This window comes from Lysobacter zhanggongensis (assembly GCF_046638635.1).
GTDB classification, from domain to species: Bacteria; Pseudomonadota; Gammaproteobacteria; order Xanthomonadales; family Xanthomonadaceae; genus Novilysobacter; species Novilysobacter luteus.
Window position 1 is genome coordinate 1 of record NZ_JBJXHK010000005.1, and the last position, 57,671, is coordinate 57,671.

A 57,671-nucleotide genomic window follows, 5' to 3' on the forward strand; every position below is an offset into this window, starting at 1 on the left:
GCCCCCGCGGCAACGCCCCGCACGCCGGGTGCCCCAGCACCCCGGCCAGCGCGGATGGCGTGGCGGCGGGCGGCCCGGACAGTGGCGGAGACGGGGTCATTGCGACGGCTTCATGGCGGCACGGGGGACATGGCTACACTAGCGAGCAACCGACCGCGGGAACAGTTCACATGCACATGCATCCGTCGACCATCCGCCGTATCCGCCCGCTCGTGCTGGGCATCGCCCTGCTGTTGCCGGCGCTCGCATGGGGCCAGCAGGCCTCCAGGATCGAGCAGCAGATGACGCCCGAGCAGTTCCGGGCGGCAGGCCTGGACCAGCTCAGCGCCGAGCAGCTGGCCAACCTCAACGCCTGGCTCAACCGCACCCTCGACGTCGAGACGACCCGGGCCGCGGAGCAGGCCAAGCAGGAGGTCGAGGACGAGAATCGCGGCTTCCTGAATTTCGGCTCGAACGAGTCGGTGACCGGCCACGTGCAGGGCACGTTCAGCGGCTTCGCCAAGGGACGCCAGTACACGCTGGACAACGGCCAGGTCTGGCGCCAGACCGACAGCGCGTCGCTGGCTGGCGTGCAACTGCAGAACCCGGCGGTGGAGATCAGCCCGAGCCTGATCGGCAGCGCCTGGTACATGAAGATCGCCGGCTACAACACCCGCGCGAAGGTCGAACGGGTCAAGTAGGCCGACGGACACGCGTCAGCTGTCGCGTATCAACCGATCCGCGCCAGCCGCGTCGCCAGTTTTTTCGGTGAGACCCCGCGCGCACCGAGTTCCTGCGCGAAGAGCGAGACGCGCAGCTCCTCCAGCTCCCAGCGCAGCGCCTGCCACTCCGGGGCGTCGGCTTCGCCGCGTGCACCGGCCGCGGCCAGCGCGTCTACGAACGGCTTGAGCTCCAGCATCCGCGCCTGGTCGCGGGTCGGGTCGCGCAACGCCCGTTCGCCACGCATGGCCAGTGCCTTCAGGTAGCGCGGGTAGCCGGCGAGCGCCGAGGCCGGCACGTCGCGCAGGAACCCGGGCGGCGTGAGCGCCGCGAGGTGCGCGCGCATGTCGTCCAGGTTGCCGCTGGCCCAGCCCATCAGGGGCGACTCCAGCTTGCCCCGCGCCTCGGCTACCGCGGCGAGGATGGTCTCGGCCTGGTGCAAGCGTTCCATCGACTCGGGGAAGAGCTGCCGCGCGACCGCGTCGCGCCGCGCCACGAATGTCTCCGTGTCCCGGATGTCGCCAAGCCCGTCGGCCACCAGCGATGCGAACGCGCCGTCGACGATGTCGCCCCGGAGGCGGTCGCCATCGCGTTCGCCGGTTTGCCTCGGCGCGGCCGATTCGATCGCCGCGTACAGCAGGCCGGTCCTGGGCGAGACCGGCAACTGCTTGCGGGCCTGCTTGCGCTTGTCGGCCAGCGCCAGCCACAGCAACCGGCGCACGCCGCGGGGATGGTGGCGCAACGCGGTCTCGCGCTCGGCATGCACCTGCAACGAGACGCTGTCCCCATCGTCGTGCAGTGCCGGGTAGGCCGGCACGCCGGCGGCACCGGGCACGCTGGCCGGGATCGGCGTGTCGGGGAATTCGACCAGCCCGCGCTGGCCCATGCCGTCAGCCGCATGGGCCGCGAATGCACGCGCGGCCCGCTCGCCGAAGCGTGCCCGCAGGTCATCCAGGTCGCGCGATTCGGCCAGCACCGTACGGCCGTCACGGTCATGCAGGCGCAGGTTGGCGCGCAGGTGCGGCTCCAGTGCCGCCTCGTCGAAATCGACACCCGCGACCTCGGCCCCGGTGACCTTGTGCAGGAAGCGCGCCAGCGTGCCGGTGAAGGTGTCGGCCTCCGGCCCAGGGTGCGCCTCGGCAAACGCACGGGCGAAGTCCGGCGCGGGCACGAAGTTGCGCCGCTGCGCCTTGGGCAGCGACTTGATCAGCGCCGCCGCCTTGTCGGCGACGAAGCCCGGCGCGAGCCAGCCCAGCCGGACCGGGTCGAGCGCGTTGAGCAGGTGCAGCGGCACCGCGACGGTCATGCCGTCGTCCGGTGCGCCGGGGTCGAAGCGGTACTTCACCGCGAGCCGCGCGTCGCCCAGCCCGATCACCGGTGGGAACCGCGACGCATCGGTCTCGTCGCCGATCAGCAGGTCCTCGAGCGACCATTCCAGCGCGGACTTCGAAGGCGGCGGCAGCTTGTTGAACCAGGCGTCCAGCGCCTGCGCGTTGTGCACGTGCGGCGGCAGCCGGTCCAAATACCAGCGCGCCATCCAGTCCTCGTCGACCACGATGCCGGCGCGGCGTTGCTTGGCTTCCTCCTCCCGCGCCTTCTCCAGCGTCGCTAGGTTGCGCTTGAGGAACACCGCGCGGGTGTTGATCTCGCCGGTGACCAGCGCGTCGCGGGCGAAGATCGCCCGGCTCTCCTCCGGATACAGGCCGCCGTAGTGGATCGGACGCTTGGGCGCGAGCACCAGCCCGAACAGGCTGACCTGCTCGCTGCCGAGCACGCGACCCTGCGCACGCGACCAGCGCGGGTCGAAGTGACGGCGGGCGAGCAGGTGCGGCAGCTCGTCGATCGCCCATTGCGGCTCGATCGCGGCGTTGGTCATCGCCCAGACCTTCTCGGTGTCGAGCAGCGTGGCCGACAGCACCCACGGCGGCGGCTTGCGGATCAGCCAGGAGCCCGGAAACAGCCCGAACCGGCGCCCACGCGGGCCCTCGTAGACCGCCGCCGGCCGGCGCTCGCCCGGCTTCTTCTCGCCCGGCTTCTTCTCCGGCCCCGGTTGACGGTGTCCGATCTGGGTCGGCAACCCGGCTATCAATGCGCGGTGCAGGTTGGCGAACGCACCGGCATCGAGTTCGGCCAGCACCGGCCCCTGCTGCCAGCCGAGGTCATCCGCCATCAGCTTGAGCTGGCGGTGCAGCTCACGCCATTCGCGCATGCGCAGGAAGCCGAGGAAGTGCTTCTCGCACCAGCGGCGCAACTGCGACTGGGTCAGCTCCTCGTGCGCGTCCTGGTAGGCGGTCCAGAGCTTCAGCGTGCCGACGAACTCCGAGCTGTAGTCGACGAACTGCGCGTGGGCATTGTCGGCCGCGGCGCGCTGGTCCGCGGGCCGCTCGCGGGGGTCCTGGATGCCGAGGAACGAGGCGATCACCAGCATCTCGCGCAGGCAGCCCCGCGCATTGGCGGCGACCAGCATGCGGGCGAGCTTCACGTCGACCGGCATGCGTGCCATCAGCCGGCCGGTCGCGGTCATCGTGCGGGATTCGTCGACCGCGCCCAGTTCGGCCAACTGCTGCCAGCCGTCGGCGATCGCGCGCGGGTCCGGTGGCTCCAGGAAGGGGAAGCGCTCGATGTCGCCCAGGCCGAGTGCCAGCATCCGCAGGATCACCCCGGCCAGCGCGGCGCGGCGGATCTCGGGGTCGGTGTACTCGGGCCGCAACTGGAAGTCGGCCTCGCTGTAGAGGCGGTAGCACGTGCCCTCCGACACGCGCCCGCAACGTCCCTTGCGCTGGTTGGCACTGGCCTGGCTGATCGGTTCGATGTGCAGCCGGTCGAGCTTGCCGCGCGGGCTGTAGCGCTTGACCCGCGCCAACCCGGGATCAACCACGTAGCGGATACGCGGCACCGTCAGCGAGGTCTCGGCGACGTTGGTCGCCAGCACGATGCGGCGCTGCGGGCCGGGGTTGAACACACGGTCCTGGTCGCGCACCGACAGGCGTGCGTACAGCGGCAGTACTTCAGTGTGGCGGTACTTGCGACGCTCCAGTGCCTGGTGGGCGTCGCGGATCTCGCGCTCGCCGGGCAGGAACACCAGCACATCGCCCCGGGGATCTCCGTGGTTGATCTCGTCGCACGCGGCGACGATCGCGTCGTTGACCGTGCGCTCGCCTTCGCGGTCGCCCTCGCCCTCCAGCGGCCGGTAACGCACTTCGACGGGGTAGCTGCGGCCTTCGACCTCGACCACCGGGGCATCGTCGAAGTGTGTGGCGAAGCGTGCGGTGTCGATCGTCGCCGAGGTGACGATGACCTTGAGGTCACGGCGCTTTTGCAGCAGCTGCTTGAGGTAGCCGAGCAGGAAGTCGATGTTGAGGCTGCGTTCGTGCGCCTCGTCGATCAGGATCGTGTCGTAGCGCGACAGCCAGCGGTCGGACTGGATCTCGGCCAGCAGGATGCCGTCGGTCATGAACTTGACCGCGGTCTGCTCGCCGACGTTCTCGTTGAACCGGACCTGGTAGCCCACTGCCCCGCCCAGCGGCGTCTGCAGTTCCTCGGCCACGCGTTTGGCGACCGCCCGCGCGGCGATCCGGCGCGGCTGGGTGCAGCCGATCATGCCCGCCGCCCCACGGCCGGCGGCCAGGCACAGCTTGGGGATCTGGGTGGTCTTGCCCGAACCGGTCTCGCCGGCGATCACCACGACCGGGTGCGCCCGGATCAGCTCGACGATGCGGTCGGCCTCGGCCGCGATCGGCAGGGACGGATCGACCGGCGCCGCAGGCAGGTTGGCCGCCCGCGACTCGCGCCGCACCACCGACTCGGCCAGCGCCCGCTCGAACGCAGCCTGCGCCTCGGCGTCGTCGGGACGGCCGCGCCAGCGCGACCACAGCCCGTGCAGCCGGCCACGATCACGGCTCAGGCCACGGTCGATCGCCTCGCGCGCCTGCCGCAACGCGGGCGACAGCGGCGGGCGCCGTGACGTGGTCTTAGCGGGCGGATCCTTAGGATTCATTGATTCGTTCGTGTCCGGACAAAACGTTCCACACCATTGCCTGCGCGCCCATTGTCGCTGCAGGCGACTATCCGAAGGAGATCACCGATGGCCAAGACCCGATCCACTGCCAAACCCGCGAAGGCGGCCAAGACCACCAAGACCACTCGCCCTGCCGCCGTCGCCAGGCCGGCCGCCTCGCCGGGCTCCGGATCGAGCGCTCCGGCGATCGATATCGGGATCGGCGACCGTGATCGCAAGAACATCGCGACCGGTCTGGCGGGTTTCCTTGCCGACGCCTACACGCTGTACCTCAAGACCCACAACTTCCACTGGAACGTCACCGGGCCGATGTTCAACGCCCTGCACGTGATGTTCGAGACCCAGTACACCGAGCAGTGGACGGCACTCGACGAGATCGCCGAACGGATCCGCGCCCTGGGCTTCAACGCGCCGGGTTCGTACGCCGAGTTCACCCGCCTGACCACGATCCCCGAGGAACCCGGACTGGAGGATGCCGCGGACTGGCGCGAGATGGTGCGGCAGCTGGTGGTCGGCAACGAGGCCGTCTGCCGGACTGCGCGCAAGGTGCTGAAGACCGCCGACGACGCCGGCGACGACCCGACCGTCGACCTGCTGACCCAGCGCCTGCAGACCCACGAGAAATACGCCTGGATGCTGCGCTCGCTGTTGCAGTAGGCGCAGGCACCTGCGTAGCACTTACAACCCCGGGCAGGTCCCGGGGTTTGTTTTTCCGGCCGCCTGTCCGGCAGGCGCGCAGCGACCCGGCTCGTCCTTTTCCGACCCGGTGGCGGGCGCCGCTCGGCAGGCGGCGAGACCACCGCTTGCTACCCTGACGCGCATGGAAAACGCCGCGCTCGAACTGCTCCGCACCACCTTCGGCCACCCCGGTTTCCGCGGCGAGCAGGCCGAGATCGTCGCGTGCGTGGCCGGCGGCAACGACGCGCTCGTGCTGATGCCCACCGGCGGCGGCAAGTCCCTGTGCTACCAGTTGCCGGCCCTGCTGCGCGACGGCTCCGGGATCGTCGTTTCGCCGTTGATCGCGTTGATGCAGGACCAGGTGGAAGCGCTACGCCAGCTCGGCGTCCGCGCGGCGTGCCTCAATTCCAGCCTCGACGCCGGTGCCGCGGCCGAGGTCGAGCGCGACCTGCTGGCCGGCGACCTCGACCTGCTGTACGTCGCCCCGGAGCGGCTCCTGACCGGGCGCTTCCTGCACCTGCTCGAGCGCGCGCATGCCGGCCACGGCATCGCCCTGTTCGCGATCGACGAGGCGCACTGCGTATCCCAGTGGGGCCACGACTTCCGGCCCGAGTACCGCCAGCTGACGATCCTCCACGAGCGCTGGCCGGACGTGCCGCGGATCGCGCTGACCGCGACGGCCGACGCCCCCACCCGTCGCGAGATCGCCGAACGGCTCGCGCTCGAGGATGCCCGCCGTTTCGTCAGCTCGTTCGACCGGCCCAACATCCGCTACCGGGTGGTCCAGAAGGACGGCAATGGCAGCCGCGCGCTGCTTGATTTCATCGCAGGCCACAAGGGCGAGAGCGGCATCGTCTACGCGTTCTCGCGCAAGCGCGTCGAGAAGGTCGCCGAACAGCTGCAGCTCGCCGGCATCGACGCCCTGCCCTACCACGCTGGCATGCCCAACGAGCAGCGCGCGGCCAACCAGCGCCGCTTCCTGCAGGCCGACGGCGTGGTGATGGTGGCGACGATCGCGTTCGGCATGGGCATCGACAAGCCCGACGTGCGCTTTGTCGCCCACGTCGACCTGCCCAAGTCCATCGAGGGCTACTACCAGGAAACCGGACGCGCCGGCCGCGACGGCGAGCCAGCCGAGGCCTGGCTCAGCTACGGCCTGGGCGACGTGGTCAACCTGCGCCAGCTGATCAACCAGGGCGAGGCCGGCGAAGAGCGCAAGCAGCTGGAGGTCCGCAAGCTCGATGCACTGCTTGGGTATTGCGAATCCACTGACTGCCGGCGCCAGGCCCTGCTGGGCTGGTTCGGCGAGGCCCACGAGGGCCACTGCGGCAACTGCGACAACTGCATCGATCCGCCCGAGAGCTGGGACGGCACCGAGGCCGCGCGCAAGGCGCTGAGTTGCGTGTACCGCAGCGGCCAGAGGTTCGGTGCCGGCCACCTGATCGACATCCTGCGCGGAGTGGCCACCGACAAGGTCCAGCGTTTCGGCCATGAGCAGCTGAGTACCTGGGGCATCGGCGCGGACCTCGACGTGCGGCAGTGGAGCGGCGTGTTCCGGCAACTGGTCGCGGCCGGCCTGCTGGAAGCCGACGTCGATCGCCACAACGCGCTACGCCTGACCGCGCTGGCCACCCCGGTGCTGCGTGGCGAGCGCACCCTGCGCTTCCGCAAGGAAGCGCCCCGATCCACGCGACGACGCGAACGCGCCGGCGCCGCGCCGATGATCGAACTCGCCCCGGAGGCCGCGCTGCGCTTCGACGCCCTGCGCGAGTGGCGCGCCACCACCGCGCGCGAACAGAACGTGCCCGCCTACGTGATCTTCCACGACGCCACGCTGCGCGCGATCGCCGAGGCCGACCCGGGGGACCTGGACGACCTGGCCGGCATCGCCGGCATCGGCGGGACCAAGCTCGAGCGCTACGGCGAGGCGGTGCTGCAGCAGCTGTTCGACGTCGCCTGAGTAGCGGGCTGGAAACGAAAAACCCCGCCGTGGCGGGGCTTCGGGACAGTGGTGGGTCGTGATGGATTCGAACCATCGACCAGCGGATTAAAAGTCCGATGCTCTACCGACTGAGCTAACGACCCGCTGTCCGCCCGGCAGCGCCGGGTCGGCAATTCTAACGCATGTAACGGGTGGGGTCGGCGATGCCGGCGGCGGCAAAACCTTCGGCGCGCAGCCGGCACGCGTCGCAATGCCCGCACGCGCGCCCGTCCGCGTCGGCCTTGTAGCACGACACGGTCTGGCCGAAGTCCACGCCGAGGCGCACTCCCTCGCGGGCGATCGCGGCCTTGCTCATGTGCTGCAATGGCGCGTGCACGCGGATGCCGGCACCCTCCACCCCCGCCTTGGTGGCGAGGTTGGCGAGCCGCTCGAATGCTTCGATGAACGCCGGCCGGCAGTCCGGATACCCCGAGTAGTCGACCGCGTTGACGCCGCAGAAGATGTCCGCCGCGCCCAGGACCTCGGCCCAGCCGAGCGCGACCGACAGCATGATCGTGTTGCGTGCCGGCACGTAGGTCACCGGGATCTCGTCGGCGCCGGCGACATGGTCCAGCGGCACGTCGATGTCGTCGGTGAGCGCGGACCCGCCAATGCTGCGCAGGTCGACGTTGACGGTCTTGTGGGCCACCGCCCCCAACGCCGTCGCGACCCGGTCGGCCGCCTCCAGCTCGGACGTGTGGCGCTGCCCGTAGCGCACGCTCAAGGCGTGCACGGCAAACCCCTGCTCGCGGGCGATGGCCAGCACGACGGCGGAGTCCATGCCCCCGGACACAAGGACGACGGCGTTCTTCATTTCAGCGCCCCGGCTCGTCGTCCCACAGGACCTTGTGCAACTGCATCTGGAAGCGGACCGGCAGGCGGTCGGCGACGATCCAGTCGGCCAGCTCGCGTGGACGCACCTGGCTGAAACTCGGCGACATCAGCACTTCGCAGCGCTCGACCAGCCGGTGCTCGGCGATGACTGCCTTCGCCCAGTCGTAGTCCTCGCGCGAGCAGACCACGAACTTCACCTGGTCGTTGGGCGTCAACTGCGCGATGTTGGACCACAGGTTGCGTTCCACCTCGGCCGAACCCGGTGTCTTGATGTCGAGCACGCGGGAGACGCGCAGGTCCACGGGCGCGATGTCGATCGAACCGGAGGTTTCCAGCGACACCTCGTAGCCGGCGTCGCAAAGGCGCTCCAGCAGGCCGATGCAGCGCTTTTGTGCCAACGGCTCGCCACCCGTCACGCAGACGTGCCGGACCCCGTGGCGGGCGACCTCGGCTAGGATGCCGTCGAAGTCCCACCACTCGCCGCCATGGAAGGCGTAAGCGGTGTCGCAGTACTGGCAGCGCAGCGGGCAGCCGGTCAGGCGCACGAAAACGGTCGGCCAGCCGATGCTGCGCGATTCGCCTTGCAGGGACAGGAAGATTTCGGTCAGCCGCAGTCGCTCGGGCGAGGTCGCGGCCGCCTCGGGGACTACGGCGTTCATGCCGTCATTTTAGACCGGATGGCGGTATCCGGGACCCTATGGCCGGTTTGCGTTGGCGCTGTGCTCAGCGCAGGCGGCCGAGCTGGATCGCGCCGAGGCGGTCGCTGGCGACCCGCGCGGCATCGGTGCCGGGGTAGCGGCTGGCCACCTCGGCCAGGGTGCGCTCGGCGTCGTCGAGACGGTCGAGCCCCTGCTGCGACAGCCCGACCTTGAGCATCGCGCCCGGCGCCTTGTCATGGGTCGGGTAACGCTGCATCAGCGCTTCGAACTGCTCCAGCGCGAGCTTGTAGTTCTGGGTGACGTAGTAGCTCTCGCCAAGCCAGTAGAGCGCGTTGGGGGCGTAGGCACCGCCGGGGAAGCGGCCGAGGAAGGCATGGAACAGGCGCGCCGATTCGGCGTACTCGCCATTCTTGAGCGCGTCGAACGCGATGTCGTAGGCCTCGCGCTCGCCTTCCAGCTGGTCGAGCTTGCCGGGGTCGCCGTAGATCGTCGGCCCGGCGCCGGCGTCCGCGGTCGGTTCGACCGCAGGGCGGGCGGCGGCGGGCGCCGGGTCGACGACCTCCGCCGGTGTCGATGCGTCCAGCGCGGGCGTGCCTGCGCCGCCATCGAGCCGGTTGATCCTGCCGTCCAGGTCCAGGTACTGGGCCCGCGCGCTGGATTTGAGTTGTTCCTGTTCGTGGCCCAGCTGCTCGACCTGCGAGCGCAGCGCGACCACTTCTTCCTTCAGCAGGTTGACCTGGCGCAACAGGTCGACCGAAACCTGGTTGTTGCCTGCCTGCTGCTCGAGCCGGGTGACCCGCTCGGCCAGGCTCATACGCTGGGCCGAGGCGGGTGCGGCGGCCACGAGGGCCGCCGCAACCAGCGATGTCGCAATAAGCGTTTTGTGGATATTGCGCATCTGGCAGTGCCTTCTTACTTCGCGGTGTAGATGATCTCGACGCGACGGTTGCGGGCCCAGCACTCGTCGTTGGACGCGGTGCAGGTCGGGCGCTCTTCGCCGTAGCTGTTGGTGATGATCTGCGCGCCCGAGCCACCGTTGGCCTGGATCGCCGAGGACACGGCCAGGCCACGACGCTCGCCCAGACCCATGTTGTACTCGCGGCTGCCGCGCTCGTCGGCGTGGCCTTCCAGGGTCATGCGCGAGGTCGGGCGGTCACGCAGGTACTTGGCGTGGCAGCCGACGACGGCCTGGAACTCCGGACGCAGCACGTCCTGGTCAAAGTCGAAGTACACCACGCGCTGCCGCAGGCAGGCATCGGTATCCAGGTCGGCCGGGGTGTACGCGCCCGGGGTGGTCGGCGTCTGGGTGACCGGGGCGGGGGTGGTATCGACCGGCGGCGGGGTTTCCTTGACCTTCTTGGAGCAGCCGATCGCCGCGGTGCACAGCAGGGCGGCCATCAGAACGCGCGTGGTGTTGTTCATCGTCAAATCCTCGTCTTGGCTGAACTTCTTGGCTGAACTTCTGGAACAGTGAAACGGTGGAAAAACCGGAACAACGCCGTGTGATCAATACGGCGCCTAGGGCGTACGGAACGGCCCCCATGCCGGCTCGCGGACATCGCCGCCGGCAAGCACCAGGCGCTGGCGCACCCGGCCGTCGGCCGACACCGCATACAGCACCCCGCGGCCGCCTTCACGCGCAGCATAGATGATCATCGCGCCATTCGGGGCGAAGCTCGGGGACTCGTCGAGGGAACCGGGCGAAAGCGTGCTCCAGCGCGCCGACCCCAGGCTGCGGTCCATCACGGCGATGCGGTAGGTATTGCCCGCGCCCTGCGCGGTGGCGATCTTCTGGCCGTCGGGCGACACGCTGGCGCTGGCGTTGTAGTTGCCCTGGAAGCTCACGCGGCTGGCGCTGCCACCGCCGGCCGGCACCTGGTAGATCTGCGGCTGGCCGCCGCGGTCGGACGTGAAGTACAGGGTGCCGCCGTCGGCGCTCCACGTCGGCTCGGTGTCGATGCCGAAATGGTTGGTGACCTGGGTCAGCGCCTTGCTGCCGAGGTTCATCACGTAGATCTCGGGGTTTCCGCTGCGCGACAGGGTCATCGCCATGCGGCCGCCGTCGGGGGAGAACGCCGGTGCGCTGTTGATGCCGCGGAACTTGGCGACCAGCTGGCGACTGCCGGTACTGATGTCCTGGATGTAGATGGACGAGCTGCCGCCTTCGAAGCTGACGTACGCCAGGCGGTTGCCGTCGGGGCTCCACGACGGCGACAGCAGCGGCTCCGACGAGGTCACCACGGTCTGCGGGTTGAACCCGTCAGAGTCGGCAACCACCAGCGCGTAGCTCGCATCGCGGCCGACGCCGGTGGCGGTGATGTAGGCGATCCGGGTGAAGAACGCGCCCTTCACTCCGAGGATCTTCTCGTAGATCGCATCGGCGATCTGGTGGGCGACATCGCGCATCGCGTTGCTCCGCGCAGTCAGCGCGAAGCCGAGCAGGCGTTGCTGGGTGGCCACGTCGAACAGCTCGTACTCGACCCGGTAGGCACCGCTCCCGCCGTCGACCACGCGGCCGACCACCAGGTAATCCTGGTTGAGCGCGCGCCACGTCGGGTAGTTGACCTCGCTACCCCGGGTCGGGCGCTCGACCAGGTCACCCTCGGGCAGGCTGCGGAACTGGCCGGACCGGTTGAGGTCGGCCGCGATCACCGCGGCGACGTCGGTCTCGGGGGCGGCGGCGCCGCCCTGGTAGGGCATCGGCACCACGGCAATCGGCAGCGCGGCCGCGTTGCCGCCGACGATGTCCAGTTCCAGTCCCTGTTGCTGGGCCGAAGCGGCGAACGGCAGCAGCAGGGCGAGCACCACGGCGGACATCGCCGCGGACCTCGCGAACCAGCGGCGGGGGGAGTACCAGCGGGGGAGTTTTTTCATCAGCAGGTCCTGACAGCAAGGCTGAAGTCTTAACAGCATGCGTGTGAACGCTTTCTCAAAGCTGAACGCGCGAATCGGCAGTGTCTCAAGGCGCTCAGCGGTCCTGGGCGACGAAGTTGAGCTCCAGCGTCCGCGCGAACACCGGCTCGAATCCGGCGTAGGGCAGCGGCTGCGCCTTGAGCACGGCCGCCTCGATCGAACGACGCCCCAACTCGTCGTAGGCGCAGGGCGAGGCGACTTCGGCATCCATGACCTCGCCACCGGGCAGCTGGCGGATGATCAGCTTGCAGCGCGCACCCAGTGGCACGGTTTCGGGGCGGGTCCACTTGGCCAGGATGGCTTCGGTCAGCGCCGCGGCGTACCGCGCCTTCAGGCCGGTGTCGACGCCGTTGTTGCCCGCGGGAGCGCTGGCGGCGCTCGACGAGGAATCCGTATTGCTGGCGGCCTGCGCGTCGGCGATCTGCTTGAGTTTCTGCGCGGCCAGCTCCGCTTCGCGCGCCGCGGCCGCCCGCTTGCGGCGGATCTCGGCTAGCTTTTCCTCGCGCTCCTTGGCTTCGGCCGCGAGCCGGCGCTTGCGCTCGGCCTCCTCCTGGCGCTTCTTCTCGGTGAGGTCGACCTGCGCCTGCCGGCGCTTCTCCTCCTGCAACTTTTCCTCGTCGGTGGGCGTCGGGGTCGGCACATCGACGACCTCGTCCTGTTCGACGGTATCGGGCACCGGGATGAAATCCTGGGCCTGCTGCTGGGGCGGCGTCGGCGCGTCCTGCGGGACCGGCTCGGGGAGCGGCTGCGGCGGCGGCGCGGCGTCCTCCTCGACCGGTTCGGGCAACGGCTCGGGTTCCGGCCGGGCAATCGGCTCGGGGCGGTCGCTGAGCGCTTGCCGCATCGACTGCGACAGCGCGTCGGCGTCCACCAGGGTGGCCTCCACCGGGGCGCCTGCTGCACTGGTCGGCGCCGCGGTACGGGTCCACCACAGCCCGGCGAACATCAGCCCGAACAGCAGTATGTGCAGCCCGATGGCGAGCAGCATCGCCTGCCGGGTATCGGCGCGGGTTTCCCTCACTGCTGCACGGCCTCCGACGGCGCGCTCATCAGCCCCACCCGGGGCACGTTGGCGTTCTGCAGCAGCACCATCGCCCGCAGCACCACCTCGTAATTGGCGTCCCGGTCGCCGGCGACGTACACCGGCACGTCCGGGTTCTGCCGCACGAACGCGGCGACCTTCGCCTCCAGCGCCTCGGCCGACAGCGCCTCCTGCTCGGCGCCCTGCACAGCAAGGAAGTAGTTGCCGTCCTTGTCCACGCTGACGATCACCGGATCCTTGTCCTGCGAGATGGTCTTCGCGTTCGAACGCGGCAGTTCGATGTCCACGCCGAGGTTGAGCAGCGGCGCGGTCACCATGAAGATGATCAGCAGCACCAGCATCACGTCGATGTACGGCACGACGTTGATCTCTGCCTTGAGCCGGCGCTTGCGGATGCGGCGGCCGTTGGAGGTCATGGCCATCAGGCCTCCTGGTGGTATTGACGCTCGAGGATCGAGGAGAACTCCTCGGAGAAGGCGTCGTAGCGGACCGCGATCCGCTCGACCTTGGTCGCGTAGCGGTTGTAGGCCCAGACCGCCGGAATGGCGGCGAACAGGCCCATCGCGGTCGCGATCAGCGCCTCGGAGATGCCGGGCGCGACGGTCGCGATGGTCGCTTCCTGCACGTTGGCCAGGCCCTGGAACGAAATCATGATCCCCCAGACGGTGCCGAACAGGCCGACGTACGGGGCGATCGAACCGACGTTGGCGAGGAACTCGAGGTTGTGCTCCAGGCCGTCGAGCTCGCGCGCGGTGGCCACGCGCATGCCGCGCTGCGCACCTTCCAGCTGCATGCGGCTGTCGGCCACGCGGCGCTGGCGCGAGAACTCGCGGAAGCCCGCCTCGAAGATCGACTCCATCCCGCCCACGTCACGGTTGCGCTGGCTGGCGCCGGTGTAGAGCTTGGTCAGGTCGGTACCGGACCAGAACCGTTCCTCGAAGGCCTCGGCCTCGCGCTCGGCGCGGTCGAGCACCTTCTTCTTGCGGAAGATGATCACCCACGACGCGATCGACGCGAACAGCAGCAGGATCATCACCAGCTGCACCGGCAGGCTCGCATGCAGGATCAGCTGCAGCAGGTTGAGGCTGTTGTCGCCAGTGATTGCCTCGGTCGGCAGGACCGCGGCGGCATTGCCGACGGCGGCGGTGGCGTCCTCCGGCAGCGGTTCGACGGTGGTGGCCTGCAGCGCGCTCAGCAATGGGGTCATTCGTGGTCTCCGTGCCCGGTGCCTGGGCGATGTCGTGGTTAACGTCGGTGGCGATGGAAAGGGGTGAACCGGGTGGCGCTACAACGGCGGGTCAGCGGCCTTCCAGCGCCTTCAACCCGTCCAGCAGCGGCTGCGGGATCGGTCGCGGACGGAAGCCGGCGGCATCGAGCGCAGCCACGCGCACGGTGGCGGTCAGCAGCACTTCGTCGCCGCGGCGGACGTCCTGCGCGAACACCGCGCTCGCGCGGCGGCACTCCCGCAACGACACCCCGACCTGCAGCGCGTCATCGAGCCGGGCGGGCCTGAGGAAATCGATTTGCATGGCCCGCACCGCAAACACCAGGTCGTGGTCCAGACGCAGCAGCTCCTGGCCGTAGCCCTGCGCGCGCATCCACTCGGTGCGGGCGCGCTCCAGGAACGCCAGGTACTGCGCGTGGTAGACCACGCCACCGGCGTCGGTATCCTCCCAGTAGACCCGTGTCGGCCAGCTGAACGCGAGCCCACTATTCACCGCCGGGCTCTCCGAACAGGCCGGCCGTCGCTGGCCCGGCCCTCAGGCCGAGGTGCTGGTAGGCCTTGGGCGTGGCCATCCGCCCGCGGGCGCTGCGCACCAGGAAGCCCTGCTGGATCAGGTACGGCTCGATCACGTCCTCCAGGGTGCCGCGCTCCTCGCTCAGCGCCGCCGCGAGCGATTCCACCCCGACCGGGCCGCCGTCGAAGTTGTCGATGATCGTGCGCAGCATCCGCCGGTCAAGCTCGTCGAACCCTTCCGGGTCGACCTTGAGCATCGCCATCGCCGCGTCGGCCGTCGCACGGTTGATCGAACCGTCGGCGCGGACCTGGGCGTAGTCGCGCACCCGCCGCAGCAGGCGGTTGGCGATGCGCGGGGTGCCGCGCGATCGGCGCGCGATCTCGGTGGCGCCCTCGGGCTCGCAATCGATGCCGAGAATCTGCGCCGAGCGGCGGACAATCCGGGTGAGTTCCGCGGCGCTGTAGAACTCGAGCCGCTGGACGATGCCGAAGCGGTCGCGCAGCGGCGCGGTCAGCAGGCCGGCGCGGGTGGTCGCACCGATCAGGGTGAACGGCGGCAGGTCGAGCTTGATCGAGCGGGCGGCGGGGCCTTCGCCGATCATGATGTCGATCTGGTAGTCCTCCATCGCCGGGTACAGCACCTCCTCGACCACCGGCGAGAGGCGATGGATCTCGTCGATGAACAGCACGTCGTGCGGCTGCAAGTTGGTCAGCAGCGCGGCGAGATCCCCGGCCTTCTCGATCACCGGGCCGGAGGTCTGGCGCAGGCCGACGCCGAGCTCGTTGGCGATCACGTGGCTGAGGGTGGTCTTGCCGAGCCCCGGCGGGCCGAAGATCAACACGTGGTCGAGCGCCTCACCGCGTCCGCGGGCGGCTTCGATGTAGATCTTCATCTGCTCGCGGACCGGCTGCTGGCCGAGGTATTCGTCCAGCCGCTTGGGCCGGATCGAGGCCTCGATCGCGTCGTCTTCGCGCGTCGCGTCGGCGGCAATGATGCGCTCGTCGTTCATCGGCCTATCGTCGCATGGGTGCGGCCGGAAAACGCGTGGCGCGGCCCGCGATCAGATCTCGACCTGCGAACCCAGTTCGACCAGCCGGTTGCCCGGGATCCGGAAGAACCCGGTGGCTGGCGCGGCATTACGGTGCATGAGCGCGAACAGGCGGTCGCGCCAGACCGGCATGCCACGGCGGGCGATCGCCACCACCGTCTCGCGGCTGGCGAAATAGGTCGTGTCCATCGGGTCGAAATGGATCCCGCCGGCATCGCACGAGCGCATCAGGGCCAGCGGCACGTCGGGCGTCTCCATGAAGCCGAAGCGCACCAGCACCCGGTGGAAGTCGTTGCCGATCTCCGCGATCCGCAGGCGCTTCTCCTTCGGCGCGTACGGCACCGACAGCGTCTCCACCGTCAGGAACACGTTGCGCTCGTGCAGCACCTTGTTGTGCTTGAGGTTGTGCATCAACGCGTGCGGCACCAGCCCGGGGTCGGACGCTAGGAACACCGCCGTCCCCGGCACCCGCACCGGCGGCGCCAGCATCAGCCCGGGCAGGAAGCTGTCGAGCTGGATGCCCCCCTTCTGGATCTCGTCGCGCAGCAGCTCGCGGCCGCGGCGCCAGGTCCGCAGCAGGGTGAACAACACGATGCCCAGCGCCAGCGGGAACCAGCCGCCCTGGAGCAGCTTGGCGCCGTTGGCGATGACGAACGCGACGTCGCCGATGAAGAACAGCACGCACAGCGGCAGCACCCACCAGCGCCAGCTCGGCCACAGCGCGCGGGCCACCAGCGCCAGCAGCAGGGTGTCGATCAGCATCGTGCCCGACACCGAGATGCCGTAGGCCGTGGCCAGGTTGGACGAACTGCCGAAGCTGACCACCAGCAGGATCACCACCGCCGCCATCGCCCAGTTGACCCCGGGGATGTAGATCTGGCCGATCGTCTCGCTGGACGTGTGGCGGATGGTCATGCGCGGGATGTAGCCCAGCTGCATCGCCTGTCGCGTCACCGAGAACGCGCCGGTAATGACCGCCTGCGATGCGATCACCGTCGCCGCGGTGGCCAGCACGACCATCGGCGCCCGCGCCCACTCCGGCACGCCGATGTAGAACGGGTTTTGGACCGCGGTCGGGTCCTCCAGCACCAGCGCGCCCTGCCCGAGGTAGTTGAGCATCAGCGCCGGCAGCACGAACCAGTACCAGGCGTAGCGGATCGGCCGTGCGCCGAAGTGGCCCATGTCGGTATAGATTGCCTCGCCGCCGGTCACCGCCAGCACGACGGCGCCAAGGATGAACACGCCGTGCCAAGAGTGGGTGGCGAAGAAGTTGACCGCCCACCACGGGTTGATCGCGTAGAGCACTTCCGGTTCGTGGACGATGTTGAACACGCCCAGCGCCGCCAGCGCGAGGAACCACACGCCGGTGACCGGCCCGAACACCTTGCCGACCTTCGCCGTCCCGAAACGCTGGGTCGCGAACAGCGCCAACAACACCAGCACGGTGAGCGGCACGATCCAGCGATCCAGCTGCGGGGCGACCACCTCCAGCCCCTCCAGTGCCGACAGCACCGAAATCGCCGGGGTGATCACGCCGTCGCCGAAGAACAGGGCGGCGCCGAACACGCCGAGGATGCCGACGCCGTAGGCCGATTTCGACCCCTTGGGCAGCGTGCGCTGGGCCAGCGCCATCAGCGCCATGATGCCGCCCTCGCCCTCGTTGTCGGCACGCATGATGATGGTGACGTACTTCAGCGTGACCACCAGCATCAGCGCCCAGAACACCAGCGAGAGGATGCCGAGCACGGTATCGTGGTTGGCGACCAGGCCGTAGTGCGCACTGAAGGCTTCCTTCAGCGTGTACAGCGGGCTGGTGCCGATGTCGCCGAAGACGACGCCGATCGCGCCCACGACCAGCCCTGCCAGGCCGGCGCGGCCGTGCCCCTGGCCCTGCGCAGCCGACTCGCGGTTGATGGATGGCGTTGACATGGACAGGACCGGAACCGTGGCTCGCCGCTCAACGGAGCGCGGACTGTAGCGCCTTGCGAATGATGGTCGCGGCCTCGTCGCCGGCGGCGGTCGCCTCGCGCGCCATGCGGGCGGCCTCGGCCGGCTTGTAGCCCAGTTGCTGGAGGGCGATCACGGCCTCGCTCTGCGGATCGCGCGGGATGTCGCGCTGGCCCTGCAGCGGCCCCCCGCCACCGGCCAGGTCGGCGGCGCGGTCGCGCAGCTCCACCACCATCCGCTCGGCGGTCTTCTTGCCGATGCCGGGGATCCGGGTCAGCGCGGTTACGTCGCTGGCCTGCACCATCCGCGCGAATTCGTCGACGCTGACACCCGACAGCACCGCCAGCGCGATCTTCGCGCCAATGCCGGACACCTTCTGCACGTCGCGGAACAGGCGCCGCTCGGACTCGCGCAGGAAGCCGTACAGCGACACGCTGTCCTCCTTCTGCGCGTAGTGGGTGAACAGCGCCACCTCGCGACCGATGTCGGGCAGGTCGTAGAAGGTGCTCATCGGCGCCTCCAGCTCATAGCCGACGCCATTGACGTCGACCACCAGCCACGGCGGCTGCTTGTGCACCACGATGCCCTTCAGGCGACCGATCATGTACCGCGCCTCCTCAACTGGTTGATCGCCACACCGGTGCGCATCACCGTCGCGCTCATGTGGGCATGGGTCAGTGCCACCGCCAGCGCGTCGGCCGCGTCGGCCTGCAGCCGGGCGTCAGGCAGCTTGAGCAGCAGCCGCACCATGTGCTGGACCTGGGCCTTGTCGGCGGCGCCGCCACCGACCAGCGACTGCTTGATCACGCGCGGCGCGTACTCGCTGATCGCCAGCCTGCGCCGCACCACCGTCGCCAGCGCGGCGCCGCGCGCATGCCCGAGCTTGAGCGCGGACGTCGCCGACTTGGCCATGAAGACCGTCTCGATCGCGACCTGCTGCGGCTGCCAGTCGTCGAGCACACGCTCCAGCCCCTCGCACAGCAGGCCCAGGCGCGACGGAAAGTCGGCCGCGTCGAGCAGCTTCAGCGCCTCGCAATGCACGAAGGTGCATCGCCCGTCGCCGGCTACGTCGATCACGCCGATGCCGGTCCGCTGCGAACCGGGGTCGATGCCGAGGATGCGGATCACGTCGCCAGCGTACGCCGTCAGGCGTAGGCGTCCTCGCCCAGTTCGGCGTTGGAGTACACGGCCTGCACGTCGTCCAGGTCTTCCAGCCAGTCCAGCAGCTTGACCACCTGCTGGGCGGTGTCGCCCTCGACCTTGATGTCGTTGTCGGCGCGGTAACTGACCTCGGCGTGGGCCGGCACCAGGCCGGCGGCCTGCATCGCTTCGCGGACCGCCTCGAACGTGTCGGGCGCGGTCAGCACGTCGATGGAACCGTCGTCGGCGTAGACCACCACGTCGTCGGCACCGGCCTCGATCGCGGCTTCGGTGATCGCGTCCTCGTCGGCGCCGGGCGCGAAACTCAGCACGCCACGCTTGTGGAACATGAAGGCGACCGAGCCGTCGGTGCCGAGGTTTCCGCCGAACTTGCCGAACGCGTGCCGGACGTCGGCGACGGTGCGCACCTTGTTGTCGGTCAGGCAGTCGACGATCACCGCGACGCCGCCGGGGGCGTAGCCCTCGTAGCGGATCTCCTCGTACTCGACGCCTTCCAGCTCGCCGGTGGCCTTCTTGATGGCGCGCTCGATCACGTCCTTGGACATGTTGGCCGCCAGGCCCTTGTCGATCGCAGTGCGCAGCCGCGGGTTGGCACCGGGGTCGCCGCCACTGGCGCGTGCGGCGACGCCGATCTCGCGGATGATCTTGGTGAAGATCTTGCCGCGTTTCGCGTCGCTGGCGTTCTTGCGGGCCTCGATCGACGGTCCCCTACCCATGTGATGTCCGGCAGCTGTCAGTGAGAGGGCCGGGATTCTACGCCGTTCGGCCAGGCGGTGCCGCCGGTGCCCGGGCCGAACGCGCACTCATTGCGGATGCACGAACGAACCGTGCGCCAGGAAGTGCAGCGCCTGCCGCGAGACCTCCGGCGACAGCAGCATCCCGCTGTGGCTGACCGGCAGGACGATGTGGTCGGCCAGGCCCTCCAGCCGGGTCTCGGCGACCGCCACCGTACCGTCGCTGCGGCCCTGGAAATGCCCGAACACCTGGCCCAGCCCGAGCGCAGTGCTTCCGGCGATCATTCCCAGCTCGCCGGGCCCACGCCACGGGTCACAGCCCCGGCGCAACAGTCCGGCGCTGCGCCCGAGCGACGCCGCGCCCAGTGGCAGCCGTGCCATGCCGCCGGCCGCCGCGCTGCCGCACAGCGGCGAGCCGAGACAGACGATTCGGCCAACCGGCAGATCTGGATTGGCCTGCAGCGCATGGACGACGACCAGCCCCCCCAGGCTGTGCGCGATGACATCGGTCGGCTCGCGCAGGTGCTCGACCAGCGCCGGCAACGCTGCCTCCGGCCCGCCGGCAACGGTCGCGTAGCTGAAGATGTGCGGAGTGCGGCCGGCCCTGCGCAGTCGCCGCGCATGCCAGGCCATCGACGCCCGGGGCATCCACAAGCCGTGCAGCAGCAGGACCCGGTCGGTCACGACGGACGCCAGTCCGCCGGACGACGCAGGATGAACTCGTGGTCGCGGACCCGCCCTACGGGGAACTCGTAGTCGCCGACATGGGTGAAGCCGTGGCGACGGTAGAAACGCTGGGCGCCGTGGTTCTGCGACCACACGCCGATCCACAGCACGCACGGGCCCTCGCGAAGCAACCAGTCCAGTGCGGTCGCGAACAGGCGCCCGCCGTTGCCCCCGTTCTGGTGCGCGGCCAGCACGTACAGCCGCTTCAGCTCGCCGTCCCCGGGCTGCACATCCGGGTGTGGCAGTCCGCACGGGCCGGCGGCCGCGTGTCCGATCGCCTCGCCGGCCTGCTCAAGCAGCCAGACCGCGTAATCCGGGTGCGCGAGGATCGTGCGTTGCCGCTCGACGCTGTAATTCCCTTCGAGGAACGCCTGCAGGTCGGCGGCCGGGTAGAGGTGGCCGAAGGTCTCGGTGAACGTGCGGGCGGCCAGCCGCGACAGCAGCCCCGCGTCGTCCGGGGTTGCGCGGCGGATCGTCGCGGGGCCGGCCATCCGTTACCCGGCGCCTAGCCGGCGACCGGCCTGGGCCGCACCGCGACATGCACCTCGGCCAGCTGCGCGTCGGGGATCGGAGACGGCGCGTCGGTCATCAGGCACTGCGCGCCAGTGGTCTTGGGGAAGGCGATGACGTCACGGATCGATTCGGTACCCGCCATCAGCGCGGCGATCCGGTCGATGCCGAACGCGATACCGCCGTGCGGCGGCGCGCCGTACTTCAGTGCGTCGAGCAGGAAGCCGAACTTGGCCTGCTGCTCTTCGGCGCCGATGCCCAACAGCTCGAACACTGCCGCCTGCATCGCCGGGCGATGGATGCGGATCGAACCGCCGCCGATCTCGTTGCCGTTGAGCACCATGTCGTAGCCGCGGCTGGTGGCGGTACGGGCGTTGGCGCGCAGGCCGTCGACGTCGTCCACCGCCGGGGCGGTAAAGGGATGATGGAGCGCGACGTAGCGCTGCGCCTCCTCGTCCCACTCGAACATCGGGAAGTCGGTAACCCACAACGGCTTCCAGCCGTCCTCGACCAGGCTGAAGTCCTTGCCGGCCTTGAGGCGCACCGCGCCCATGAAATCACTCACGGTGTTGTACGCGCCGGCACCGAAGAACACGATGTCGCCCTTGCCGGCGCCGACGTGCTGCAGCAGCGCCGCAAAGGCGGCCTCGTCGAAGAACTTGGCCACCGGCGAGTTCACCGCGCCGTCCTCGCCGAGCTTGGCGTAGGCCAGGCCCTTGGCACCGTACTTGGCCGCGTGCGCCGCGTACTCGTCGATCTGCTTGCGCGACAGCGCCGCGCCGCCGGGGATGCGCAGCGCGCACACGCGCATGCCGTCCACGCCGGCGGAATCGGTGAACACCTTGAACTGCGAGTCCTTCACCTGCGCGTCCACGTCCACCAGTTCCAGCGCGATACGCAGGTCGGGCTTGTCGGAGCCGTAGCGGCGCATCGCCTCGGCCCAGGTCATGCGCGGAAAGGCACCGAGGTCGACCTCGATCACCTCGGCGAACACCTCGCGGATCATCTGCTCGACGGTGTCCTGCACGTCGCGCTCCTGGACCCAGGCGAACTCCATGTCGAGCTGGGTGAACTCGAGCTGGCGATCGGCGCGCAGGGCCTCGTCGCGGAAGCAGCGGGCGACCTGGTAGTAGCGGTCGAAGCCCGCCATCATCAGGATCTGTTTGAACAGCTGCGGGCTCTGCGGCAGCGCGTAGAACTCCCCGGGGTGCATGCGTGCCGGCACCAGGAAGTCGCGCGCGCCTTCGGGGGTGGCCTTGGTCAGGATCGGCGTCTCGATGTCCTGGAAGTCGCGGGCGTCGAGCCAGCGCCGCAGCGCCGCGACCAGTCGGGTGCGGATGCGCATCTTGCGCTGCATCGCGGGGGTGCGCAGGTCCAGGTAACGGTACTTGAGGCGGATGTCCTCGCCCGGGTTCTCGTGCGCGTGGAACGGCAGCGGCTCGGCCTTGTTGAGCACCTCGATCTCGGTGGCGACCACCTCGATCTGCCCGGTGGCGATCTTCGCGTTCACCGATTCGCGGCGGCGCACGGTGCCGGTCACGCGCAGGCAGTCCTCGTAGCCGACCTGCGCCGCGGTCGCGATCACCGCGGCATTGCCCTCGGCCTGCGAAGGCTCGGCCACCACCTGCACGATGCCCTCGTGGTCGCGCAGATCGATGAAGCACAGGCCGCCGAGGTCACGGGCGACGTCGGCCCAGCCGCACAGGGTGACGGTCTGGCCGATCAGCGACTCGTCGATCAGGCCGCAGAAATGGGTACGCATGGGGGAGCTCCGGGACACGGTTCACCGGCTACGCGCCGGAAAGCCCGCTAGTTTAGCGGCCGGCGCCGGGCCCTGCTCCGTCCCGCGCTGCCTTAGGCCTTGGGCGCGTCCGGCTTGGCCGGAGGCGGGTCGGCCTTCTTGGCGGGTTCGGCCGGCTTGCCTCCGGGGGCGTCACCCTTGGAATCGCCCTTGGCCGCGCCGCCATCACCGGCCAGGTTGCGCTTGCGGTCCCCGTCCTTCTTGAAGTCGGTTTCGTACCAGCCGCCGCCGGCCAGCCGGAACTGCGGCGCGGTCAACTGACGGCGCACCTTCGGCTGGCCGCATTCGGGGCAGTCAACCGGGTCGGCGTCGGACAGTTTCTGCAGGCGGTCGAAATGGTGGCCGCAGGCGGCGCACTCGAAGGCGTAGATCGGCATTGGACTTCACGGGAGCAACAACGGTGCGCGGATTGTGGGGCCCCGGCGCCGCGAATCAAGCCCGGGCGCACCCGGCAGCGTTCCGGGCCGGCGCCTGACCCGTTCATCATTGCCGCATTGCTAAGGTCGCCCGCCTCGCCGCCGCCCACCCGCCTCTGGAGCCGCCGATGATCGCCACCGTCCGTCCGCTCGCCGCGCTGCTCGCCGGGGTCGCCCTGCTGCTGATGGGCAGCGGCCTGCTGGGCAGCCTGCTGGGCGTGCGTGGTCAGCTGGAAGGCTTCGACGCGCGGACCTTCGGACTGGTGATGTCGAGCTACTTCATCGGCTTCCTGATCGGTACCTATGTCGCCCCCAACCTGATCCAGCGGATCGGCCACATCCGTGCGTTCGCCTTCTACGCCGCGCTGACCGCGTCGGCCGTACTGCTGCATGCGATCCTGCTGTCGCCGGTGGCGTGGGGCCTGTTGCGGCTGGTGACCGGCATCGCGCTGGTCGGCCTGTATACGGTGATCGAGAGCTGGCTCAACGCGGCCGCGCCGCCGAACAAGCGCAGCCAGGTGTTCGCTGTGTACATGGCGGTCAACCTGGGCGCGCTGGCAGTCGGGCAACAGTTGTTCGGGCGGTCCGACCCGGCCTCGTTCATCCCGTTCACGGTCGTCGCCATCCTGATCTGCTGCGCCGCGTTGCCGGTCACCGCCAGCCGGATGACCCAGCCGCAGCTGCCCCATGTACCGCGGCTGGCCCTTGCCTCGATCTACCGCGCCGCGCCGGCGGCCGCGACCGGGGCGCTGCTTTCGGGAACCGCGATGGGCGGGTTCTGGGCCCTCGGCCCGGTTTACGCGACCCGCCTCGGGCTGGATGTCAGCGCCGTCGCGCACCTGATGAGCGCGGCGATCCTCGGTGGCGCCCTGCTGCAACTGCCGATCGGTCGCCTGTCGGACCGCGCCGACCGCCGCAGCGCGATGATCCTGGTAAGCGTGCTGGCCGCGGCGATCGCGACGGCGCTGGTGTTCGTCGGCGACGTGCAGGACGGCGGCGGCTACCACTGGCAGCTGTACGTGCTGTTCTTCGCCTACGGCGGACTCGTGTTCTCGGTCTACCCGATCTGTGTCGCCCACCTGCTCGACCACCTGCCGAAGGAAGACATGCTGTCGGGGTGCAGCAGCCTGCTGCTGCTCAACGGCGTCGGATCGGCAATCGGTCCGGCGCTCGCCGGCCAGGCCATGGATCGCCTCGGCCCGCAGGCGCTGCCGGGGTTCTTCGCCACCGCCTTCGCTGCACTGGCCGTGGTGGCGGCCGCGCGCATGCTGATCCGCCACCGCGACCGTGACCACCCCGGTCACTTCCACCCGATGCTGCGCACCACGCCGTCGGCGCTGGAACTGCTGCCCGAGACCGACACCAACGACGCGCCGCCAGCGGCTTCGCGCCAACGCTAGGTCCTCGCGGCGTTCACCCGCCATCGCCAGCGGCTCTGCTGCAATGCCGCCATGGACGAGCCGCGCCTTTACCGCATCGACGCCTTCACCACCGAACCCGGCCGGGGCAACCCGGCAGGCGTGGTCACCCATGCCGACGCCCTCGACGAGGCACGCATGCAGGCGATCGCGCGCGAGATGGGGTTCTCCGAGACCGCCTTCGTACTGCGGGCCAGCGGCGACGACCACGACGTGCGGTTGCGTTTCTTCACCCCGACCACGGAGGTACCGGTCTGCGGCCACGCCACGGTCGGCGCGCACTACGCGCTGGCGCTGGAGAGCGGGCGCACCGGTCGCACCCGCCAGTTGACCGGCGCCGGCGTGCAGACGGTCGAGGTGAACGCGTACATGGGCGATTTCACCGTCCGGATCGAACAGGGCCCGCCGGTGTTCCACGCGCCGCTGGCGCCGCACCTGGTCCGCGACGTCATGGCCGCGCTCGGGCTGGAGGCCGGCGACTTCGACTTCCGCTGTCCACTGCAGGTGGTCGGCACCGGCCACGGCAAGCTCATGGTCGCGCTGGAGCGCCGTTCACGACTGGTCGAGCTTCAGCCCGACTTCGACCGGCTGGCCGCGCTGAGCCCCGCCATCGGCAGCAACGGCTATTTCGTGTTCACCCTGGACGTGGACGAGGACGACGACGCGCTGTGCCACGGCCGCATGTTCGCTCCCGCGATCGGGGTCGACGAGGACCCGGTCACCGGCAACGCGAATGGACCGCTGGGGGCCTACCTGGTGCGCCACGGCCTGTTGCGCACCGAGGACGGCGTGGTCCGGTTCCGCGCCCGCCAGCAGGCGGCCACCGGCCGCGGTGGCTACGTCGACGTCGAGGTGCGGGTGCGCAACGGTGAACCGGTGGACGTCGCCATCACCGGGCACGCGGTGCTGGGGTCGCAGGTCGCGCAGTTGCTGCCCGACAGCGCCTGACGACGGCCCGGCGCCGCGACGCGCATCGGGCAACGGACCGGCAGCTCAGCCGGTGATCACCGGCGGCCGGGGCGGCCGGGCGGCGGCGTCCTCGCGCATGCGGTCCTCGGGGTGCGACGCCGGCGGCGCGTCGATTGGATCGACGTCGAACGGCGCACGCAGCACCAGCGACGGCAGCAGCGTGTTGAGCACGGTGTACAGGATCAGCGCACCGAACAGCACCGCCGGCAGGTCGAACCGCACGTACAGGATGTTGGCCAGCACCAGCGTGAACACCAGCGTCGGCGACAGTGCCAGCGCGACCTTCAGGCTGCTGCGGCGCTGCTCGCCGAACATCAGCCGGCGCTGCAGCCAGACCACGCCGATGCGCAGCGGCACCAGCACCAGTGTCAGCACGACGCCGAGGCCGAGCGCTTCCCAGGTCAGCGCATCGCGGGAAATCTCGGTACCGGCGTGGAAAAAGTAGAACGGCACGAAGAACGTCGCGAACAAGCGCAACGCGTGCATGTTGTCGTCCGATGCCAGCCGTGGCATCCGCAGCCGCAGCATGCGGGCGACCAGGCCGGCCACGAACGCGCCGACCAGGTAGTAGACGCCCAGCTTGTAGGTGATGAACGCCGCGACCATGCCGACCATCACCAGCAGCGAGAACTCCGACCCGGGCGCATGCGGCACGACCCAGCGGCCGAGCGCCACGAACAGCAACGGCAGGCCGATGATCATCGCGGTCATCGCCAGCGAGGACACCCCCAGCTGGGTCATGTCGCCGGCCTGCAGCACCACGAACAGCGCCGCCAGCGCCATCAGCTCACCGGCGATCGCCTTGCTGGTCACCCAGAAGCGCTCCTCCTCGTCCAGCCCGAGCCGCTCGAGGGTATCGAGGATGAAGCCGGTGGACGGCGTCAGCAGCGCCAACGCGACCAGTGCAGCCGCCTGCCAGTCCAACCCCAGGTAGCGCCACGCCAGCCAGCCGACGCCGACCAGCGACGCCGCGCGCACGACCAGATGCGCCAGCAGCGGGCCGAGCTGCTTGCGCAACGCGCGCAGGTCCACCTCCAGCCCGGCGAACAGGAACAGCGACGAAATGCCCAAGGTGGACAGCAGCACGATCACCGGGTCGTGGGTGCGGTCGCCAAAGGCCAGCATCGCGCCGACGCCGAACAACAGGCAGGTGATCGGCGCCGGCAGCTTGAAGCGCTGCAGGGCCCGGGGAATGACCAGCAGGCCGAAGATCAGCAGCAGGTAAACCAGTTCATTGCTCATCGGTGGCGCCGGTTCGGTATCGGCGCATGGTCGACGCAAACGGCGAGTGGCGGCAAGCCGCCGCGCCCACAGCGCAAGACCGGCGGCCCCGGCCGGACCCCGCCGGCCCCGTTCGTGCCCGGGCGCGCTACGCTTGGCCCAATTCCAGCGAGAACCGCCACATGCCCGCTTCCACTGCTTCGCGCAACCTGGTCCCGTTGATCGCCGCCGCCCTGCTGGCGATCGGCCTGGTGCTGGCCGGCTGGTTCGCCGCCGGCGGCATGAAGCACCTGCGCATCGCCGACCGGTTCGTGGTCGTCAAGGGTTCGGCCGAGCAGATCGTCGAAGCCGACCGGGTGGTGTGGCCGTTGCCGCACTCGGTCGGCGGCAACGACCTGGCCCAGGTGCAGCGCGAGCTCGACGCCAACACCGCGGTGATCCGCCGGTTCTTCGTCGACGCAGGCTTCGACGCCGACGACATCATGGTCTCGCCACCGAGCCTGGAGGACCGCTGGGCGTGGGCCTACGGGGACAACCGCCCGGCCGAGCGCTTCCGCTACTCCACCACCGTCACCCTGCGCACCGACGACGTGCCCAAGGCGCTGGAGGTCCTGCGCCGCAGCGGCGAACTGGTGTCGAAGGGGGTGATGATCGGCGAGGGCAGCGCGCCGGAGTTCGACTACACCCGCCTCAACGACATCAAGCCCGGGCTCATTGCCGAGGCCACCGCGGCCGCACGCGATTCGGCGGTTCAGTTCGCCAAGGATTCCGGCTCGCGCCTGGGCGGCATCCGTAGCGCCAACCAGGGCGTGGTCAGCATCGACGACCGCGACCAGAGCAGCCCGCAGGTCAAACGCGTGCGCGTGGTGACGACGGTGCAGTACTTCCTGCGCGACTGAGCCACGGACGAAGCGCATGTAGGAGCGACGTGAGTCGCGACCTGAACATCGCGCCATGGATGATCCGGCGGGTCGCGACTTACGTCGCTCCTACCTCGGAACCGTCATTGCGATTGGCGGTGAAGGCGCCTCACGCCGCATCGACCTCGTACAGCGCCAGCAGCTCGGCCTCGGCCTGCTCCAGCGCCAGGCGCAAGGTCGCCTGCTGCTTGCCCAGCTCGGTGCCGCGCGCGCCGCCATCGGCATAGACCGACGGGTCGGCCAGCGCCGCCTCCACCGCGGCCACCTCCGCCTCCAGCTCGGCAACCCGCTGCTCGGCCTTGGCCAGCTTGTGCGGGTTGGCCTTGCCCTTGCGCGAAGTCGCCGGGGCCGCGGTCGCGGGAGCCTGGACCGGGGTCGGAGGGGCCTTGGAGCGGCCCTTGCCATCGTTGGAGTTGTCGCGTGCACGCAGCCAGCTGGCGTACGCGTCCAGGTCGCCGTCGAACGGCTGGGCGACGCCGTCGGCGACGCGCCAGAAGGTGTCGCAGACCAGCCCGATCAGGTGGCGGTCGTGGCTGACCAGCACGATCGCGCCATCGAAGCTCGCAAGTGCCTCCGCCAGCGCCTCGCGCATGTCGAGGTCGAGGTGGTTGGTGGGCTCGTCGAGCAGCAGCACGTTGGGCTGGCGCCAGGCGATCATCGCCAGCGCGAGGCGCGCGCGTTCGCCGCCCGAGAACACGTCGACCGACTCGAACGCGCGGTCGCCGGGGAAGTTCCACTTGCCGAGGAAGTCGCGCAGCTGTTGGGTCGCCACGCCCGGGGCGATGTCGGCCAGGTGGTCGATCGGGCTGGCACCGGCGCGCAGCGACTCCACCGTGTGCTGGGCGAAGTAGCCGATGCGCAGGTCCGGGTGGCCGCCGCGCTCGCCGGCCAACAGCGGCAGCTCGCCGACCAGTGACTTCACCAGGGTCGACTTGCCGGCGCCGTTGGGACCCAGCAGCGCGACCCGGTCGCCAGCTTCGAGGATCAGGCCGACGTCGTGCAGGATCGTGGTGTCGCCGTAGCCGCAGTCGGCGTGCTCCAGCCGCAGCAACGCGTGCGGCAGCTTGGCCGGCGGCGGGAACTCGATCCGCAGCGCGCGCTCGACCCGCACCGCCTCGGTGCCCTGCATCTTGGCCAGCCGCTTGACCCGCGACTGCGCCTGCTTGGCCTTGGCCGCGCTCGCGCTGAAGCGGTCGATGAAGCTCTGGAGGTGGGCGCGCTCGGCCTGCGCCTTCTCGTGGGTGATCTGCTGCAGGCGCAGGTGCTCGGCGCGCTGGCGCTCGAACGCGGTGTAGTCGCCGGTGTACAGCTTCGCCTTGCCGTCGTGCAGGTGCAGCGTGTGGGTGGTGACCTCGTCCAGGAACTCGCGGTCGTGGCTGATCAGCAGCAGGGTGCCGGGGTAGCGCAGCAGCCACTGCTCCAGCCACAGCACCGCATCGAGGTCGAGGTGGTTGGTCGGCTCGTCCAGCAGCAGCAGGTCGCTCGGCGTCATCAGCGCGCGGGCCAGGTTCAGCCGCACCCGCCAGCCGCCGGAGAACGTGCTGACCGGGCGCTGGTGGGTGTCGGCGGCAAATCCGAGGCCGTGCAGCAGCTTGCCGGCGCGGGCGCTGGCGTCGTAACCGTTGAGTTCCTCCAGCCGCTGGTGCGCCTCGGCCACCGCTTCCCAGTCCTCGCTGGCGAAGGCGTTGGCCTCGGCCTGGATCGCCGCGTGCACGGCTGTGTCACCGGACAGCACGAAATCGATCGCCGCGTCGGGCAGCGACGGGGTCTCCTGCGCGACCGAGGCCACCCGGATCCGCGCGGACAGGTCGAGATCGCCGCGGTCGGCCTCCAGCCGGCCCTGCACGGCGGCGAACAGCGACGACTTGCCGGTGCCGTTGCGACCGATGACGCCCACCCGCCAGCCGGTCTGCAGGACCAGGTTGACGTCGGACAGGAGCAGGCGTTCGCCGCGCCGCAGGGCGAAATCTTTGAAAGCGATCATGCCGTCATTGTACGTGTGCGACTCTGGATCGACCGGGTGCCGGCTTGCATCGGCCTGCCCCGGCCCACATTCTGAACCGCTTGACCACTGGACCACCGATGCCGCACGAAACGTCCCTGATCACCATCCTCGTTGCCGGTTTCGTGCTGGCGTTCATCTTCGGCGCGCTGGCCCAGCGGCTGAAGCTCTCGCCGCTGGTGGGCTACCTTGTGGCCGGCATTGTCGCCGGGCCGTTCACGCCCGGTTTCGTCGGCGACATGGAGCTCGCCCCACAGCTGGCGGAGATCGGCGTGATCCTGCTGATGTTCGGCGTGGGACTGCATTTCTCCTGGCGCGACCTCATGGCGGTCAAGGCGATCGCCCTCCCCGGCGCGGTGGTGCAGATCACCGTGGCGACGGTGCTGGGCTGGGGCCTGGCGCGCTGGCTGGGCTGGTCGCACGGTGCCGGCCTGGTGTTCGGCCTGTCGCTGTCGTGCGCGAGCACCGTCGTGCTACTGCGCGCGCTCGAAGACCGGCGTCTGCTGGACACCCGGCGCGGCCACATCGCGGTCGGCTGGCTGATCGTCGAGGACCTGGTCTGCGTGCTGGCGCTGGTGCTGATGCCGGCGCTGGCGGGGATCCTCGATGGCGATGCCGCCGGCGGTGGTGGCTCGATGTGGAGCGCGCTGTTCAAGACCTTCCTCAAGGTCGGCGCGTTCATGGCGGTGATGCTGATCGTCGGCCGCCGGGTGATCCCGTGGATCCTCGAGCGCGTCGCCGGCTCGGGCTCGCGCGAGCTGTTCACCCTGTGCGTGCTGGCGATTGCGCTGGGCGTGGCGTTCGGCTCGGCAGCCCTGTTCGACGTGTCCTTCGCCCTGGGTGCGTTCTTCGCCGGCATGCTGCTCAACGAGTCCGAATTCAGCCACCAGGCCGCCACCGAGACGTTGCCGCTGCGCGATGCGTTCGCGGTGCTGTTCTTCGTCTCGGTCGGCATGCTGTTCGACCCGATGATCCTGTTCGAGCACCCGACCGAGGTGCTGGCGACCTACCTGATCATCGTGGTCGGCAAGTCGGCCGCGGCGTACGGCATCGTCCGCGCCTTCGGCAAGCCGAGCGGCACCGCGCTGCTGATCTCCACCAGCCTGGCGCAGATCGGCGAGTTCTCCTTCATCCTCGCCGGGCTCGGGCTGGCGCTGGGGATCCTGCCGCAGGAAGGCCAGGACCTGGTGCTGGCCGGCGCGCTGCTGTCGATCATTACCAACCCGCTGCTTTTCGCCTGGCTGGACCGTCGCGAAAAGCGCTCGGCCGAGCCCGACCCGGTGCAGTACACCACCGACCCGCCGGTCCCCGAGGACCTGCGCGACCACGTGATCCTGGTCGGGTTCGGCCGCGTGGGCAGCGAACTGGGGCGCCTGCTCAAGGAGCGTGGCGTGCCGCTGGTGGTGGTCGACGGCGAGGACCACCTGATCGAGCGTGCCCGCGCCGCCGGCGTGCCGGCCATCCGCGGCAATGCCGTCAATGAGCGGGTGCTGGCCGAGGCGCGGGCCGAGACCGCCCACACCGCGATGCTGGCCATTCCCAACACGCTGGAGGCGGGCGAGATCATCGCCAAGCTGCGCGAGATCAACCCGGCGCTGACCATCGTCGCCCGCGCCCATTCCGACGGCGAGCTGCGGCACCTGCTCGAGCACGGCGCGGATGCCGCGGTGATGGCCGAGCGCGAGCTCGCCCACAGTCTGGCGGAGATGGTGATGGCGACGCCGCCGTACCGCGGCAACCACCACCTGCCGCCCGCGGTGGCCTAGGCCGCCACGGATGTAGGAGCGGCTTCAGCCGCGATTGGACGACCGGTGGCTTCGCCGATTCCACGATCGCGGCTGAAGCCGCTCCTACCGGGCCGCGGGCGGGGTGTGTCCCCGCGCCGCGCGTTCCGCTTACTCCGCCGGTCGGAACACCAGCCCGCCACCTTCGGCGTCGACCCTGATCACGTCGCCGCTGGTGAACTCGCCCGCGAGGATCCGTTGCGCCAGCGGGTTCTCCAGCTGCTGCTGGATCGCGCGCTTCAGCGGGCGGGCGCCGTAGACCGGGTCGAACCCGACGTTGGCGAGCAGCGCCAGCGCCGCATCCGACAGCTCCAGCCGGAGGCCGCGCTCTGCCAGGCGTCGCTCGAGGCCGGTCATCTGGATCCTGGCGATCTCGCGGATCTGCGCCTTGTCGAGCGGGTGGAACACGACGATGTCGTCCAGCCGGTTGATGAACTCCGGCCGGAAGTGGCTCTGCACCACGCCCATTACCGCCGCCTTCATCTGGGTGTAGCCCTCCGCCGAATCGGTGTCGGACATCTCCTGGATCATCTGGCTGCCCAGGTTGGACGTCATCACGATCACCGTGTTGCGGAAGTCGACCGTGCGGCCCTGGCCGTCGGTCAGGCGGCCGTCGTCGAGCACCTGCAGCAGGATGTTGAACACGTCCGGGTGCGCCTTCTCGACCTCGTCAAGCAGGATCACGCTGTAGGGCCGGCGACGCACCGCCTCGGTCAGGTAGCCGCCCTCTTCGTAGCCGACGTAGCCCGGGGGCGCGCCGACCAGCCGGCTGACCGCGTGCTTCTCCATGAACTCGCTCATGTCGATGCGGACCATCGCGTCGCTGCTGTCGAACAGGAACTCGGCCAGCGCCTTGCACAGCTCGGTCTTGCCGACACCGGTCGGGCCGAGGAACAGGAACGAACCCGACGGCCGGTTCGGATCGGACAGCCCGGCGCGCGAACGCCGAACCGCGTCGGACACGACCTTGATCGCCTCGTCCTGGCCGACTACGCGGGCATGCAGCTGCTCCTCCATCTTCAGCAGCTTCTCGCGCTCGCCCTCGAGCATCTTCGACACCGGGATACCGGTCCAGCGCGCGACCACCTCGGCGATTTCCTCGGCGGTGACGCGGTCCTGCAGCAGGGTGAAGCCCTGGGTCTCGGCTTCCTGCGCGGCCTTCAACTGGGTCTCCAGTTGCGGCAACTGGCCGTACTGGATCTCGCTCATGCGCGCGTAGTCCTGCCGGCGCTGCGCGGCCTCCAGTTCGAGCTTGGCCGCCTCGATCTGCTCCTTGATCTTCGTCGCGCCCTGCAGGGTCGCCTTTTCGGCCTTCCAGATCTCCTCAAGGTCGTTGAACTCGCGCTCAAGCGTTTCGATCTCTGCCTCCAGGTCGGCCAACCGTTGCTTGGACTCGGCGTCCTTCTCCTTCTTCAACGCCTCGCGCTGGATCTTCAGCTGGATCAGCCGCCGTTCCTTCCGGTCCAGTTCCTCGGGCTTGGAGTCGATCTCCATGCGGATCCGCGAAGCGGCCTCGTCCATCAGGTCGATGGCCTTGTCCGGCAGCTGGCGGTCGGCGATGTAGCGGTGCGACAGCGTGGCGGCGGCGACGATGGCAGGGTCGGTGATCTCCACCCCGTGGTGCACCGCGTACTTCTCCTTGAGCCCGCGCAGGATGGCGATGGTGTCCTCGACGCTCGGCTCGCCGACGAACACCTTCTGGAACCGGCGCTCGAGCGCGGCATCCTTTTCGACGTACTTGCGGTATTCGTCCAGCGTGGTGGCGCCGATGCAGTGCAGCTCGCCACGCGCCAGGGCCGGCTTGAGCATGTTGCCGGCATCCATCGAACCTTCGGCCTTGCCGGCACCAACCATCGTGTGCAGTTCGTCGATGAACAGGATGATCTGGCCTTCGTTCTTGGACAGGTCGTTGAGCACACCCTTCAGGCGCTCCTCGAACTCGCCGCGGAACTTGGCACCGGCGATCAGCGCGCCCATGTCCAGCGACAGCAGGCGCTTGCCGCGCAGGCCCTCGGGGACCTCGTTGTTGATGATGCGCTGGGCCAGGCCTTCGACGATCGCGGTCTTGCCCACGCCCGGCTCACCGATCAGCACCGGGTTGTTCTTGGTCCGGCGCTGCAGCACCTGGATGGTGCGGCGGATCTCCTCGTCGCGGCCGATCACCGGGTCGAGCTTGCCGGACTCGGCGCGCGCGGTCATGTCGATGGTGAACTTCTCCAGCGCCTGGCGCTGGTCCTCCGCGTTCTCGGACTGCACGCTCTCGCCGCCGCGGACCTTGTCGATCGCCGCCTCGATGCGGCCCTTGTCGGCACCACCAGCCTTGAGCGCGCGGCCCAACTCGCCGCCGTCGTCCAGCGCGGCCAGCACGAACAGTTCCGAGGCGATAAACGCATCGCCGCGCTGCTGGGCCAGCTTGTCGGTGACGTTCAGCAGGCGCGACAGGTCGTTGCCGACGCTGACGTTGCCGGCCTGGCCGGTCACCTTCGGCAGCTTCTCCAGCGCCTCGCCGAGCCGTTCGCGCAGCAGCGGTACGTTGACCCCGGCCTGCGACAGCAGCGGCTTGGTGCTGCCGCCGGACTGGTCGACCAGCGCGGTCATCAGGTGGGCGGGTTCGATCACGCTGTGGTCGCGCCCAACCGCGAGCGACTGCGCGTCGGCCAGGGCCTGTTGGAAGCGGGAAGTGAGCTTGTCCATCCGCATGGTGGATTCCTCGATATCAGTGGCGGCCCGGGCCGCAATGTCCCGTAGATGCGGCCCCGGCCCGCCGCGTTCAAGTTGGGGCGCGCCGGTGGCCAGTGTCCACCCGATGCTTACACCCGGCTGTTCACTATCGCGTCATGGTTCCGCCCACCCACCTGCCCGCGCCTCCGGCGATCGCCGATGACTGGGCCCTGTTCCTGGATGTCGACGGCACCCTGCTGGAGTTCGCCGCCACCCCCGAAGGCGTGCAGGTGCCGCCGGGGCTGGTCGCGCGCCTGGCGGGCCTGCAACGGCACCTGGGCGGCGCGCTCGGACTGGTCAGCGGTCGCCGCCTCGCCCAGCTGGACGAACTGTTCGCGCCGCTGCGCCTGCCCGCCGCCGGGCTGCACGGGCTGGAGCGCCGTCACGCCGACAACCATGTCGATCCGCCGACCCCGCCGTCGCTGCTGAGGGTCCTGCACCGCAAGGCCGAGCTCGTCGTCGAACGGTTCCCCGGCGCGCTGGTGGAGGACAAGGACTCGACCGTCGCGCTGCACTGGCGCGGCAACCATGAAGCGGAGCAGCCGTTGCGCGACCTGGCCGACGCCGCCCTGCCCTGGCTGCACGACTACCGGCTGCAGGCGGGCGACGGCGTGGTCGAACTGCGCCCCGCCGGCACCGACAAGGGCGATGCCATCGCCGCGCTGCTGGACGAGCCGCCGTTCGCCGGGCGCCGGCCGGTGTTCGTCGGCGACGACCTCACCGACGAGCATGGCTTCGAAGTGGTGATTGCCCGCGGCGGGTTGGCGGTGCTGGTCGGCGACCGCACCCCCACGCTCGCCAGCCACCGCCTTGGCGCACCCCGCGACGTCCTGGCGTGGCTGGACGCCACGGCGGACGCGCCTTCCCACCGGAGTACCGCATGAGTGGCACCCTCGACCTCGGAATGGTCGGCAACGGCAGCATCGCCGCCCTGCTCGACCGCGACGCACGCATCGTCTGGGGCTGCATCCCGGCGTTCGACGCCGACCCCGCCTTCTGCGCACTGCTCGAACCGACCGCGCAGCCCGGCGGTGACTTCGCGATCGAGCTGGAAGACCAGGTCGCCTCCGAGCAGCACTATGTGACGAACACCGCCGTACTGCGCACGGTGCTTCGCGACGACCACGGGGGCGCGGTCGAGGTCACCGACTTCGCCCCGCGCTGGCACCAGTACGACCGGTCCTACCGGCCGGTGATGCTGTTGCGCCGGGTGCGCCCGCTCGCAGGCGCCCCGCGCATCCGGGTGCGGCTGCGGCCGCTGGTCGACTACGGCGCCCGCCAACCCGAAACCACCTGGGGCAGCAACCACATCCGCTACCTGCTGCCCGGCTTCACCCTGCGCCTGACCACCGACGCCCCGGTGCGCGTTGTCCGCGAGGGACTGCCGTTCCTGCTCGATCGTGAGTTGCACCTGGTGCTGGGCCCGGACGAAACCCTGACCCAGCCGGTTGCCGACTTCGTCCGCAGCGCCGAGCAGCGCACGGTCGGCTACTGGCGCGACTGGGTGCGCTCACTGTCGATCCCGCTGGAATGGCAGGACGCGGTGATCCGCAGCGCGATCACGCTGAAGCTGTGCCAGTACGAGGAGACCGGCGCGATCGTCGCGGCGATGACGACGTCGATCCCGGAGGCGCCGCACACCGTACGCAACTGGGATTACCGCTACTGCTGGCTGCGTGACGCGGCGTTCGTCGTGCGCGCGCTGAACCGGCTTGGCGCCACCCGCACGATGGAGGGCTACCTGGGCTACGTGTTCAACCTGGCAACCACCGAGGAGGACGCCCTGCAGCCGCTGTACGGCATCGGCTACGAGCGCGAGCTGGCCGAGGACGAGGTCGAAACCCTGGCCGGATACCGAGGCATGGGACCGGTGCGGCGTGGCAACCTGGCGTGGCTGCAGAAGCAGCACGACGTGTACGGCAGCGTCGTGCTCGCCTCGACCCAGCTGTTCTTCGACCAGCGCCTGGACCACCCCGGCGACCCGGCGATGTTCGAGCGGCTGGAAGCGATCGGCAACCGCTCGTACGCGCTGTATGACCAGCCCGATGCCGGCCTGTGGGAGTTCCGGGGCCGCACCGAGGTGCACACCTATTCGGCGGTGATGTGCTGGGCGGCGTGCGACCGGCTGGCGCGGATCGCCGTGCACCTGCGCCTGCCCGGCCGCGTCCAGCACTGGCGCCAACGCGCCGACGCGATGCACGCGCGGATCGTCGCCGAGGCCTGGGACGAAGGCCGCGGCCATTTCGTCGACGTGTTCGGCGGACATCGGCTGGATGCGTCGTTGCTGCTGCTGGCCGACTTGGGCTTCGTCGCCCCCGACGATCCACGGTTCGTCGGTACCGTCGAGGCGATCGGGCGGGACCTGCGACGCGGGAACGGCCTGTTCCGCTATGTCGCGCCGGACGACTTCGGCGTACCGGAGACCAGCTTCACCATCTGTACCTTCTGGTACATCGACGCGCTGGCCGCGATCGGCCGGGGCGAGGAGGCACGCACCCTGTTCGAAAGCGTACTGGCCCGGCGCAACCCGCTCGGGCTGCTGTCAGAGGACCTCGCGTTCGAGGACGGCGAGGCATGGGGCAATTTCCCGCAGACGTACTCGCACGTTGGTCTGATCATCGCCGCGACCCGCCTGAGCCGACCCTGGCAGGAGGCCACGTGAGCCGGCTGGTGGTGGTTTCCAACCGTGTCGCCCTGCCCGGCCAGGCCCGCTCGGGCGGCCTGGCGGTCGCCCTGCAGGCGGCGCTGGAGGAGACCGGGGGGCTGTGGTTCGGCTGGAGCGGGGACATCGCCGACGACGCGTCCGGCCAGCTGCACGAGCAGACCGCCGGCAACATCGACTACGTGACCGTCGACCTTTCGCGTGCCGACCACGACGACTACTACAACGGCTTTGCCAACCGCACGCTCTGGCCGCTGCTGCATTTCCGGATGGACCTGGTCGACTACAGCCGCGAGACCTGGGAGGCGTACCACCGGGTCAATGCGTTGTTCGCCGACCGGCTTGCGCCGCAGCTGCGCGACGACGACGTGGTCTGGATCCATGACTACCACCTGATCCCGCTGGCTTCGCTGCTGCGCGAGCGCGGGGTGCGCTCCAAGCTCGGCTTCTTCCTGCACGTGCCGATGCCGTCTTCCGACATCCTGGCCGCGCTGCCGCATCACGGGCTCCTGTTCGAAGGGCTCTCGGCGCACGACCTGGTCGGGTTCCAGACCAGCCGCGACCTTGAACGCTTCCAGGACTACGTGCGGCTGTTCGGGCGCGGGCGGGTGGTCGAGCACGGCGTGCTGGAAACCGCCTCGGGGCGCCGCCTGCGGGCCGGCGCGTTCCCGATCAGCATCGACACCGCCGGGATCGAGCGGCAGGCCGCGGCGGCGGTCGGCAAGTCGAGCTTCAAGCGCCTGGCGCGGAGCCTGTCCGGCCGCGCGCTTGCGATCGGCGTCGACCGGCTGGACTACTCAAAGGGGTTGCCCGAGCGCTTCCGCGCGTTCGAGCGCTACCTGCAACGCTACCCCGACCAGATCGGCGAGCTGACCTACCTGCAGATCGCGCCGGTCTCGCGCGGCGACGTTCTCGAGTACCAGACCCTGCGCAGCGAGCTGGAGCAGCTGGCCGGCCACATCAACGGCGGACACGCCGAGCCGGACTGGACGCCGATGCGCTACGTCAACCGCAACTTCCCGCACGCCTCGCTGACCGGCTTCTACCGGCTGGCGCGGCTCGGGCTGGTCACGCCATTGCGCGACGGGATGAACCTGGTCGCCAAGGAATACGTCGCCGCGCAGGACCCGGAGGACCCGGGCGTGCTGGTGCTGTCGAGCTTTGCCGGTGCGGCGCGCGAGCTGGACCAGGCACTGCTGGTGAACCCCTACGACCTGGACGGCGTCGCGGCCGCGATCGCGCGGGCAGTGTCGATGCCGCTGGAGGAACGTCGCGAGCGCTGGGAGGCGATGATGGCCTGCCTGCGCGACCACGACATCACCGACTGGCGGCGGAGCTACCTGCAGACGCTCCGGGCGGCGTGAACCAGACCAGCGAGGCCATGCGCCCGGTGCGCTGGTCGCGTCGGTGCGAGAAGAACCGGTCCGGCGCGCCGATCGTGCACAGCCCGCCGCCGAAGATCCGGTCCGGCCCGAGGCCGGCCTGCTGCAGCCGCCGCCGGGCGAGCGCGTAAAGATCGACCCGCCAGTGGTGTGGGCGGGTCGAGACGAACGCGCTGCCGGCCGTCCAGTCCTGCGACACGAACGCGTCGTAGACCTCGGTCCCGACTTCGTAATGCTCCGGGCCGGCGGCCGGCCCGAGCCAGGCCATCAGCCGCGCCGGCGGCGTGCCCATCGCCGCAACGGTCGACTCGAGCACGCCCGCGGCCAGCCCACGCCACCCCGCATGCGCCGCGCCGACCTCGAGGCCGTCGTCGGCGCACAGCAGCACCGGCAGGCAGTCGGCGGTGAGGATCGCGAGCACGGTACTCGGGACCGAGGTGACCGCGGTGTCGGCCTCCGGCTCGCCGGCGGTGGCCGCGTCGTGCCCGGCGCGGAATACCGTGGTGCCATGTACCTGCCGCAACCACACCGGGTCACCGGGGAGGCCGGCGACCACTGCCAGGCGGGCGCGGTTGTCTTGGACCGCCGCCGGCTCGTCGCCGCAGCGCGTGCCCAGGTTGAAATGGTCGAACGGTGGAAGCGAGGCGCCGGTACCGTGCCGCAGCGTGGTGAAGCCCCGCACGCCCGCCGGCGCAGGCCAGTCCGCGGCGAGCAGGGCGTCAGTCACGGGTCAGCGGCCCCGCTCGGCGGCTTCGCGGGTGTCGTCGCGCAGCGCGGCGACCAGCGCCTGCATGTCGGCCGGCATCGGCGCACTGGTGCGGACCGGCTCGCCGGTGACCGGGTGGCTGAACTCCAGCGTCTCGGCGTGCAGCGCCTGGCGGCGGAACCCGCGCAACGCGGACACGAGTGCGTCGGTGGCGCCACGCGGCAGCTTGAGCGAGCCCCCATACAGCGGGTCGCCGATGATCGGGTGCTTGAGGTGCGCCATGTGCACGCGGATCTGGTGGGTGCGGCCGGTCTCCAGCCTGCACTCCAGCAGCGTGTGGGCGCGGAAGCGCTCGCGCAGGCGGTAATGGGTCACCGCGTCGCGGCCGTTGTCGCGCACCGCCATCCGGATGCGGTCGCGCGGGTGGCGGTCGATCGGCGCGTCGGCGGTGCCACCCGAGACCAGGGCGCCCGACACCACGGCCAGGTACTGCCGATGCACGTCGCGGGCTGACAGCTGGTCAACCAGCGCGGTGTGGGCGACCAGCGTGCGGGCCACCACCATGACCCCCGAGGTGTCCTTGTCGAGCCGGTGGACGATGCCGGCACGCGGCAGGGCATTGAGCGAGGGGTCCTTGTTCAGCAGTGCGTTGACCAGGGTGCCGTCCGGGTTGCCCGCACCCGGGTGGACCACCAGCCCGGCCGGCTTGTCGATGACGATGACGTGCTCGTCCTCGAACAGCACCTCCAGGGCGATGTCCTGGGGCTCGGAGCGGGTCTGGATCTCGAACACGGCATTGACGCTGACGGTCTCGCCGCCGTGCACCGGGTCGCGCGGGCGCACCTCCTGGCCGTCGAGCAGGACCTGCCCCGACTTGATCCAGGTGGCCAGCCGCGAGCGTGAATACTGGGGAAACAACTCGGCCAGCACGGCGTCGAACCGCCGCCCCGCGGAGGCGTCGGGAACCACGGCCTGCAAGGCGATGGCGGGTTCGGTCATCGGAATGTCCGGGTTAAGGGCGCTGCGCGCGGGACTGCTATTATCGGCGCTTCGTGCCCCCGGCGCCCGTTGATTCTCGACCATGACCGATCGCCCCACCCCGCTGCGTCCCTCCCTGCGGACCATCGTCCTGCTGCTGGCCCTGGTGGTGTTCGCCAGCGGCTGCGCCCGTTTCGGCAAGATGTTCAAGGACGAGGAAGCCAACGAAGGCGTGCCGGTCGAGCAGCTTTACGAGAAGGCCCACACCTCGATGACCCGCGGCAACTGGGCCAGCGCCGAGACCACCTTCAAGCGGCTGGTCGCGCAGTACCCCTATGGCCCCTACACCGAGCAGGCGCTGGTGGAGACGGCCTACGCCCAGTACAAGTCGGGCAAGCACGAGGACGCGATCAGCAGCATCGACCGCTTCCTGCGCACCTACCCGACCCATCGCATGGCCTCCTACATGTACTACCTGCGCGGACTGGTGAACTCCAGCCGTGACACGGTGTTCCTGCAGCGGGTCTGGTCGCTCGACGCGAGCCGGCGCGACCTGGCCACGCCGATGCAGGCGTTCAACGACTTCCAGATCGTCACGACCCGCTACCCGCACAGCCGCTATGCCGCCGACGCCGAGCTGCGCATGGCGAAGCTGCGCGACCTGTTCGCCCGCCACGAGCTGGACGCCGCGCTGTACTACCTGCGCCGCACCGCCTACGTCGCCGCCGCCGAGCGGGCAACCTACCTGCTGGAGACCTACCCGCAGAGCAGCTACCAGAACGACGCCGTCGCCACACTCGCTGCCGCCTACACCGGGCTCGGTAACGAGCAGCTGGCCACCGACGCACGCCGGGTGCTCGAGCAGAACGAGCCGGGCCACCCGTACCTGCGCGGCGACTGGCCGGACTACCCGAGCAACTGGCGCAAGCTCAACCCGTTCGCGGGCGAGAAGTCGGCCCTGGACAACGACTGACCGCGCAGCGCTCGATCAACAAAACGCCGCCTCCGGGCGGCGTTTGTTTGTTCCGGAATCCCCCACCGAACCCCGTAGGAGCGGCTTCAGCCGCGATCACGAAACGACAGAGGCGACCCGACATCCGATCGCGGCTGAAGCCGCTCCTACGGATGCATGGCGGAGGCCGCCTACCCCTGGTACCCGTTGCTGATCGGGTAACGGCGCTCGCGACCGAATGCACGGCGCGAGACCTTCGGCCCGGGTGCGGCCTGGTGGCGCTTCCACTCGCCCACGCGCACCAGGTTCAGCACCCGGTCGACCGTGTCGGCGGCGAACCCGGCCGCGGTGATCTCCTCGCGCGACTGCTCCAGGTCGATGTAGCGCGCCAGGATCGCGTCGAGCACGTCGTACGGCGGCAGCGAATCCTGGTCCTTCTGGTCGGCACGCAGTTCGGCCGAGGGCGGGCGCTCGATCACCCCGGTCGGGATCACCGGGTCGCCGACCGTGTTGCGCCAGCGGGCCAGTTCGTAGACCTCGGTCTTGTAGAGGTCCTTGAGCGGCGCATAGCCGCCGGCCATGTCGCCGTAGATGGTCGCGTAACCGACCGCGTACTCGCTCTTGTTGCCGGTGGTCAGCAGCAGGCCGTGGAACTTGTTGGTCAGTGCCATCAGCATCGCGCCGCGCACCCGCGACTGCAGGTTCTCCTCGGTGGTGTCCACCGGCAGGCCCTCGAACAGCTCCGCGAGAGTGTCCAGATAGCCCTGGAACGGCTTCTCGATCGGCAGGGTCAGCAGCTTCACGCCCTGCTCGGCGCACTGCTCGGCCGCCAGGTCGTTGGAGACGCCGGCGGTGTAGCGCGACGGCATCCGCACCGCGGTGATGTTCTCCGCACCCAGGGCGTCGACCGCGATGGCCAGGCAAACCGCCGAGTCGAGGCCGCCGGACAGGCCCAGCCATGCCTTCTTGAATCCGTTCTTGATCGCGTAGTCGCGGGTACCGCGCACCACCGCGCGCCAGGCGAGCGCGTCGCGGCTCTCGTCGCCGTCCTCCATCCACTCCACCGAGCGGAAACCGCGGGTTGCGGGGTCGAAGTCGACCACCAGCATCTGCTCGGTGAACGCCGCCGCGGCCGGCCGCACGGTGCCGTCGGCATCGGCCACCAGCGAGCCGCCGTCGAACACCACCGCGTCCTGGCCGCCGACGCAATTGACGTAGGCGATCGCAACGCCATAGCGACGGGTCGCGTCTTCCAGCAGGGCATCGCGCCGCGCGTGCTTGTCGCGCTCGAATGGCGAGGCGTTGATCGACAGGATCAACTCGGCACCGGCCTCCACCGTCGTGTGCAGCGGCTCGGCAAACCACATGTCCTCACAGACCAGCAGCCCGCAGCGGACGCCGTTGAGCTCGAACACGCAGTCGCCGCCGTCGGGGTCGACCACGAAGTAGCGGCGCTCGTCGAACACCGCGTAGTTGGGGAGCTCGCGCTTGCGGTAGGTGTGTTCGATACGGCCGCCGCGCAGGATGCTGGCGGCGTTGTACACCACCGACCCCGCGGTCTCCGGCCAGCCGACAATCGCGGTGACGCCGGTCGCCGCGGCGGCGATGCGTTCCATTGCGACATGGCAGTCGCGCAGGAAGCCCGGGCGCAGCAGCAGGTCCTCTGGCGGGTAGCCGCTGAGCGCGAGCTCCGGGAACAGCACAAGGTCCGCGCCGTATTCGTCGCGCGCTTCGATGATGTACTCGATGATCCGGTCGGCGTTGTCGAACACGGCCCCGACCGGAAAGTCGAACTGGGCGAGGGCGATGCGGATGGGTTGGCTCATGGCGGCGTGCCGTCAGGTTCGGGTCCCGGGCATTGTCCCAGAACCGCGTTCGATGCCGTGAAGTCGCCGTTTCAACTGGAAGCCGCGCCAACGAAAAAGGCCACCCGGAGGTGGCCTTCTTCGAACCCGCGTCGGCTTACTTCGCCAGGCGCTTGGCGATCGCCTCGCCGAGATCGCCCGGCGACTTCACCGTGGTGACGCCGGCCGCTTCCATCGCCGCGAACTTGCCCTCGGCCGTGCCCGAACCGCCCGACGCGATCGCGCCGGCGTGGCCCATGCGCTTGCCCTTCGGGGCGCTGGCGCCGGCGATGAAGCCGACCACCGGCTTGGTCACGTACTGGGCGATGAACTCGGACGCCTCTTCCTCGGCCGAACCGCCGATCTCGCCGACCATGATGATGCCCTCGGTCTGCGGGTCGTCCTGGAACAGCTTCAGCGCGTCGATGAAGCTGGTGCCGTTGATCGGGTCGCCGCCGATGCCGATCACGGTCGACTGGCCGAGGCCGGCCGACGTGGTCTGCTTGACCGCTTCGTAGGTCAGGGTGCCCGAGCGCGACACGATGCCGACCTTGCCCACGCTGTGGATGTGGCCCGGCATGATGCCGATCTTGCACTCGCCCGGGGTGATCACGCCGGGGCAGTTGGGCCCGATCAGGGTCACGTCGTCGAAGTCGTTGAGGACGTTCTTGACGCGCAGCATGTCCAGCACCGGGATGCCCTCGGTGATGCACACGATGACCCTGATGCCGGCATCGGCCGCCTCGAGGATCGCGTCGGCCGCGAACGGCGGCGGCACGTAGATGACCGAGGCATCGGCGCCGGTCGCGTCGACCGCGTCCTGCACGGTGTTGAATACCGGCAGCCCGAGGTGCTCGGTGCCGCCCTTGCCCGGGGTCACGCCGCCCACGACCTTGGTGCCGTACTCGAGCATCTGCTCGGCGTGGAAGGTGCCCTGCGAGCCGGTGAAGCCCTGGACGATGACCTTGGTGTCCTTGTTGATCAAAACGCTCATGTCAGTCCCGCCTCACTTGCCCGAAACGGCGGCGACCGCCTTGCGGGCGCCATCGTTGATGTCGTCGGCCGGCGTGATCGCCAAGCCGGAGTTCTGCAGCAGCGCCTTGCCCTGCTCCACGTTGGTGCCTTCCAGACGCACGATCACCGGGACCTTGACGTCGACTTCCTTGACCGCGGCGATGATGCCCTCGGCGATCATGTCGCAGCGCACGATGCCGCCGAAGATGTTGACGAAGATCGCCTCGACCTTGTCGCTGGACAGGATGAGCTTGAACGCCTCGGTCACGCGCTCCTTGGTGGCGCCGCCGCCGACATCGAGGAAGTTCGCCGGTTCGCCGCCGTTGAGCTTGATGACGTCCATGGTCGCCATCGCCAGGCCTGCGCCGTTGACCATGCAGCCGATGTTGCCGTCCATGGTCACGTAGTTGAGGTCGTGCTGGCTGGCCTTGACCTCGGTCTCGTCCTCCTGGCGGATGTCGCGCATGGCGACCAGGTCCGGGTGGCGGAAGTTGGCGTTGTCGTCGGAGTTGATCTTGCCGTCGAGCACCGCGAGGTTGCCGTCGGTGAGGATCGCCAGCGGATTCAGCTCGACCAGCGCCAGGTCCTTCTCGTGGAACAGCTTGAACAGGCCGAGCATGATCTTGGCCAGCTGGTTGGCCTGCTTGGCGTTCAGCCCCAGGTCGAAGCCCAGCGCGCGGCACTGGTACGGCTGCAGGCCTTCGACGTAGTTGACGTTGATGGTCTTGATCGCGTCGGGGTTTTCCTCGGCGACCTGCTCGATGTCCATGCCGCCCTCGGCCGAGGCGATGAACGTGACCGACTGGGTCCCGCGGTCGACCAGCACGGAGAGGTACAGCTCCTTGTCGATGTCGGTGCCCTCGGAGATCAGCACCGTGTCGACCGGCAGCTCGACGCCGGCGGTCTGGTAGGTCGCCATCTTCGTGCCGAGCATCGCCGCGGCGTACTGCTTCACTTCATCAAAGTTCTTGGCCAGCTTGACGCCGCCGGCCTTGCCGCGGCCGCCGGCGTGGATCTGGGCCTTGACCACCCACAGGTCGCCGGGAATGGACTTGGCGGCCTCGACGGCCTCTTCGGGAGTGCGCGCGATGCGCCCGGCCGGCACAGCAATGCCGTATTCGGCAAACAGTTGCTTTGCCTGGTATTCGTGAAAGTTCATGCGTCACCGAGGGGAGTTGAAGAGTCACCCGACGCGGAGGCAACCGGCAGCGGCGCGGGCGCGAGGGGGCCGGCCATTGTCGCCGATCGGGCCGGGCCGGGCAAAACCCGGCCTGCAGGCCATGCTGTGCCTATACTCGCGCCGGGGTATCGATCCGGGGAAACCACGCTTGCCGCCAGCCATTGCGACCGACGCCGGGGACGCCGACAGCGCACTGCGCCGCGAATTGCATTTCTACACGCTGTACCGGCTGCTCGAGGCGATGATGCTGGTGCTGGTGCTGTTCGGGCCGGTCGCCGACATGCTCGGCCCGCCGCGCCACGAACTGCTGGCCCCGACCGTCGCCCTGTCCTACCTGGTCATGGCGGTGTTGCTGTTCGTGTTCGGCCGCCGCGGCGACCTTCGCGTTGCGACGCTGGCAGGTATCTCCACCGACTTGCTGTTCGGCCTGTTGGCCATCCATGCCGTGCCCGCGGCGGGTACCGGCATCGCCCTGATGCTGATGTTCAACGTCGGCGCCGCGGCCCTGCTGCTGCCCGCCCGTTACGGGCTGGGCGCGGCGCTCGTCGCGGTGGCCGGGATCATCGGCGAGTACGCGTGGACGGCACTGATCGACGAGACCGACCGGATGGTTGCCGAGCCGCTGATGTTCGCCGTCGCCTACATCGCGCTGGCCACGCTCACCAGCATCCTCGGCCGCCAGATGCGCGCGAGCTACGACCTGGCCGAGCGGCGCGGTGTCGAGACCGCCCACCTCACCGAGGTCAACGAACTGATCATCCGCCGGCTGCGCACCGGCGTACTGCTGGTCGACGGGCACAACCGCGTGCGCCTGGCCAACGAGGCCGCGACGCTGCTGCTGGGCGATGCCGGCGATGGCCACCGCGACCTCGGCGTCGCCCTGCCCGAGCTCGCCCGGCGGCTGGCCGCCTGGCGCCAGGATGGCAAGGCCGACGAGACCCCGTTGCAGGTGGCGCCCGACCAGCCCGAAATCGTCCCGCGCTTCACCCGCCTGCTGGCTGGTAGCGACCAGACCCTGGTGTTCCTGGACGACACCTCGCTGGTGTCGCGCCGGGCCGAGTCGATGACCCTGGCCACGCTCGGGCGTTTTTCGGCCAGCCTGGCCCACGAGATCCGTAACCCGCTCGCCGCGATCAACTACGCGGTGCAGTTGCTGGAGGAATCCGACGACGTCGCCACCGCCGACCGCCGCCTGCTGGAAATCATCCGCCAGCAGGGCGTGCGCATGAACGGCATCGTCGAGAACGTGCTCGGCCTGGCCCGGCGCGAACCGGCCAAGCCGGAGTATGTCGAGTTGGCCGGCTTCGTCCGCCACTTCGTCGATGACTACCGCGCCGGCCACCCGCTCGAGAACGACACCCTGCGCGCCAGCGCCGAACGGCCGCAGATCGCCGCACTGGTCGACCCGCGCCAGTTGCACCAGGTGCTGACGGTGCTGGTGCACAACGCCCTGACCTACGGCCGCATGCCCGGCGAGCCAGCCCGTGTGACCGTCCATGTCGAGCTGGACAGCCACCAGCAGCCGCTGATCGACGTCATCGACCGCGGCCCGGGCATCGCCGAGGGCGTCGCCCGGCAACTGTTCCGGCCGTTCTTCACCACCTCCGGCCACGGCACAGGACTGGGCCTCTACATCGCCCGCGAACTGTGCCGGGCCAACCAGGCGTCGTTGGACTTCGTGCCGCTGCCGGCGGGTGGAAGTTGCTTCAGGGTCCGGTTGTCGGGGGCTGGGGTACGGGGGAAGTTAGATAGGACGGCACTTTGAATCACTCGTGAGTGGTACCGCGCGCCGGCCACGCTTAAGCACTATCGTGGGAACTGCACGATCTGTTCGCAGTAGGGAGGGCTCCGGTTGGGCACCGCGAGTTCGCCCAGGATGTCCCCATTGTCCGCATAGGTGACGTAGGCGATTTCCTGGGTACACCGCTCGATGCCATTACCAAGGAACCGGCTCTTGGTGAGGTGACCCCAGCCTTCGTCATTCAGAAGTTCGGAGGCCTTATATACCCGCCCCGGGACTCCGTTGGATGGGTACTCAACCAGCGCGACCGCAATGCCGGTCACGGACTCCTCCATCCCCTGGGAGGGATACGCAAACAAGATCCCCGATACTTCGCCAGTCCGAAACCGCGCAACCGCCTTTGCCCGATCGAGCGCATTCGCCTGCGAACGAACCAGTCCACCAGGATAAACTTTCGGAGCCTGGCAAGCGGTAGCAATGGACGGTACATCGGACCAGTAAGGCTCGGCGCCCAACTGGTCGACGATGCCCGGCATCAGCAGTTCGATATCGACCGACGCAGAATCCGTAGGGCGCACCGCGGCGAGCTCGACCCGGCATGGATTATCCGGGAGGCCTTGGTCGCACCCGCTCGACACCAGGAGGAACAGCGCCGCAACGGCGTATGGCTGCAAGCAAGTGGGTTTGACGCCGGGTGCCCCACGCACGAAACCTGAGGTTCTCACCATAGTGCGCAGCCCAGGACTGCCTCGACCGTTGCTTGTCCGGGCGCGATCCAGGTCCCGGCGAACATTGGACCGTGTCGACGCCCGTCGAAGAGGATTTCTCCAGCCGTTGAGCGCAGCGCAAGGTTGCTCCCGGTGCGCCTGCCCACCAGAGGAATGGCTTCGCTCGTGCCGAGCACTTTGTAGGTACCCGTCAAGCCCTCCCCCCGGGGGCCTTGGAGTGACACATCAATGATCCGTTGATCCGCAAGCACCACCGCGTAGCGCGCCAGCGCCCCGGCTTCCAGAAGTTCATCGCATCTAGGCAGGGTGCCCAGGCGGGCTGCATCAACGTGAGCCTCGGGCGCCGTCGGGGAAAACATCCGATGTTCGCCGACCGCCAAGTGGTCCCTGTAGGTGCGGACAGCGACGACGGTGCCCAATCGGGCACGCGAACTGACAGGCCTCGGGGATGGCAGTGCGTCGGTGATTTCAAACACCCGGTCCCAGAGTCCATCATCGATCACGATTCCGGAGTTCAGGGCTTTCACACCCGTCCAGCCGGGAGCCCCTGAGGCATCCACCGCCATCAAGTCCTGATGGATGCTCACCACTGTGCCTGCCAAGCGCCCCGGCCGCAGTTCAACCATCAGCACACGTTTGTCATTGGTGAAGCTTTCGCGGACCAGGAACTGGGACCCGTCTCGCCGAATCAAAGTCGTCCGGTAGGTCGCCGCTGGAGGGCCCAGGTCAACAATCGCTACCGCACCGATGTTCAGCGATCCTTCGACCAGCGTGTACTGCTCTCTCGGCTGGCCGTGCGCACAGCCGATCACGCCGATCAGAACGGACACTCCAATTTTGCTACGCCACACCTCGGCGGAACCGGCGAACGAATCGCGGGCTTGGGTGCGGGAAGGCTTGGCGGCTACGGTAATGAGGTTCAACCCGACGTAGCGCTCCGTACGCTCTCGCATTGCTTCTTCGCCGCGGCCTCGAGATCTCCAAGCCGGGAGGTAGGTAGCCAACCTCTCGTTCCATCACTCGCCTCTACCTGAACCAACTCGCCCCATAAACCGTCGTCAATTACTTCAATGATGAGCAGTTCCCCTGTCACAACCATCTCGCGATCCGCACCGGGCGTTTCCGCCACCCTAACCGGGTGTGGCATCGCTACTCTGGCCTCTCCGCACTCCGGCAATCCCAGGAAAATCACTTCGCCTGCCGAATCATCCGAGGATCTGACCAGCCGGGCGAAATCCGGACTCAATGGTTCTTGGCGGCTTATCCAGTACAACATGCCCGCGCGGCTTGCTCGATACTCGGTAATGCGAGTATGAGGCCCAACTTTTTCATTTGAAATCAGGAAACCGTCCACGGTTAGGGTAGGGTTGCAAAAAAGGTCTTCATGAGGAATGAAGCCGGAATCTGCCGTAACCCAGAGTTCGTAGCAACTACCGGACAGGGAAGGGAGCACTTCTATCAAAATCTCTCTCGTCCCGTCCCCTGTCAGATCGCCGACCAAGGCATGGGTCGTTTCGAAATCGAGGCCGGAAAGTCGGACCTCACGCCCATCCTCCTTCACTCCTGCGTATCCATTCGCGACAGACAACGTCACCTGCCGACCGACAGACAATTGAATATTTTCGCCGTTTTCGTAACGAGCCAGCCTGCTTGATTCCACATCTTCCTGTATTGCTGCGCATGCTGCCAAAGCCATCCCGATGAGCGTCCCTGCGACCGCCGTCATATCACAGTGCATCGCACTCACCCAAATCCCGTCGCCAGACAATTGGCCCGTTGCGAGTTCTACTCAAGGCACTGTCCACGAAATTGTAGATGTCGAAGTTCGCGCCAGCATGCACCCCACAAGAGTGCACAGAGAATACCTCCGCGAGCGATTGCAGATGCTGCTTCCGTTGGGCGTAGTGATTAAACCCGCCATTGACGCCCACCGTTACCATGATGAAGTCATTGGATCGGGCGCGAGACGATAAGTCGCCCCACGCGGACCCCTTACGCCAGTACCAGCAGGCGGAATCCACGGCCACCTCGATCTGACTCCCGACCATGTCTGGCTCTGACACGTAATCCACCCCCACGTATTCTGAGTACTTCCGATAGTTGTGATCGTGCGTTAACTGGATCAGCCCGCGACCGTGATACCGCGCGCCTCCGCTGTAGCGGCTCCAGCGAGACGGGTTGCTCCCATCGCGATTACGATACTCGGCAGTCGTTCTTAGGCTATCCGATTCCGCCGCCACCTGAGCGAGGAAGTGAGCCTTGTCGATACACTCCACAATGCCGTAGCTTTCCATGGATTCGTTGAGGCATTGAAGAAAATTTTCCCAAGCAAGCCCGCGCAGACCGAGATGGGATTTTGAGAACAGCTCATCGCGCCCCAGATTTTTTAGGCCATCCCTCAACTCTACGAGCGTAATCGGGCGGCTGCACGCACATTGTTTACGAAGTGCGATCGTTAGTTCCCCACCAATACGACCCGGCACTAATTTGAAACTCGCAGTCCACAGCCCGTCCTCACTCTGAACTGCGTCCATAACCGGATTTTTCACTGCGCGCCACTCCTTCTAGCAATCCGAATTCGCACGGACTCAAGCGACAAGCCGTGCTGCACTGGGATTCTCCCGTCGCAATCTGTAACGCCTGATATAAGCGCTCCATCTGAGCGTTCCAGTTCATATTGGTATCCCGACGCGGGAGTGCCATCGGGCAAGGTCACCCGTGCCCGCCGACTGAACTCGGAAGTCGGCCATGAGTTCATCTCGCGCGAGAGATGCGCCCCGCCCATAAACGACTTCTTCCCCGCATGCACCTTCATCCGCCCGGGACACGCCACGCTGATATTCCCGTCTTCGATCGTGATCGTCGCACCGCCTTCGGTCGCCAGGTGCACGGCCTTGCCGGCGGCCAGTTCGACTTCGGCGCTGGCACTTACGACCTTCAGATGCTCCTTTGACTCCAGTTTGAGCAGGTCGTTCTGCGCCTCCAGTTGCAGCTCGCCCTCGGCACTCGCCAGTGCCAGAGCGTGGGCGCCGGTAGGGGCACCCTCGGTCGCGCCCGCCAGCCACCCGATCGCCTGTCCGGCATGGATGCGCAGGTCACCGGCGACGGTCAGGTTGCTATCGGCGCCGCTCGCTACGGTGAGCGTCTCGCCGGCGCTCCAGTGCAGGCTCAGGCCGGCAACGAGGCCAATACCTGCCGGCGCCGAAAGGCCCAGCAGGGCGTCGCCTGTATGCGGGACGCGTTTTGCTCCGGCGGTGGACTTGCGTTGCCGGGCCTCGGCCTGGGCTTGGTGGTAGTTGCCGCCGTCGACGGTAGTTGCCGCACTTGCCTGGAGGGCGGGCAGCGGAGCCAGTTCATCGCTCAACATCGACTGGCCTGACCGGGCTGCGCCCTGATGGGCTGCCAGTTTCACCGTCAGATGGGTGCCGGCAAGGTCGTTGAATGCCTGCGCCATCCGCGTCACCTGCTTGAGCAATGCGGCGGCCGCCACGTGTTCGCCCGCGGGTGCCCCGGGGTGATTGGCATAGGCGCTGACCCATAACCCGCGCTGGCCACGGATGGCGCCCCATTGGTCGGTCCGCAGCTCGAAGCCCTCGCCGCGGAAGCTCCCGCGGAAGTTGTCGGCCTGGTGGATCAGGTGACCGAGGTTGAGCTGGCTGGCGGCCTGGGTCGTGGCCAATTGCAGGCGCAGCTGGCCGGTTGTGTCATCGAAGACCAGACGATTGTGACCGGTGCTGGAGAATTCCCGGCTCTTGAACCCCGACAGCGCCGCCCGGTTGCGGTGGCCCGCACCGTCGCCGCTCATGCCATGCCAGGCGGGCGCATTGCCGCCGGCGAGGTTGCCCTGTGCGCTGGGGCGATGATCGCTGGCGAGGCCGAACTGATCGTCCCGCGGTGCCGATGCCGACTCGCCCCCCGGCGTGGGTGGGACGCCGCCGTCGCCCTGGCCGTTGTACAGGCTGCCGACCACGATCGGCCGGTCGATGTCGCCCTCGAGGAAGCCCACCAGCACTTCCTGCCCGGTCCGTGGCAGGAACTGGCTGCCGACGCCGGGGCCAGCGTAGCGCTGGCTTACGCGCAGCCAGCAGCTGTCCGAGGCGGCTTCGGCACCCGGGTCGTGCTGGAAATGGAAGCGCACGCGCACCCGACCAAGCGCGTCGCTGTGCAATTCCCCCGTCGTTCCTCCATCCGCGCCAACGACGATCGCGGCCTGGTAGCCGGGGGCGGTGGGCCGGGGGTTCATCCGCCCGCCGGTGCCGTCGGCCAGTACTGGCCGCCACGACACGGTTCGCGGCACCGCGGTGAAGGTGTTGCCATGGCCAACCGCCTCGGCGCGCGCCCACACGGCCTCCCAGGACGCGCGCGACGGTGCGTTTGAACCGGGCTCCAGCGCCATCGGGAGCCTGGGCAGCAGATCGCGCAGCGTGTCGGGCAGGTTGTTGACGCCGGCCTGCTTCAGCGTGACCAGCAGTAGTTCGTCCGGCATCCCAACGACGAGGGCAGCGGCCGCGGTCCGCACCGCCAGCCAGCGGCCGGCACGAAAGCTGCGCACAGTCGACTGGCCGATCCATTCTTCCCGGCGCGCCACGTCGGCATCGGCCATCAGTCCGGCGTAGCGCGCCGCCGCGGCATGGTCAGCGAAGGCGTAGGCGCCCGGCGGGTCGTAGGCCTCCAGGGCCGCGGCCGGGTCGGCACCGTGCCATAAAGGAGTTGTGATGCCCACCACCCCGCCCTTGTAGTCCGGGCTCACCAGCGTGATTGCACCCGAACCAATCCCGACGCAGCGGCCAAGCGCCTGGATGGCGTCGCTGGACTCGGCGGCGTCACTACGATGGAACCGCACAACGCCACCGAGCTCGGCGGTCGGGTCCTGCGGACATTCCGCGCTGCTCGCGAACACCACCAACTGGTGCCCGGCCGCAGCATCGTCGGCTTCCTCGATGCGCCAACCCAAGCCTTCCTCGGCCAGCAGTCGGCTGACGAAGTCGAAATCGCTCTCCCGGTACTGCACGCAATAGCTGCGCCGCCGCACATCCGCGAGGAACGGTCCCACCTCGTCGGCTACCCGCCAGGCGGCGTAGGGCGCATAACCGGCAAACACCGCTGCGAGGATCTCGAGCACCGTCCGATCCTGGAACACACGGCTGTGGCGCCCCTGCGTCAGCAGCCACGACCAGGGCACAAGACACAGCCGGTAGCGGGCCAGACCGCCGTCGGACCCGACGCAAACCGCCTCGCGGACCAACCCTGTCCGCGGGATGCGCGAACCGTCGGCGGCACGGGTCCAGAGCGTTGCCCGCTGGGCGACCAGGTCATCCAACGGCAGCGAGGCATCGACCGAAAACACATCGACCCACCACTCGAACCCGTCGGACAGGGCATCCCGGCCCCACCAGCGATCCACCACCAGCGTGTCGCCCAAGCGGCCCGGCGGGCGCTCGAGATCAAGCGAATACAGGCGGTCGGCGCCGGTAAAGCGCGACAGCGCGGCCAGCACCGCGCCAGGAACAGAACTTCCGCTGTTCATTTGCACGTCTCTCCATAGACGGCCTAAAGCTTATCCGAACCCGGCCGATATCCGGTATCGGCCCGCCGTCGGGGCGTGCCCTGAGACACCCCGCGCACCGCCTCCAACCGGGCCGAAACGTGCGCCATTGCTGAAGTTTTGCCGTTGCAGCTTGTTAAGCTATCGTGACGGATGGAGGATCGGATGTCAGAAACCCGCAGTGCATTGGTGATCGACGACGAGCGCGACATTCGCGAGCTGCTCGTAATGACGCTCGGCCGCATGGGCCTGCGTTGCGACACCGCATCCAGTCTGGCCGACGCCCGCAACCAGCTTGCGCGCAACCGCTATGACCTCTGCCTGACCGACATGCGCCTGCCGGACGGCTCGGGCATCGACCTCATTGCCGAGATCACCCAGAAGTTCCCCAACACGCCGGTCGCGATGATCACCGCGTTCGGCAATGTCGAAGACGCGGTCGAGGCGCTGAAGGCGGGCGCGTTCGACTTCGTCTCCAAGCCGGTCGAGCTGACCGTGCTGCGCGACCTCGTCCGCCACGCACTGGAACTCAACGAACCGCATGCGCCCGCGGCCGACGCGGTCGCTTCGCGCCTGTATGGCGAGTCGCCGGCGATGACCACGCTGCGCCAGACCATCGGCAAGGTGGCCCGCAGCCAGGCACCGGTGTACATCGCCGGTGAGTCCGGCGTGGGCAAGGAGCTGGTCGCGCGCACCATCCACGCCGAAGGCGGCCGCGCCACCGGGCCGTTCGTGCCGGTCAACTGCGGCGCGATCCCGTCGGAGCTGATGGAAAGCGAGTTCTTCGGCCACAAGAAGGGCAGCTTCACCGGCGCCCACGCCGACAAGCCGGGCCTGTTCCAGAGCGCCGACGGTGGCACGCTGTTCCTCGACGAGGTCGCCGAGCTGCCGCTGGCAATGCAGGTCAAGCTGCTGCGTGCCATCCAGGAAAAGTCGATCCGCCCGGTCGGTGCCAACGCCGAAGTCACCGTGGACGTCCGCATCCTGTCGGCGACCCACAAGGACCTGGCCCCGATGGTGGCCGACGGCCGCTTCCGCCAGGACCTCTATTACCGCATCAACGTGATCGAGTTGCGCGTGCCGCCGCTGCGCGAACGCCGCGAAGACCTCCCGGGTCTGTGCGACAAGATCCTGACCCGCCTGTCGGGGCACCTCGACCGCCCGACGCCGCGGCTCGGTGACGATGCCATCGAAGCCCTGCAGCAGTACGCCTTCCCCGGGAACGTGCGCGAGCTGGAGAACATCCTCGAGCGCGCCCTGGCCCTGGCCGACGGCGACGTACTCGGCGCCGACGACCTGTCGCTGCCGCGGCTGACCCCCGTTCCGCAGGCGGCGGCTCCGCAGCCGCCGCAGACGCCCCAGGGCGCCGCGGCCGCCAACGGCATCGATCCGCGCACGGTCGACCCGCGCGACACCGCTACCAGCGCCCTGCCCTCGTACATCGAGGAGATCGAACGCGCCGCCATCCAGCACGCGTTGCAGGAAAACCGCTACAACAAGACCCGCACTGCCGCGGCCTTGGGCATCACCTTCCGCGCCCTGCGCTACAAGCTCAAGAAGCTCGGGATCGACTGATCCGAGTGCGACCCAACTGGGCCCGCAGGAGCGGCTTCAGCCGCGATCAAAGCCCGCAAAGTGACCCCCCACGTCACCTCGAAACACCCAACTAGCCCCTCCGCGTCACCCTGCCCGACGCAGTCCCGGCCCAATCGTGACGGGCTCTCCAGTTCACGACACAAAGTCTCAAGAAATTGAGTTGGCACGCTTGGTGCGTAGTCTAATTGGCACGTGCCACTGAGCACGGCAGCCCGAGGACCGGAACGCTGGTTCAGACGGCACGTGAAGTACCATCACTCCTAGGGGAAACATCATGAAGAACCAGAAGGGCTTTACCCTCATCGAACTGATGATCGTCGTTGCGATCATCGCCATCCTGGCCGCGATCGCGCTGCCGGCGTATCAGGACTATGTCGCGAAGTCCCAAGTTACCAGCGGCTTGGCCGAAATCACTGGCGCGAAGACTGCGTACGAAGTCGGCGTCAATGAAGGCCAGGCAGCTGCCTATTACACCGCCGCGAACATGGGCCTTGCGGGCACGACTGCGCGCTGCTCGACCCAGACCGTGAACCCCCCCGCTGCGGGCGTTCATGCCAATGCGCTCCAGTGCACCCTCGCCGGTAACCCGCGCGTGGCGACCGCTGTTGTGAATCTGGCGCGGGCAGCAGACGGTACTTGGGCTTGCACGGTGATCAACCGTCCTGCCTCTTGGAAGGACTCGTATCTTCCGGGTGGCTGTACCGCCCCGTAATAGTTCGATTGCGCTACATCAGAGGGCTGCGTTTTTCGCAGCCCTCTTTTTTTTGCCACGAGCTGGATAGGTGCGAAAGCATCGCCGTGTTATATGTGCATGACTGAGATATGGGTACCTTCCGCACATGCCGCCGCTCCCGCCATCTAATCTTGTTGGAATCACGGGGATCGCCCGCCGATTGGTGCTTGATGGCGCCTTGGACGAGGCGATTGCCCGACAAGCCATGTCTGCCGCGACCACTCAACGGAAGCCGCTGACCAACTACCTGCTCGACAACCGTTTGGTGGCGCCGCCACAGATGGCCGCCGCCAACTCCATCGAGTTCGGCGTGCCGCTGGTGGACCCGTCGGCAATCGACCCAGCGCTGACTGCGGTCAAGCTGGTCAAGGAGGAACTGCTGCGCAAACATTGCGTCCTTCCGTTGTTCAAACGGAGCAACCGGCTGTTCGTTGGCATTTCCGATCCAACGAATATCCAGGCCTTGGACGAGATCAAGTTCCAGACCAACCTCACGGTTGAGGCCATCCTCGTCGACGAAGACAGCATCCGGCGCCATATCGATCGCTGGCTGGAGTCGGCAGACTCGCTCAGCGAAAGCATGGGCGGGGACGATGAGGGGCTGGAAACACTCGAGGTTGGCAGCGACGACGAAGTCGCCGGAGGTGACACCGGTGTCGACGCCAAAACCGACGATACCCCGGTCGTCAAGTTCATCAACAAGGTTCTTGTCGACGCGATTCGCCGCGGTGCGTCCGACATCCACTTCGAACCCTACGAGACCGAATACCGTGTCCGCCTGCGCATCGACGGCTTGTTGAAGCAGGCCGCAAAGGTGCCGGTGAAGCTGCAACAACGCATCGCCGCGCGTCTCAAGGTGATGGCGCAGCTTGATATCGCCGAGAAGCGCGTCCCGCAAGACGGCCGCATCAAGCTCAACCTCAGCAAGACCAAGCAGATCGACTTCCGCATGAGCACGCTGCCGACTTTGTTCGGCGAGAAGATCGTGCTCCGTATTCTGGACAGCAGCGCTGCCAAGCTGGGCATCGAGAAGCTCGGCTACGAGGACGACCAGCGCGAACTCTACCTGAACGCTATCGCCAAACCCTACGGCATGGTGTTGGTGACCGGCCCCACCGGATCGGGTAAGACGGTGTCGCTGTACACCGCACTGAACATCCTCAACGACGAGACCCGCAACATCTCGACGGTCGAGGACCCGGTGGAAATCCGTGTGCCGGGCATCAACCAGGTGCAGATGAACACCAAGCGGGGCATGACGTTCGCTGCCGCGCTGCGCAGCTTCCTTCGACAGGATCCGGACGTGATCATGGTCGGCGAGATCCGCGACCTCGAAACCGCCGAGATCGGCATTAAGGCGGCCCAGACCGGCCACATGGTGCTGTCGACGCTGCACACAAACGACGCGCCGCAAACCATCGCGCGCCTGATGAACATGGGTGTGGCCCCATTCAACATCACCTCGTCGGTGACCCTGGTGGTGGCACAGCGGCTGGCCCGACGCCTGCACGATTGCAAGCGGGAAGTGCATCTGCCCGAACACGCGCTGCTGGCGGAGGGTTTCAATGCCGAGGAGATCGCCAGCCCGGACTTCCACATTTTCGAGGCCGTGGGCTGCCCCGACTGTACGGAGGGTTACAAGGGCCGGACGGGCATCTATCAGGTGATGCCGATGAGCGACGAGATCCAGGAGATCGTTCTGGCCGGCGGCAACGCCATGCAGATCGCCGATGCGGCCCAGAAGGCGGGCATCCGGGACCTGCGGCAATCCGCGTTGATGAAGGTACGGAAGGGGGTCACCAGTCTTGCGGAGATCAACCGGGTCACCAAGGATTGACTTAGGCCCAGGCAGCCTTGCATGGGGGGTCGCCCGAGCGCACTTGTGACCGGGGTTGCTATCCGGACGCGGAAGGGCAGGATATGCTGACGAACGGCATTCTGGGCTGACCCCTCGAATGCCGGCAGGCCGCGGCGGGGAGCCGTGAACTGAAATGGGGAGGGCGTGCCGCCGGCGCGCCGCATTGCTGCTACTGCCATAGCGTTACTGGGGGCCAATCATGTCCGCGACCCGAACCGCCACCAAGCCGACCGCAACGCCTGTGCGTCGAGCCGAAGCTCTATCATTGTTCGTCTGGGAAGGCACCGACAAGCGCGGGGTCGTGATGAAGGGCGAGCAGGTGGCCAAGAACGCCAACTTCCTGCGCGCCGAGCTGCGCCGTCAGGGCATCACGCCGAAAGTCGTGCGGCCGAAGCCAAAGCCGTTGTTCGGCGGCGCGGGCAAGCGCATCACCCCGCTCGACATTGCCATATTCAGCCGACAGATCGCGACCATGATGAAGGCCGGCGTGCCCATTGTTGGTGCGCTGGAAATCATCGGGAGCGGCAACAAGAACCCGAAGATGCAGCAGTTGGTAAACACCATCCGTGCTGACGTGGAAAGCGGGTCTTCGTTGAGCGAGGCAATCAGCAAGCATCCCGTGCAGTTCGACGAGCTTTATCGCAATTTGGTTCGAGCAGGCGAATCCGCCGGCGTGCTCGAGACCGTGTTGGACACCGTCGCCACATACAAGGAGAACCTGGAGGCGCTCAAGGGCAAGATCAAGAAGGCGCTTTTCTACCCTGCGGCTGTGGTAGCTGTGGCCCTCCTCGTCAGCTCGATCCTCCTAGTA

Annotated in this window: 48 protein-coding genes and 1 tRNA gene (1 of these 49 running past the window's edge); 16 read left to right on the plus strand and 33 right to left on the minus strand. The window is 68.5% G+C overall.

From position 1 onward, the window contains the following. The first annotated feature begins 170 nt into the window (after positions 1–170). Positions 171–680, plus strand: a complete 510-nt coding sequence (locus ACKVMH_RS01765) for a hypothetical protein (RefSeq protein ID WP_311195416.1) — start codon at positions 171–173, stop codon at positions 678–680. A gap of 29 nt (positions 681–709) precedes the next feature. On the opposite strand, the gene hrpA is transcribed toward ACKVMH_RS01765, so the two are convergent. After that, on the minus strand, positions 710–4,696 hold the full coding sequence (gene hrpA / locus ACKVMH_RS01770; protein ID WP_412699016.1) for an ATP-dependent RNA helicase HrpA: 3,987 nt from the start codon (positions 4,694–4,696) through the stop codon (positions 710–712). A gap of 87 nt (positions 4,697–4,783) precedes the next feature. On the opposite strand from hrpA, the gene ACKVMH_RS01775 reads away from it, so the two are divergent. Both ACKVMH_RS01775 and recQ read left to right on the plus strand, forming a co-directional pair. Beyond that, positions 4,784–5,374 carry a Dps family protein gene (locus tag ACKVMH_RS01775; RefSeq protein ID WP_412699017.1) on the plus strand — a complete coding sequence of 197 codons (591 nt, stop codon included), beginning with the start codon at positions 4,784–4,786 and terminating at the stop codon, positions 5,372–5,374. 163 nt (positions 5,375–5,537) lie between these two features. Then, entirely contained in the window at positions 5,538–7,355 is a 1,818-nt protein-coding gene (recQ, locus tag ACKVMH_RS01780) for a DNA helicase RecQ (protein WP_412699018.1), read from the plus strand. A gap of 49 nt (positions 7,356–7,404) precedes the next feature. On the opposite strand, the gene ACKVMH_RS01785 is transcribed toward recQ, so the two are convergent. From ACKVMH_RS01785 to ACKVMH_RS01875, 19 genes are all read right to left on the minus strand, one after another. Continuing rightward, a tRNA-Lys gene (locus ACKVMH_RS01785) sits at positions 7,405–7,480 on the minus strand. 32 nt (positions 7,481–7,512) lie between these two features. Further along, positions 7,513–8,190, minus strand: a complete 678-nt coding sequence (gene queC / locus ACKVMH_RS01790; protein ID WP_215218693.1) for a 7-cyano-7-deazaguanine synthase QueC — start codon at positions 8,188–8,190, stop codon at positions 7,513–7,515. 1 nt (position 8,191) lies between these two features. Then, positions 8,192–8,869 (minus strand): 7-carboxy-7-deazaguanine synthase QueE, encoded by a 678-nt coding sequence (gene queE, locus ACKVMH_RS01795; protein ID WP_215218694.1) that lies wholly within the window; start codon positions 8,867–8,869, stop codon positions 8,192–8,194. A gap of 64 nt (positions 8,870–8,933) precedes the next feature. Continuing rightward, complete coding sequence (ybgF, locus tag ACKVMH_RS01800) at positions 8,934–9,767, minus strand: tol-pal system protein YbgF (RefSeq protein WP_412699019.1); 834 nt, start codon at positions 9,765–9,767, stop codon at positions 8,934–8,936. Between the two features lie 14 nt (positions 9,768–9,781). After that, complete coding sequence (gene pal, locus ACKVMH_RS01805) at positions 9,782–10,291, minus strand: peptidoglycan-associated lipoprotein Pal (protein WP_215218696.1); 510 nt, start codon at positions 10,289–10,291, stop codon at positions 9,782–9,784. A 96-nt stretch (positions 10,292–10,387) separates the two neighbouring features. Next, on the minus strand, positions 10,388–11,743 hold the full coding sequence (gene tolB / locus ACKVMH_RS01810; RefSeq protein WP_412699020.1) for a Tol-Pal system beta propeller repeat protein TolB: 1,356 nt from the start codon (positions 11,741–11,743) through the stop codon (positions 10,388–10,390). Between the two features lie 94 nt (positions 11,744–11,837). Then, positions 11,838–12,803, minus strand: a complete 966-nt coding sequence (locus ACKVMH_RS01815; protein ID WP_412699021.1) for a cell envelope integrity protein TolA — start codon at positions 12,801–12,803, stop codon at positions 11,838–11,840. Then, a complete protein-coding gene (gene tolR, locus ACKVMH_RS01820) occupies positions 12,800–13,240 on the minus strand; it encodes a protein TolR (protein WP_412699051.1) in 441 nt (146 codons plus the stop codon). Before tolR ends, ACKVMH_RS01815 begins: the two co-directional genes overlap by 4 nt. Positions 13,241–13,245: 5 nt before the next feature. Next, the gene (tolQ, locus tag ACKVMH_RS01825) at positions 13,246–14,031 is read right to left on the minus strand and encodes a protein TolQ (protein ID WP_215218697.1); all 786 of its coding nucleotides are present in this window, start codon (positions 14,029–14,031) and stop codon (positions 13,246–13,248) included. A 91-nt stretch (positions 14,032–14,122) separates the two neighbouring features. Further along, the gene (ybgC, locus tag ACKVMH_RS01830) at positions 14,123–14,542 is read right to left on the minus strand and encodes a tol-pal system-associated acyl-CoA thioesterase (RefSeq protein WP_412699022.1); all 420 of its coding nucleotides are present in this window, start codon (positions 14,540–14,542) and stop codon (positions 14,123–14,125) included. Continuing rightward, complete coding sequence (gene ruvB / locus ACKVMH_RS01835; protein WP_215218699.1) at positions 14,535–15,572, minus strand: Holliday junction branch migration DNA helicase RuvB; 1,038 nt, start codon at positions 15,570–15,572, stop codon at positions 14,535–14,537. The genes ybgC and ruvB overlap by 8 nt, the downstream gene beginning before the upstream one ends. Before the next feature lie 51 nt (positions 15,573–15,623). Continuing rightward, the gene (locus ACKVMH_RS01840) at positions 15,624–17,540 is read right to left on the minus strand and encodes a potassium transporter Kup (RefSeq protein ID WP_215218700.1); all 1,917 of its coding nucleotides are present in this window, start codon (positions 17,538–17,540) and stop codon (positions 15,624–15,626) included. A gap of 28 nt (positions 17,541–17,568) precedes the next feature. Beyond that, complete coding sequence (gene ruvA, locus ACKVMH_RS01845; RefSeq protein ID WP_215218701.1) at positions 17,569–18,162, minus strand: Holliday junction branch migration protein RuvA; 594 nt, start codon at positions 18,160–18,162, stop codon at positions 17,569–17,571. Further along, positions 18,159–18,686: a crossover junction endodeoxyribonuclease RuvC gene (gene ruvC / locus ACKVMH_RS01850; protein WP_215218702.1), complete on the minus strand. Its 528-nt coding sequence runs from the start codon at positions 18,684–18,686 to the stop codon at positions 18,159–18,161. The genes ruvA and ruvC overlap by 4 nt, the downstream gene beginning before the upstream one ends. A gap of 17 nt (positions 18,687–18,703) precedes the next feature. After that, positions 18,704–19,435, minus strand: coding sequence for a YebC/PmpR family DNA-binding transcriptional regulator (locus ACKVMH_RS01855; RefSeq protein WP_412699023.1), 732 nt, complete (start codon positions 19,433–19,435; stop codon positions 18,704–18,706). Between the two features lie 87 nt (positions 19,436–19,522). Continuing rightward, complete coding sequence (locus ACKVMH_RS01860) at positions 19,523–20,137, minus strand: esterase/lipase family protein (protein ID WP_215218704.1); 615 nt, start codon at positions 20,135–20,137, stop codon at positions 19,523–19,525. Continuing rightward, entirely contained in the window at positions 20,134–20,670 is a 537-nt protein-coding gene (locus tag ACKVMH_RS01865) for a GNAT family N-acetyltransferase (protein WP_412699024.1), read from the minus strand. Before ACKVMH_RS01865 ends, ACKVMH_RS01860 begins: the two co-directional genes overlap by 4 nt. 14 nt (positions 20,671–20,684) lie before the next feature. Further along, complete coding sequence (gene aspS, locus ACKVMH_RS01870) at positions 20,685–22,451, minus strand: aspartate--tRNA ligase (RefSeq protein WP_412699025.1); 1,767 nt, start codon at positions 22,449–22,451, stop codon at positions 20,685–20,687. A 92-nt stretch (positions 22,452–22,543) separates the two neighbouring features. Continuing rightward, positions 22,544–22,867 (minus strand): FmdB family zinc ribbon protein, encoded by a 324-nt coding sequence (locus ACKVMH_RS01875; RefSeq protein WP_412699026.1) that lies wholly within the window; start codon positions 22,865–22,867, stop codon positions 22,544–22,546. Between the two features lie 167 nt (positions 22,868–23,034). Here ACKVMH_RS01875 and ACKVMH_RS01880 point away from each other — a divergent pair, with 167 nt between their 5' ends. Continuing rightward, positions 23,035–24,306 (plus strand): MFS transporter, encoded by a 1,272-nt coding sequence (locus ACKVMH_RS01880; RefSeq protein WP_412699027.1) that lies wholly within the window; start codon positions 23,035–23,037, stop codon positions 24,304–24,306. A 51-nt stretch (positions 24,307–24,357) separates the two neighbouring features. After that, the gene (locus tag ACKVMH_RS01885; RefSeq protein WP_412699028.1) at positions 24,358–25,272 is read left to right on the plus strand and encodes a PhzF family phenazine biosynthesis isomerase; all 915 of its coding nucleotides are present in this window, start codon (positions 24,358–24,360) and stop codon (positions 25,270–25,272) included. Positions 25,273–25,317: 45 nt separating this feature from the next. On the opposite strand, the gene ACKVMH_RS01890 is transcribed toward ACKVMH_RS01885, so the two are convergent. Continuing rightward, positions 25,318–26,535 carry a cation:proton antiporter gene (locus tag ACKVMH_RS01890; RefSeq protein WP_215218710.1) on the minus strand — a complete coding sequence of 406 codons (1,218 nt, stop codon included), beginning with the start codon at positions 26,533–26,535 and terminating at the stop codon, positions 25,318–25,320. Positions 26,536–26,696: 161 nt separating this feature from the next. On the opposite strand from ACKVMH_RS01890, the gene ACKVMH_RS01895 reads away from it, so the two are divergent. Beyond that, positions 26,697–27,413, plus strand: coding sequence for an SIMPL domain-containing protein (locus ACKVMH_RS01895; RefSeq protein ID WP_215218711.1), 717 nt, complete (start codon positions 26,697–26,699; stop codon positions 27,411–27,413). 130 nt (positions 27,414–27,543) lie between these two features. Here ACKVMH_RS01895 and ACKVMH_RS01900 read toward each other — a convergent pair whose 3' ends face one another. After that, positions 27,544–29,418 (minus strand): ABC-F family ATP-binding cassette domain-containing protein, encoded by a 1,875-nt coding sequence (locus tag ACKVMH_RS01900; protein WP_215218712.1) that lies wholly within the window; start codon positions 29,416–29,418, stop codon positions 27,544–27,546. 98 nt (positions 29,419–29,516) lie between these two features. On the opposite strand from ACKVMH_RS01900, the gene ybaL reads away from it, so the two are divergent. Next, complete coding sequence (ybaL, locus tag ACKVMH_RS01905; RefSeq protein ID WP_412699029.1) at positions 29,517–31,202, plus strand: YbaL family putative K(+) efflux transporter; 1,686 nt, start codon at positions 29,517–29,519, stop codon at positions 31,200–31,202. A 129-nt stretch (positions 31,203–31,331) separates the two neighbouring features. On the opposite strand, the gene clpB is transcribed toward ybaL, so the two are convergent. After that, complete coding sequence (gene clpB / locus ACKVMH_RS01910) at positions 31,332–33,920, minus strand: ATP-dependent chaperone ClpB (RefSeq protein WP_412699030.1); 2,589 nt, start codon at positions 33,918–33,920, stop codon at positions 31,332–31,334. Positions 33,921–34,057: 137 nt separating this feature from the next. Between clpB and otsB the strand changes: the two genes are divergently transcribed. From otsB to otsA, 3 genes are read left to right on the plus strand one after another with little or no spacing between them, the layout of a single operon-like run. Beyond that, the gene (gene otsB, locus ACKVMH_RS01915) at positions 34,058–34,825 is read left to right on the plus strand and encodes a trehalose-phosphatase (RefSeq protein ID WP_215218715.1); all 768 of its coding nucleotides are present in this window, start codon (positions 34,058–34,060) and stop codon (positions 34,823–34,825) included. Then, on the plus strand, positions 34,822–36,603 hold the full coding sequence (locus tag ACKVMH_RS01920) for a glycoside hydrolase family 15 protein (protein WP_412699031.1): 1,782 nt from the start codon (positions 34,822–34,824) through the stop codon (positions 36,601–36,603). Before otsB ends, ACKVMH_RS01920 begins: the two co-directional genes overlap by 4 nt. Continuing rightward, positions 36,600–37,967: an alpha,alpha-trehalose-phosphate synthase (UDP-forming) gene (otsA, locus tag ACKVMH_RS01925; RefSeq protein WP_412699032.1), complete on the plus strand. Its 1,368-nt coding sequence runs from the start codon at positions 36,600–36,602 to the stop codon at positions 37,965–37,967. The genes ACKVMH_RS01920 and otsA overlap by 4 nt, the downstream gene beginning before the upstream one ends. Here the strand turns inward: otsA and pgeF are convergent. After that, positions 37,921–38,712 (minus strand): peptidoglycan editing factor PgeF, encoded by a 792-nt coding sequence (gene pgeF, locus ACKVMH_RS01930; RefSeq protein WP_412699033.1) that lies wholly within the window; start codon positions 38,710–38,712, stop codon positions 37,921–37,923. The two genes, otsA and pgeF, sit on opposite strands and share 47 nt — an antisense overlap. Before the next feature lie 3 nt (positions 38,713–38,715). Further along, positions 38,716–39,690 (minus strand): 23S rRNA pseudouridine(1911/1915/1917) synthase RluD, encoded by a 975-nt coding sequence (gene rluD / locus ACKVMH_RS01935; protein WP_412699034.1) that lies wholly within the window; start codon positions 39,688–39,690, stop codon positions 38,716–38,718. Positions 39,691–39,772: 82 nt separating this feature from the next. Between rluD and ACKVMH_RS01940 the strand changes: the two genes are divergently transcribed. After that, positions 39,773–40,642: an outer membrane protein assembly factor BamD gene (locus ACKVMH_RS01940; protein ID WP_215218719.1), complete on the plus strand. Its 870-nt coding sequence runs from the start codon at positions 39,773–39,775 to the stop codon at positions 40,640–40,642. A gap of 170 nt (positions 40,643–40,812) precedes the next feature. Here ACKVMH_RS01940 and ACKVMH_RS01945 read toward each other — a convergent pair whose 3' ends face one another. The 3 genes from ACKVMH_RS01945 to sucC all read right to left on the minus strand — a co-directional run bounded on the left by ACKVMH_RS01945 (position 40,813) and on the right by sucC (position 44,638). Continuing rightward, positions 40,813–42,447, minus strand: a complete 1,635-nt coding sequence (locus ACKVMH_RS01945) for an NAD+ synthase (protein WP_412699035.1) — start codon at positions 42,445–42,447, stop codon at positions 40,813–40,815. A 136-nt stretch (positions 42,448–42,583) separates the two neighbouring features. After that, a complete protein-coding gene (sucD, locus tag ACKVMH_RS01950; RefSeq protein WP_215218721.1) occupies positions 42,584–43,459 on the minus strand; it encodes a succinate--CoA ligase subunit alpha in 876 nt (291 codons plus the stop codon). A 12-nt stretch (positions 43,460–43,471) separates the two neighbouring features. After that, positions 43,472–44,638 (minus strand): ADP-forming succinate--CoA ligase subunit beta, encoded by a 1,167-nt coding sequence (sucC, locus tag ACKVMH_RS01955; protein ID WP_215218722.1) that lies wholly within the window; start codon positions 44,636–44,638, stop codon positions 43,472–43,474. A gap of 169 nt (positions 44,639–44,807) precedes the next feature. On the opposite strand from sucC, the gene ACKVMH_RS01960 reads away from it, so the two are divergent. Beyond that, positions 44,808–46,424 (plus strand): sensor histidine kinase, encoded by a 1,617-nt coding sequence (locus tag ACKVMH_RS01960; protein ID WP_412699036.1) that lies wholly within the window; start codon positions 44,808–44,810, stop codon positions 46,422–46,424. 41 nt (positions 46,425–46,465) lie between these two features. Here the strand turns inward: ACKVMH_RS01960 and ACKVMH_RS01965 are convergent, their stop codons facing one another. The 5 genes from ACKVMH_RS01965 to ACKVMH_RS01985 are packed head-to-tail and all read right to left on the minus strand — an operon-like array spanning position 46,466 to position 52,625. Then, on the minus strand, positions 46,466–47,074 hold the full coding sequence (locus ACKVMH_RS01965; RefSeq protein ID WP_412699037.1) for a hypothetical protein: 609 nt from the start codon (positions 47,072–47,074) through the stop codon (positions 46,466–46,468). A 47-nt stretch (positions 47,075–47,121) separates the two neighbouring features. Then, positions 47,122–48,051, minus strand: a complete 930-nt coding sequence (locus tag ACKVMH_RS01970; protein ID WP_412699038.1) for a hypothetical protein — start codon at positions 48,049–48,051, stop codon at positions 47,122–47,124. After that, a complete protein-coding gene (locus ACKVMH_RS01975) occupies positions 48,048–48,875 on the minus strand; it encodes a hypothetical protein (RefSeq protein ID WP_412699039.1) in 828 nt (275 codons plus the stop codon). Before ACKVMH_RS01975 ends, ACKVMH_RS01970 begins: the two co-directional genes overlap by 4 nt. Further along, positions 48,856–49,677: a glycoside hydrolase family 19 protein gene (locus ACKVMH_RS01980; RefSeq protein ID WP_412699040.1), complete on the minus strand. Its 822-nt coding sequence runs from the start codon at positions 49,675–49,677 to the stop codon at positions 48,856–48,858. Before ACKVMH_RS01980 ends, ACKVMH_RS01975 begins: the two co-directional genes overlap by 20 nt. Further along, positions 49,674–52,625, minus strand: coding sequence for a type VI secretion system Vgr family protein (locus tag ACKVMH_RS01985; RefSeq protein WP_412699041.1), 2,952 nt, complete (start codon positions 52,623–52,625; stop codon positions 49,674–49,676). Before ACKVMH_RS01985 ends, ACKVMH_RS01980 begins: the two co-directional genes overlap by 4 nt. A gap of 213 nt (positions 52,626–52,838) precedes the next feature. On the opposite strand from ACKVMH_RS01985, the gene ACKVMH_RS01990 reads away from it, so the two are divergent. The 4 genes from ACKVMH_RS01990 to ACKVMH_RS02005 form a co-directional block, all read left to right on the plus strand. Then, the gene (locus tag ACKVMH_RS01990; protein ID WP_412699042.1) at positions 52,839–54,248 is read left to right on the plus strand and encodes a sigma-54-dependent transcriptional regulator; all 1,410 of its coding nucleotides are present in this window, start codon (positions 52,839–52,841) and stop codon (positions 54,246–54,248) included. A gap of 295 nt (positions 54,249–54,543) precedes the next feature. Next, a complete protein-coding gene (locus ACKVMH_RS01995; RefSeq protein ID WP_412699043.1) occupies positions 54,544–54,981 on the plus strand; it encodes a pilin in 438 nt (145 codons plus the stop codon). A gap of 127 nt (positions 54,982–55,108) precedes the next feature. Continuing rightward, positions 55,109–56,839 carry a type IV-A pilus assembly ATPase PilB gene (gene pilB, locus ACKVMH_RS02000; RefSeq protein WP_412699044.1) on the plus strand — a complete coding sequence of 577 codons (1,731 nt, stop codon included), beginning with the start codon at positions 55,109–55,111 and terminating at the stop codon, positions 56,837–56,839. 220 nt (positions 56,840–57,059) lie between these two features. Beyond that, positions 57,060–57,671 carry the 5' portion of a type II secretion system F family protein gene (locus ACKVMH_RS02005; protein ID WP_412699045.1) on the plus strand. 648 nt of this gene lie beyond the right edge of the window, so 612 of the gene's 1,260 nt are visible here — the first part of the coding sequence; the start codon lies at positions 57,060–57,062; its stop codon lies beyond the right edge, outside the window.

Coding starts and splice junctions, on each gene's coding strand:
- ACKVMH_RS01765 (WP_311195416.1), top strand. CDS start 171: ATGCACATGCATCCGTCGACCATCCGCCGTATCCGCCCGCTCGTGCTG.
- hrpA (WP_412699016.1), bottom strand. CDS start 4,696: ATGAATCCTAAGGATCCGCCCGCTAAGACCACGTCACGGCGCCCGCCG.
- ACKVMH_RS01775 (WP_412699017.1), top strand. CDS start 4,784: ATGGCCAAGACCCGATCCACTGCCAAACCCGCGAAGGCGGCCAAGACC.
- recQ (WP_412699018.1), top strand. CDS start 5,538: ATGGAAAACGCCGCGCTCGAACTGCTCCGCACCACCTTCGGCCACCCC.
- queC (WP_215218693.1), bottom strand. CDS start 8,190: ATGAAGAACGCCGTCGTCCTTGTGTCCGGGGGCATGGACTCCGCCGTC.
- queE (WP_215218694.1), bottom strand. CDS start 8,869: ATGAACGCCGTAGTCCCCGAGGCGGCCGCGACCTCGCCCGAGCGACTG.
- ybgF (WP_412699019.1), bottom strand. CDS start 9,767: ATGCGCAATATCCACAAAACGCTTATTGCGACATCGCTGGTTGCGGCG.
- pal (WP_215218696.1), bottom strand. CDS start 10,291: ATGAACAACACCACGCGCGTTCTGATGGCCGCCCTGCTGTGCACCGCG.
- tolB (WP_412699020.1), bottom strand. CDS start 11,743: ATGAAAAAACTCCCCCGCTGGTACTCCCCCCGCCGCTGGTTCGCGAGG.
- tolR (WP_412699051.1), bottom strand. CDS start 13,240: ATGACCTCCAACGGCCGCCGCATCCGCAAGCGCCGGCTCAAGGCAGAG.
- tolQ (WP_215218697.1), bottom strand. CDS start 14,031: ATGACCCCATTGCTGAGCGCGCTGCAGGCCACCACCGTCGAACCGCTG.
- ruvB (WP_215218699.1), bottom strand. CDS start 15,572: ATGAACGACGAGCGCATCATTGCCGCCGACGCGACGCGCGAAGACGAC.
- ACKVMH_RS01840 (WP_215218700.1), bottom strand. CDS start 17,540: ATGTCAACGCCATCCATCAACCGCGAGTCGGCTGCGCAGGGCCAGGGG.
- ruvA (WP_215218701.1), bottom strand. CDS start 18,162: ATGATCGGTCGCCTGAAGGGCATCGTGGTGCACAAGCAGCCGCCGTGG.
- ACKVMH_RS01855 (WP_412699023.1), bottom strand. CDS start 19,435: ATGGGTAGGGGACCGTCGATCGAGGCCCGCAAGAACGCCAGCGACGCG.
- ACKVMH_RS01865 (WP_412699024.1), bottom strand. CDS start 20,670: ATGGCCGGCCCCGCGACGATCCGCCGCGCAACCCCGGACGACGCGGGG.
- aspS (WP_412699025.1), bottom strand. CDS start 22,451: ATGCGTACCCATTTCTGCGGCCTGATCGACGAGTCGCTGATCGGCCAG.
- ACKVMH_RS01875 (WP_412699026.1), bottom strand. CDS start 22,867: ATGCCGATCTACGCCTTCGAGTGCGCCGCCTGCGGCCACCATTTCGAC.
- ACKVMH_RS01880 (WP_412699027.1), top strand. CDS start 23,035: ATGATCGCCACCGTCCGTCCGCTCGCCGCGCTGCTCGCCGGGGTCGCC.
- ACKVMH_RS01885 (WP_412699028.1), top strand. CDS start 24,358: ATGGACGAGCCGCGCCTTTACCGCATCGACGCCTTCACCACCGAACCC.
- ACKVMH_RS01890 (WP_215218710.1), bottom strand. CDS start 26,535: ATGAGCAATGAACTGGTTTACCTGCTGCTGATCTTCGGCCTGCTGGTC.
- ACKVMH_RS01895 (WP_215218711.1), top strand. CDS start 26,697: ATGCCCGCTTCCACTGCTTCGCGCAACCTGGTCCCGTTGATCGCCGCC.
- ACKVMH_RS01900 (WP_215218712.1), bottom strand. CDS start 29,418: ATGATCGCTTTCAAAGATTTCGCCCTGCGGCGCGGCGAACGCCTGCTC.
- ybaL (WP_412699029.1), top strand. CDS start 29,517: ATGCCGCACGAAACGTCCCTGATCACCATCCTCGTTGCCGGTTTCGTG.
- clpB (WP_412699030.1), bottom strand. CDS start 33,920: ATGCGGATGGACAAGCTCACTTCCCGCTTCCAACAGGCCCTGGCCGAC.
- otsB (WP_215218715.1), top strand. CDS start 34,058: ATGGTTCCGCCCACCCACCTGCCCGCGCCTCCGGCGATCGCCGATGAC.
- ACKVMH_RS01920 (WP_412699031.1), top strand. CDS start 34,822: ATGAGTGGCACCCTCGACCTCGGAATGGTCGGCAACGGCAGCATCGCC.
- rluD (WP_412699034.1), bottom strand. CDS start 39,690: ATGACCGAACCCGCCATCGCCTTGCAGGCCGTGGTTCCCGACGCCTCC.
- ACKVMH_RS01940 (WP_215218719.1), top strand. CDS start 39,773: ATGACCGATCGCCCCACCCCGCTGCGTCCCTCCCTGCGGACCATCGTC.
- ACKVMH_RS01945 (WP_412699035.1), bottom strand. CDS start 42,447: ATGAGCCAACCCATCCGCATCGCCCTCGCCCAGTTCGACTTTCCGGTC.
- sucD (WP_215218721.1), bottom strand. CDS start 43,459: ATGAGCGTTTTGATCAACAAGGACACCAAGGTCATCGTCCAGGGCTTC.
- sucC (WP_215218722.1), bottom strand. CDS start 44,638: ATGAACTTTCACGAATACCAGGCAAAGCAACTGTTTGCCGAATACGGC.
- ACKVMH_RS01990 (WP_412699042.1), top strand. CDS start 52,839: ATGTCAGAAACCCGCAGTGCATTGGTGATCGACGACGAGCGCGACATT.
- ACKVMH_RS01995 (WP_412699043.1), top strand. CDS start 54,544: ATGAAGAACCAGAAGGGCTTTACCCTCATCGAACTGATGATCGTCGTT.
- pilB (WP_412699044.1), top strand. CDS start 55,109: ATGCCGCCGCTCCCGCCATCTAATCTTGTTGGAATCACGGGGATCGCC.